This is a genomic window from Marinobacter sp. AC-23 (assembly GCF_001858325.1).
Classification (GTDB): domain Bacteria; phylum Pseudomonadota; class Gammaproteobacteria; order Pseudomonadales; family Oleiphilaceae; genus Marinobacter.
Genome location: NZ_MBPP01000001.1, coordinates 229,788 through 286,061, shown reverse-complemented (window position 1 = coordinate 286,061; position 56,274 = coordinate 229,788). Strand labels below are relative to the sequence as shown.

The window sequence follows — 56,274 nt, the reverse complement described above, 5'->3', positions numbered from 1 at the left end:
TTGCGCAACCGGGTCATCGCAGTCATCGTCAGCCAGGGCGCTACCGCTCATCAGCACCAATGAAAGGCTGATCACAATGGGTTTGATATTCATGGCATGTCTCCCGTTGAATCGGTTTAATCAACCCTAAGGCCGTTACCTGACAGTGGCCTGAACGGGCGACCACATAACAGGATTGCCAGCGGGCATTTGAGCGGTTCAGGCTGCTGTCAGGTGACGGCTGTAGTATCTTCTGATCGTGACCATGCAAAAGGTGAAACATGCGGGTACTGTTGGTTGAAGATACAACCGGACTGGGTGAGGCAGTGCGGGATCAGATCAGCGAGGATGGTCATGCCGTGGATTGGGTGCAGAGCCTCTGTTTCGCTGAGACGAGCGTAAAAACCACCACTTATAATCTGATTTTGCTCGACTTGATGCTGCCGGATGGCCATGGGTTTGATTTTTTGAAAAAGCTGCGAGCAACCGGTGATGCAACCCCCATTATCATTCTGACTGCCAAAGATCAGGTGTCAGACCGCATCGCAGGACTGAATGCAGGTGCCGACGATTATCTGGTGAAGCCGTTTGATTTATCAGAGCTGTCTGCGCGGGTGGCCGCCGTGGCACGACGCTATCGTGGTAATCCGAACCCTTTGGTGCGTATCGGAGATCTTGAAGTGGATCTTGGCGACCACCGCCTCAGCCGCAACGGCCAGCCGGTAGAGCTCACCGCACGGGAATGGGCGCTGTTTGAGGGGTTTCTACAGCGCCCCGGAATACTGCTATCGCGGGCCCAGCTTGAAGACCGGCTGTACGAATTTGGGGCGGAAATCGAGAGCAATACCATAGAGGTCTACATCAGCCGTTTGCGCAAAAAACTGGGGCGCGATGCCATAGTGACGGTTCGAAGTATGGGTTACCGGTTAAACTCTTATGACCACTAAAACCAGCTTACAGAAAACCCTTGGTACCTGGCTCACCATCGGCGTGACCTTGCTCTGGCTGTTGGGCGTCATTGCCTCAGGCCTGGTGGCCCGGCACGAGATGAACGAAGTGTTTGATAGCGCACTGGAGGAAACAGCGCAGCGTATCCTGCCATTAGCGGTTACCGATATCCTGAACCGGGAAAATGATACGGGCCATCACCGGGCACCCGTGTTGAAAGATCATAACGAGTACCTTACTTACCTGGTTCGCAACCCGTCCGGTAAGCTTCTGCTGCAATCCCACGATGTCGATCCTGATATTTTTGGCGCCCTGCCGCAGGAAGGTTTTTTTGAAACGTCCACGCACCGGTTCTACGGTGAAGCGGCTGTCAGCGATACCATCTACATCGAAATTGCGGAACCCCTGGCTCACAGACGCGCAGCGGTGCTGGAGGCAACTCTCACATTACTCATCCCACTACTATTTCTGATTCCAATCAGTTGGTTTGGTGTCTGGTGGGTGATAAAACGGTCACTTCGTCAGGTTGTTCTGTTGCAGCAATCGATAGAAGCCCGTGGTGGTAGTGACCTTTCTCCCGTAGCAGTCGACCGTCTGCCAAAAGAGTTTGAACCCATCATGGTCTCGGTCAACCGCTTATTGGAGCGTTTGCGCAGAGCACTTGAAGCAGAGCGAAGCTTTACCGCTAACAGCGCTCATGAATTGCGAACCCCGCTAGCAACGGCGCTAGCTAAACTCCAACGGTTAAATGCCGAAACGCAGGATGTCCAAATTAAATCACGCACCGGCGAAATTGAAGAATCGCTTCGTACTTTGTCGAGACTGTCGCAGAAGCTGCTCGAACTGGCAAAGGCAGAAGGTGGCAGCGCGCTGTCAGAAAACGACAACGACCTTGTACCCATACTGCAAATGATCGCTAACGATTACGAACGTGAGGCGCCCGGTCGCCTCGTGCTAAATTTGCCTGACGATAGCGTAATGTCATTACTCGATCCCGATGCCTTTGCCATCCTGGTAAGAAACCTGATGGAGAATGCTCTCAGGCATGGCGCTGCCGACCGGCCAGTAAATATCAGCCTGACAGGTGAGGGCACCCTGCGAGTGGCCAATGCAGGTGAGGTTGTGCCGCCAGAGAAACTCGCTTTGTTGCGAAACCGCTTTGTACGCTCCGATACCAAAACACTGGGCTCTGGTATCGGGCTTGCGATTGTGGAAGCCATCGCAAGCGGCGCGGGTACTGGTCTGAAGCTCCGATCACCAGCTTCAGACCAAAGTGACGGTTTCGAAGCAGAAGTGAATATTGTCGTGGGCCACACGGACGTTTAAGGCTGGTGTCAGGTTAACCCTGCAGAATTCAAACAAACCCAACCGGAGTTTGTTCGTGCCTAACTTACGTACCAGTGTCGCCCTTTTACTGCTTTTGACGGTTCAGCTCAGCTTCTGGACCCCGGGGCTGAGCTATGAGCAGTTACTGACACTCAGTGGCTACCTTGCCATCAATTTTATGTCCATCACCATGGTGCTGGCTGCTCGGCCTGGATGGCTGGAACCCCCGTTGGGTGGTCTGGACAGCATGTATCAACTGCATAAATGGACCGGCATTCTGGCCGTTACTTTTGCGCTGACACACTGGCTGATCGAAATGGCGGATGATGGCCTCGAAGCGCTGCTTGGCTCGGATCAGAGCTTGAAGGAAGCTGACTTTTCGGGCCTGCTGGACAGCCTTCAGGATGGCGCTGAAGATCTGGGCGAGCCTGGCCTGTATTTACTGGCGTTTCTCGTTGTTATTACCCTTCTGCGATGGGTGCCTTACGGCTACTGGCGTTATCTGCACCGGGTGATGCCACTGATTTATCTGGCACTGGCCGCCCATGCTGTGTTGCTGGCGCCGCTGAAATGGTGGCAACAACCGACGGGTTGGCTGATGGTGCTGTTGATAGTGGGTGGTGCTGTCGCAAGCCTGCAATCGCTGACCGGGCAAATCGGAAGCAGCCGCCGCTACAAAGGGTTGGTTCAGGCCGTCAGGCAGACATCAGCCAACATCACGGAAGTCGTCTGTGACATGGGCAAGCGGTGGCCAGGTCACCAAGCCGGACAATTCGCCCTGGTGACCTTCGACCGAATCGAAGGGGCGCATCCTTTCAGCCTGGCCGGTGCTGACAACGACAGCGGGCAGCTCAGTTTTCACATCAAGGCACTGGGAGACTACACCCGCAAGATCCCCCGTAAGCTACGTAGTGGCCAGGCCGTTACGCTGGAGGCCCTTATGGTCGCTTTGATCCCGACAGCGGCAGAAAAAACGCCCAGCAAATCTGGGTAGCGGGCGGCATTGGTATCACACCGTTTCTGGCGGCGCTGGAAAACCGCCTGATCAATTTCGAACAAAAACATCCCGCGGTCACACTGCATTACTGCACCGCCGGAGCCGTAGATGATCCAATGCTGACTCGCCTGCAACAACTGGCGGAGCACCTTTCAGGCATATCATTGCACGTCTACGACAGCCTGCAGGGGCAGCGATTGACTTCGAATCAACTGCAGATTCATGCCCACAAAGTGGATATCTGGTTTTGTGGGCCGCAAGGCTTGGCAAAAGCCCTGAAAAGCGGACTGAAGCAGCAGTCCATTTCATTACGCTTTCACCAGGAAAGTTTTGAGTTTCGCTGAAACAGATTTCTTTTTCGGCCCAGGATTAAGCAATCGGTAGCGGCCACGGATCTTGATGTCGCGGGGTGAAGCTTGGAAGATAATTATGTCCTTTTCGGCAAGATGATTGGGGAAGCGTATGAGCCATAGTGAAATCCATCGATCACATCGAGTAGGTTGGTTACGGGCGGCAGTACTGGGTGCAAACGACGGAATTGTTTCTACAGCAAGTCTCATTATTGGTGTTGCTGCTGCTAGCAGTACTTATCAAGGCATTCTTCTGGCGGGACTTGCTGGTTTGGTAGCAGGCGCTATGTCTATGGCTGCAGGGGAGTACGTGTCCGTTAGCTCGCAGTTCGATACTGAAAAGGCAGACCTGGCTATTGAAAAAAAATCATTGGAACAAGATTTTGAGTTTGAAAAAGAGGAGCTCGCTTTAATATACGAAAGCAGAGGGCTTGAGTCAGCTCTCGCGAAGCAAGTCGCTGAGCAGTTAATGGCTCACGATGCTCTTGGTGCACACGCCAGGGATGAAATAGGCATCTCGGAAACTGTTAGCGCCCAGCCCGTTCAAGCGGCCTTCTCATCGGCAGGCACTTTTACCATTGGTGCCGCACTTCCGTTGGCTGCGGCGTGGGTTGTACCGGGCAACCAGCTAATTTTTGTTGTTGCAGGATCCTCACTGGTTTTTCTTGCGCTTCTAGGCGGGATTGCTGCGAGAGCAGGTGGGGCTTCCATGGCAATCGGCGCAATCAGAGTTACATTTTGGGGTGCACTCGCAATGGCACTTACGGCCGGAGTAGGTCAAATATTTGGTGTAGTTGCATAATGAGAACTGGGCTTCTCAGGCTTCAGGATTTGAGCTTCCTGTAAACCTGTCTTTCACTCATTATGTTGACATGAGCCGCGAGAGAAGGCCTCGAACATGACAGCCAAGCCTGTACCACCGAATACCGAGCAACTGTATGTCTGCCATATATGCGGGCAGGCTTTTCCCAAATCAAAGCTACGCCCCTGGATTTCAGTCCGACCGGGGGTATCAGACCTGATCTCCAGTTCCGCACCGGGCTGGGCCGAAGGAAAGCAAATCTGCAAGCGCGACCTTGTCCGGTTTCGACGCCAATATGTCGAGCAACTACTCGAAGATGAGCGCGGTGAGTTGAACGAGCTCGATCGACAGGTCATCGAAAGCATTGAATCCGGACAGCTTGTATCTCGCAACCCTTTGGACGAGATTGAAAAGAGGTCCACGTTCGGCGAGCGTACCGCCGACAAGGTTGCCAAATTTGGTGGCAGCTGGACATTCATCCTGTCTTTTGCCGTTGTTTTGATTGCGTGGATCACGCTCAATGTCGTGGGGCTCAGCGCCAAGCCTTTCGACCCTTATCCGTTCATCCTGCTGAATCTTGTATTGTCATGCCTTGCAGCGATGCAGGCTCCTGTGATCATGATGAGCCAGGGCAGGCAGGGAACCAAGGATCGGCTGCGAGCTGAAAACGATTATCGCGTGAACCTGAAGGCTGAGCTGGAAATCCGCCAGCTGCACGAAAAAATTGATCACCAGCTCGCCCACCAATGGCAGAAGCTTGTCGAGTTACAGCAGATACAGATTGAATTGTTAGAAGATAGCTCTGATGGCATTCGCTGAAAGCACGCTGCCTCATGGTAGGTGGCTGCGGATCATTAAACACCCAGCCGTCAGGATTGCAGTTCCCATTGTCATTGTGGTGATTGCAATTTTCGCCCTGCACAGTTTGGCGGCCCATGTGAAATGGGTCGACGTGAAAGCCGACCTGCTCGCGGCTTCATCAGTTTCATTGCTCGAAGCGCTCGGTTTTACGGCAATCAGTTTTGTCGGCATCTCATTTTATGATGCCCTTGCCGTCAACTTGGTCGCACCATCAAAAGTGCCTTTCCGCATTGCCGCACTGGCTGGAGCGGCGGGCTACGCAATATCCGGATTGTTAGGCGTCTCGTATCTGACAGGCACGGCCGCCCGTTACCGTGTCTATTCGTCGTTCGGTCTCGATCTGGCATCGGTCTCAGGAATCATCGCGATATCCTGGAGTGGCTTTTGTTCTGGCCTGGCGCTGGTATTTGGCAGTCTGCTGATATTCCACCCATCGGGTTTGAGCGCGGTGTTGCCAATACCTCCAGCGGTTGAAACGGGAACCGGTCTCGTGATTCTGGGAGGGCTGGTTGCCTATCTTTTCTGGCTGGCAACCGGCAGGCGACAGTTGAAAGCGGGAGGTTTCAGCATCCCCTTGCCAGGCGCAAAACTTGGCGCTGTACTAACCGGCGCAGGGCTGCTCGATCTCATTAGTGCTGCCCTGGTGCTTTACGTTCTGATTCCCGCCGATGCAATTCAGAATCTGCCGTATTTCATTACGATCTATTTTGGCGCGGTCGCTTTAGGCATCCTCAGCCACTCCCCGGGCGGGCTGGGTGTGTTTGAGGCAACAATCATCTCAGGATTGGGCGTCTCGGGGCGCTCGGACGTTCTGGCAGCACTTTTGCTTTATCGCGTGATCTACACGATCGTCCCCTTCATCGCCGCAGTTTTGGGCCTAAGCCTGATAGCAGGCATGGCGCGGCGGCGAGAACTTACCGGCGGGGCGAAAACCATCTGGCGCGCATTCCAGCCACTGGTTCCGCCAGTTGCAGCGGGAATCGCACTGCTTGCCGGGGTGCTGCTTCTGGTATCGGGCAGTCTGCCTGCCGAACAGTCGCGCTTGGGTGTGTTGCGCGAACTCTTGCCCCTTTCTTTTATCGAAGTGTCGCATCTGGTGGGCAGCATCACCGGACTTTTTTTGATCGTCGTGGCACGGGGTCTCTATCGCAAGCTTTACCGCGCCTGGGTGGTGGCGATGGGGCTGATTGTTCTGGGATTGCTTGCATCGCTGCTGAAAGGACTGGATTGGGAGGAATCTTTGTCGATGCTTGCTACGCTGGCCGTATTGGGGCTTTTCCGCCCCGCATTTTATCGTGCTGACAGCGTATCCGTGTTCCGGCTAAACGAGACCTGGATCATCAGCACATTGGCCCTTCTGGCGGCGGCATTCTGGATAGGGCTTTTTGCCCAATCTCATCTATCTTATCGTAACGCGCTCTGGTGGGATTTTACATGGCACGGGGACGCTTCGCGCTTCCTGCGGGCAAGTCTTGCCGGGGCGGTTACCCTGGCTGTGATCGCGCTCAATTCCCTGATAACGGGTAAGGCCAGCCGCAAGCGCCTGGAGCCGATTCCCAACGTAGTGCGCAGGCTTGTCACAGCAAGCGAAGACACCGAGGCGAACATCGCGTTGATGGGGGACAAGGCATTTCTTGTTTCTGACGACGAGAGTGCGTTTATCGCTTATGCCGATACTGGCCGGTCGCTGATCGCGAAGGGCGATCCAATAGGTGATGCGAAAATGGCAAAGAAACTTGTCTGGCAGCTTCGCGAAATGGCCGACCGACAGGGAAAACGATGCGCCTTCTACGCTATATCGCTGAGGTATATTCCGGTTTTTCTCGATCTTGGCCTGTCGATCCTAAAGATCGGCGAGCTGGCGCGGGTCGACCTGCGCACCTTCACGCTTGAAGGTCCGAGCCGGAAAAACCTGCGTCAGGCACGTAACCGTGCAGCCCGGGACGGTTTTGTGTTTGAAGTTGTTCCTGCGGCCATGCTCTCTTCATTGATGGCGGACTTGCGATCCATCTCAAATGCGTGGCTTGAAAGCAAGCAAGGGGAGGAGAAGGGGTTTGCTCTTGGAGCCTTTGAAGAAGGTTATATCTCCAATTTTGATGTGGCCGTCATGCGCAGTAATTCGGGTGAGATTGTCGCTTTCGCCAACATCTTTAAAGGCGCTCATTTGAACGAACTGTCCTTTGACCTGATGCGGCACCGCCCGGGCGGGCCCGGGTTCGCGGTGGATGCGCTGCTTGCGGAACTCATGCTATGGAGCGCAGCCCAAGGCTATCACTGGTTCTCGTTGGGTGCTGCGCCTTTTTCGGGCATAGAGAACCGCCAGTTGGCGCCGATCTGGAACCGTATCGGAGGTTTTGTTTATGAGCACGGCGAACATTTTTACAACTTCGAAGGGCTCAGGGCGTTTAAAGAGAAATTTGACCCGGAGTGGAGCCCGATCTATCTGGCCACCCCCGGGGGACTGGCCACTCCCCAAATCTTTAACGAGTTGAATGTGCTGATTTCGGGCGGGTTTCGTAGACTGATGAAGTAGGGGCTGTCGAAAATACTTATGAGATAAACCCCAATCCGCCAGGTTTTGACATTTTCCTGATAAAACCTCCACAAAGCCATGATGTAAGTTGGGTCACTATACCTACTCAAACTTACGGCGACTGTTTCAGCCGTCAATGTGGTGGGTTTTCTCATGAACACAGTCTTTCCTCGCCAATTACAGGGATTTGTAGCGGCCGGAGGCCTTGCTACGCTGTTCCACTGGCTTGTGATGGCTGCACTGGTCAGCGCCGGGCTTGAGCCAACATTGGCTACCGCAAGCGGAAGCGTTTCCGGAGCGGTATTAAACTATGGCCTCCAGCGGCGTTTAGCCTTTCGCAATGCCGGCCCTCACATAATTACGTTGTGGCGCTACATCGGCTCCTGCATGGTCGCTTGGCTATGCAATCTCTTCTTTTTCTTCCTGTTCAATAATGTTCTGGCGCTGCCTGTCTCGTTGTCACAAATCGTGGCCACAGGGCTTGTTGCTGCACTGAATTACATTGTCTACCAGAGGCTGGTTTTCCATGAACAAACGCGTTGAATTCCCCTCCGTACCGTTCGATGGTTCGCATAATAAATCGCTGCTATCACTGGTGGTGCCGCTGTACAACGAACGCCCGATGCTGCCGCTGTTTTTTGAGCGGGTTCTGCCGGTGCTTGCCAAGTTGGATCTGCACTGGGAAATCGTGCTGATTGACGATGGCAGTGACGATGGTAGCGCCCAGTACATCCGTGGAGTGATCGACCGAACGCCCAGCATTCGGCTTATCAAATTGAGTCGCAATTTCGGTAAGGAGGCTGCAATGACCGCAGGGTTGGAGCACGCCAGGGGCGATGCGGTGATCGTGTTGGATGCAGACCTGCAAGATCCGCCTGAGCAAATTCCGGCCATGGTCGAATGCTGGCAGTCGGGTGCTGATGTTGTCCTGATGCAGCGTCGCTCACGGGTAGGCGAAACTGCGTTCAAACGCTGGAGCGCGCACCTGTTTTACCGGTTGTTGAACCGAACCAGTCGAACGAACATCCCGGTAGATACCGGAGACTTTCGGCTGATGAGTCGAAAAGCCGTTAACGCTTTACTGGTGTTGAAGGAACGCAACCGCTATATGAAGGGCCTGTTTGCTGGATTGGCATGCCCACTCAGGTCATTCAGTACGATCGTGAGCCGCGGGCGGCAGGTGAGACTAAATGGGACTACCCGGGGCTGGTCGGTTTGGCACTGGAGGGGCTAACGTCATTTTCTGTATCTCCGCTGCGCTGGGCAACGGTTATCGGGCTTATTGCCGCCAGTATGGGTGCGGTATTCGGAGTGTGGATTGTGGTAAAGGCACTCATGCTGGGCGATGCCACCAGCGGTTACCCGTCGCTTGTGGCCATCATTAGTTTTTTGGGTGGCATTCAGTTGATGAGCGTGGGCATTGTGGGGGAATACGTCGGCAAGACCTACATAGAATCAAAGCGTCGACCGGTGTACCTGACAGAGGAAGTGATCGAAAACCGGGAGGGGATGCGTCAGAAGGCCAGCCGCAAAACGACAGGGACGCGTCATGTCAAAGCGGTTTAATGTGTGGCTGCTAATACTGGCTGCAGTGTTAGTTAGCCGTTTTATCGGTATGGCTTTTTTCCCCTTTGCCGACACCACCGAGCCTCGCTACGCCGAAATCGCTCGGTTAATGGCCGAAACCGGCGATTGGATTACGCCCTGGTTTGAGCCCGGTGTACCTTTCTGGGGCAAGCCGCCCTTGTCGTTCTGGGCGCAGGCGGCGGCAATCAAAGTGTTTGGTGTCTCGGAATTTTCGCTGCGCTTTCCGTCGTGGCTGGCAACGCTCGCTATGGTATGGCTGGTCTGGCGTCTTGCCAAGCAACTCTGGACTGTTCAGGTCGCCCAATGGAGTTGTCTGGTTTTTGCAACCATGGCCTTAACTTACATCAGCGCTGGCGCCGTGATGACCGACGCTTTCCTGGCGCTGGGCACCACTCTTACTCTAATCAGCTTTTGTTTGGTGATGTCGGGGGAGCGCGGTGCTTGGCGATGGCTCTTCTTTTTAGGGTTGGTCATTGGGCTGCTTTCCAAGGGCCCGTTGGCTTTGGTTCTAATCGGAATTCCCATCATGCTGTGGTTGCTGCTTTCATGGAGGGAAGCGATCAGCAACCTGCGCCGGCTGCCCTGGTGGCGAGGCACCCTGATGACGGCCCTGCTGGTCTGCCCTTGGTATATACTGGCTGAACTCAAGACTCCCGGGTTTCTGGATTATTTTATTGTGGGCGAGCATATTCGCCGCTTTCTGGACCTGGATGGGCAGGCGACCTATATGGAAGCGCCCACACACAGCCCAAAGGCATGATCTGGGTGTTCTGGTTGTGGGCCTCGTTCCCCTGGGGCATCGTTGCGCTGGTGAGCCTGGTACTGGCGTGGTTTAGAGGCAAAAGAAACGGAATCGTAAGCAAGACAATATCGAATCCCGGCGTAAGCTTTTTGCTGGCAAGCGCGTTGGCACCAATGCTATTTTTTACGCTCGCAGGCAATACTCTCTGGACGTATATATTGCCCTCGTTGCCGTTCACCGCCATTTTAATCGGCCGTTGGGCGTCGGAATGCGAGTCTCTCTGGTTGTCCCGGATGAGGACTGGGGGGGTGGCGCTGGTTCCTGTTTTACTGACGGTATTCGTTGTGCTGGCTGCAGTAGCTGGACGCCACTGAAAACAGAGAAAGAACTGGTAAGCTATTATCAGCAGGTCAGGAACGCCGATGACAGCCCGTTGATTTATCTGGATACTCTGCCATTTTCAGCCAGGTTCTACTCAGACGGAACCGCTGTCGAAGTGACCAAAAACGGTTTGAACAACTTGCAGGGACATAACACGTTTCAACGTTTGTATGTCGCGGTTCCTCGAACCTGGTCAGACGACAAAGTGGCCAAATTATCCAATTCGGCTCGAAAGATTATGGAAAATAGACGCCACCAACTGTTGGTCATTGAGGGACTGCTAACGGATCAGCAGCCGGTGTCTAACGCCAATGGAGCTCGCTCGAATGACACTTAACCAACCACCGCTCAGGCTATTGATTGTCGAAGACCAGGTGGATCTTGCGGAAAACCTGTTCGAGTTCCTGGGCGAAGATCGCTACATACTGGATTTCGCCGCCGATGGTTTAACCGCTCTGCATCTGTTGAGCACGCAAAGCTATGACGTTGTGGTACTCGACCTGATGCTGCCCGGCGTCAATGGGTATGATATTTGTCGGCGCATTCGCCAGGACCTGCAATGCCAGACCCCGATTATTCTAATGACGGCACTGAGTGCCTTGAACGATAAAGAGAAAGGGTTTGACTGCGGTGCCGATGATTACCTCGTGAAGCCGTTTGAGCTACGCGAGTTACAGCTGCGGATTGAAGCTCTGCATAGGCGCTACTCGCCGCAGCGACCGGTCTTGGCAGCTGGTGATATTCGGTTCGATCCGGGTACGCTGGAGGTGGAGTTGCGTGGATCGAAAACAGTGTTGTCTGGCACACCAGCGCGGCTTTTTGAATTACTCGTTCGAGCGTACCCGAGTTTTCTCAGTCATGAGGCGTTGAGTGATGTGTTGTGGGGAGCCCGCCATGGAGAAACCGAAGGCAACAGTCTCCGGACTCACATTTATACGCTTCGGAAATCCCTGCAGGCAGGCCTGGGTAGCTCGCTCGTAAAAACCATCCATGGGCGGGGGTACCGCCTGGAAGTTCCTGAGAAAGAGAATACAGACACACCATGAAGTCATCTTTGACCACCCGTTTGGCACGAACCCTGTTTTTGCTGATTGCCGTCACAACCGCAGCCTCGATGCTCATTGTTGAGATTTTTGTTCACGACGTTGAGGACACTATTCTGAGTCTGGAGCTTAAGGCTGAAGCCGAGTATTTCACGAAACAAGTTCAACAAGGGACGTTTCACCCCATAAAAACGGCCCAGTTGGAGGCCGTTTTTCTCCCAAAAGGCGAGGCGGATATTGTACTGCCTGAATATTTCCGTAGCCGCTCGCTGCCGTTTTCCCAGGAAATCGAGATAGGTGAGACAACGCTGCTGATAGTCGGCGAGCAGCTGGAACAACCTGACGGCAAGCTCTTCCTGGCCCAGGACATTACCATCATGGAAAATCGTAAATCCCTGGTTCAGCTTGCTCTGGTCGGCGTGGCGGGCTTCATGCTCCTCGTCGGCTTTTTTGTTGCCCGAACAGGCGCCCAATACTTGGTACGACCCTTCAGGAAGCTAACCCATGAAGTCATGAACACGAGCCCCGGATCGTCCATGCGGCAAATTGATACGGGCTACCGTGATCAGGAGTTTTGCGACATTGCCGAAGCGTTTAACCGGTTTCTGTCAGCGCTGGAACATCACATTGAGCGGGAGAAATCGTTTGTTAAACTCGCCAGTCATGAGCTTCGCACACCGTTAGCCGTGATGAGTGGCGCCCTGAATGTGTTGGAACAACGACAAAGTTTGTCGGCGGCAGATCAGAAAACCCTCGCCCGTATTCGCCGGGCCATGCAAACCATGCGAGACGATACAGAAGTTCTGCTTGAACTGGCCCGCAGCGAAGCGTCCGAAGGCGGTGCGAGAACCATTTTGCTGCAAGAGGTCGTCCAGAACACGATTGATGATCTCGAACATGGACATCCGGATCATGCCGGACGAATCACGGTTTACAACAATAGCCCGGGGTTGAGAGTCACAACCATCCCGCTTTGGTACGCATGTTGATGCGCAATTTGTTGCAAAATGCGCTTCGCCACACTCATGCCGAAGTGGAGGTTCAAATGATGGAAAACCGAATCTCGGTGCGCGACTTTGGATCCGGGCTTCCAATCAATGTTGCTGAGCATCTGAGTTCTGCCGATGCGCCCAGCGTCACCAATCCCAAGCCTGGAGAGTTCAGCAACACCACCTTCGGGTTGCTGATTGTCCGTTTGGTTTGTGAACGGCTAGGCTGGGATCTTGAGATCCCGAAGTCAGACAGTGAAGGTACTGAGTTTATGATCCATGTGCATAGCCTTGACTGATGATGTCAATCAGGTAGCCCGTAGGCTTGCTCCTGGTACAACTTCAGTGGGAGAAGGGCGTGTGCCAGAGCTTTCCTTATGGCCATTTCTTGCGGTTCATCTGTCAGGTACTGAGTGCTACCGGCTTCCGGTGAATAAATTCCTGCCAACGGCTCTTGGTCGGGACGCAACACAGTTACGTTGAATTCGTTGTCCATCCACGCGTAATAATCATTGAACTGCATGATCGCTCGGCCGGGTTCATTTGGGAACCTGGCTAAGTCACGGCCTATCATGGGATGCTCGCTGGCAATTCCCATGATTGAAAGCAGCGTTGGGGCAAGATCAATCTGGCTTGTTAGCGTGTCAATCTGTCTGCCTTCAATGTCTGCTCCAAGTATTAGCCCAGGAATCTGAAAATTCTTTATAGGGACCAATTCATCGCCCCAAACCCTGGCGTCGTGATCCGCCACAATCAGGAACAGGGTATCCTTCCAGTAGTCGCTGTTCCGTGCGGTATCTATGAAGTCGCCTAAAGCATGGTCCGCATATTTGACAGCGTTATTAACGGTGTTTTTCTCTTCGTCGTAGCGTTCAATTCTGTTGTCAGGATATTCAAACGGCGTGTGATTAGACGACGAAAAAACCAAACGGAAAAAGGGCTTTCCAGCAGCATGCAGCCTCTGGAGATCTTCATGGGCTTTTGCGAACAGGTCTTCGTCACTGACACCCCAGCTTCCGGTAAATGCGGGGTTGGCGTAATCCTTTTGATCTACTATTTCATCAAATCCATTGCCCGTGAAAAAGCTGCGCATGTTGTCAAAGTGGGCTTCTCCGCCATAGATAAAACCGGTGTCATAGCCTTTGCGTTCCAACAAATCGCCGAGGGTGAAAAATCCGGTCTGGGACAGAGATAGCTTCACCACACTGCGAGCAGGAGAGGGTAAAAATCCGGATACCACCGCCTCAATGCCCCGTACAGATCTTGTGCCCGTTGCATACAAATTCTCGAACCACCACCCAGATTCCTTCAAGGCCTCTAGGCGGGGCGTGACAGGAGTGCCGCCGAGTGATTCAACAAATGTAGCGCCCAGGCTCTCTTCCAAAACGATGACCAAATTAAGAGGACGCGGTCTTTTTTGTACCGGAGTTTGATGGTGCAGTGTCGGAAATTTCTGAGAGCTGAACTCAGTGCTACTGAGCCATGGCGAGCTTCGGACTTCACCCAGTATTTGTGACATTTCCATTTGGCCGTAACTGTCACTCGCATCTACCTCGTGTTTGAGGTTATAGATTGCAAATGCCACGGACCAGGTCGAGTTAAGAATCAGGGAGTTCACAAGGGCATCGGAGGTCAGCGCGAACATTGCCGGATTAGCAGGACGATGGCCGGTGGTGGAACGAACACTCATAAATACAGCGAGAACCACAATGGGCCACGCCAGCATCGCTTTACCGTAACTGCCTGGTTGAGCCTCCCGCGACCACGGCCGCATTAACCAGGCGAACAAAATGGTCAGTGACACACAAAGAAGGATCCCCAAGACTACGGTGGAAGATAGCCCTCCCAAAGCATGCTTAACACCTCCTTGGGGTAATCCAAGTATTCGATAAACAGACGGTTGGGCCGAGTATCGTACTCCGCGATAAAGGTTGGCGTTGACAGTTCCATGAAGAGAAAGACAAAAACAACGATCAGAGACCAGAGGCCAGTTAGTCGCTTCCACACCGTCCAGCTGAAACGATGGCCCAGAATCGGCAGGAGCAAAACCAACGGCGCCACTGCCATGCCGGCCATGATTAGATCTACCCTTAGCCCATGGAGAAAAATGCTCGGCCATACTGACGTATCCGCAACTCGATCAAACTGCCACGCCACCAACATTGCCCTGGACAGGCTACCGACGAGAAGTATTGCGAAAAACAGCATTAATAGCGGTGCGTAGGCACCAGCCCAGCTGAACCAACGGTACACACGTTCGGGCAACGAGTGATTTTTGAAGGAATGGGGTGAAGGCATGTCTGCACTCTCATTTGTAGAATTCGCCCGAGCGAATCATTAATGGGAGTGCAGAATAGGGTAGGTCGCGTCAGTAACGGGTCAGTAAAACATCAAGAAATTGTCAAACGTCGACCTGTCACCAAGGTGCCTGTCAGTATGGAGTGATGGAGGTAGCCGGCAACCTGCTGTGCTGCAAATAATGGTAGAATCCCCGTGTAAAATTCACATTGCGCGTCATTGGAAATTCTCCAGCGCGCAGTGGCTACCATCTCAGCAGGATCCCAATGAAAAAGACCTTTAAGTTAGACCACCCGAAAATCAAAGTGCCTCGCGTCGTCGATTCGATGAAGCATGACATCAGAAAGTTTCTGAAAAAAGAACGTAAAAAACCTCTGCCATCTGGCGCTGTATATTGGGGCTTCGATTGCAAATTTGGTCAATCGGAAGAAGCTGCGGTTGAGGTTCACCTGTCACTGCTCATGAAACGTATCGATGAACTTGTTGAAAACAAAATCATGACCATTTATGTAGAAATTACGCCAAAAGCCATGACTACCAGCGAGAGCTTGCCGGCCCAGGAGAGCTAGTTATCAACAATAACGATGTCTTACGCCGAGTGCGCTATATTTTTGATTTTAGCGATCAGCTTACGCTTTCCATATTTAAGCTGGGCGGGTATGAAGCAAGCAAGCCTGAGCTGATGTCTTGGTTGGCGCGGGAAGGCGAGCCTGAGTTTGTTTTATGTGAAGATGAAAAGTTAGCGCGCTTTCTTAACGGGCTGATCATAAAGAATAGAGGCCTAAGGGTGACGGAGCACCTGAGCCTGAACGTTTTCTGAGCAACAACATGGTGTTGCGTAAGCTGAAAATCGCTTTAAATCTACATGCAGATGATTTGATTGGGATACTTAAGCTGAACGGGTTCGACATAAGCAAACATGAGCTGAGCGCCTTGTTTCGACGCCCAGACCATAAAAACTATCGAGAATGCCTGGATCAGTTACTCCGTAACATTCTCGATGGAATGGAGAAGCACTACAGGAAGAACCAAGCGCGGACGCCTGGTTAACCTGTTTGTAAAAGTACCTCTGCCGTAACTAATTGCTTTGGCTGGCTTCTAAACGTAGAAGTCCAGCTCCTCCTGAGCCTTCAGCAGATCCCGCATCTTGATGGGGTCTTCACCAAAAAAGAAGATCAAGCCCCAGTGGGTTCCGAAGGCCGACCGGTCCGGAACGGTTTCTTCTGTCGGCGCAACCAATTCGTGTGACTCAAAGTAGGGGTGCTCAATGGTTTCTTTGGGCATCTCTAGCTTGCTGACTACGCGGCGCCTTGGGTACACACCAAAACAACCTGCGTAACCCTTAGCGTCAACCACTTCGCGGGGGAAGAATGCATCTACCTCCTCTTTGGTGCTTTTAGGATCAAACACCAGCATTGAGGCTTGGTATGCGCTAAAGCCATAGGCTCGCTCGATCAGTTCGAAAGCCTTGAACCCCGGCGGGCGATAAGCAACTTCTCCAAAGTACATCTCGCCATCCGCCGTGACGAAGTACTCGGGATGAATCAACCCGAATTTTATCTCGAACGTTTTAATCAGTAACTCGATCTGCTTGGTGATCGCGTTACGCCAGCTCTCTAGTTGCTCGGTCGCGGGGACGAACACCGAGTAGCCCAAGGTTACGTACTCGGAGATGTTCAGGAACTTGATTTTACCATCGTGAATCCAGGCTTCTACCGCAAACTCCCAGCCATCCAGATGACTTTCCATCAGCAGCGGATATTCCTCGGCTGGAATGCTATCAATTTCTTCTATCTTGCGGATCATTCGGTGGCCAAGGCAACCGGCCTTATCGAACGCCTTAACGTGAATCGGGTCGTCCGGATCGCCGTCAAGCTTTAGCAGAGTCTGGTTGACTCGCTTCATGAAGCGCACGATATCGTCTTTTTCGTGGGCTTCCTCAAAGATCCCGACCCGAATACCGCCGAGCTGAGCACGGCGCTTCATCAGAGCCTTGTCGCGAAACAGAATAGACTGGCCAAACATACGGGGGCTGTCGAGGAGCACAGAGTTAATGGCGCCAGACCACTCGACGGTCTCTTCGAACAAGGGTATGGCGACATCGACGCCTTCTGCCTTCAGCTTTTGGGCAATCTCCAGGGAGCGATCGTTCAGTCGGATAAAATCCCATGGAATGAACGGTATATTATTCGCGGTACAGAAATCCGCAGCCCATTCCGGAGCAACCACGATATAACGGCGGTCGAACTTTTGTGCGGCCTTGATTGCATTGACACTCCAACCGAGCAGGGCAATATAACCTTTGTTCGGATCTTTGGGAGTCTCAGTACCTTTAACAGAATCCATGTTCGGATCGAGCCAGGCTGCCACATCTTGGGGCAACTCTTTTTCTGATGTAATCGACATTCATTGATCTCCTTGCTGGTTAACCCAGACAAACGGCCTTGGTGCCGTATCGCACCAAGTAAACTGGGCCTTTTGGCTGTGCCGTCACCTTCAATATAGTCGCCTTGGTTACAATTGGAAACGAAAGTCCCGGAAAAGTTTGCTTCCAAAATGCCTTAAGGGCATCTTTGGGTGGTTTTAAATAGCTTATTAAAAAGCAAGGAAATCATTATGACGGGCCCTGGCTTTGAACCAGATATCACCACCTCTACCGCTCGGTTTGACGAGGCCTTGGAGCAACTCGCGGTTGCTCGTCAGACCGCGCCTATGGCGTCTAACAGGAAAGTGCTGGAGGCGGCACTTCACCTTATGGCCGCGCCCGATGGACTAGACGCGTTGTACGCCAGAGTACCGGCAATGGAAACTAAGGGCGTATTTACCAACGGTGATTGGGGCCAGCCTGCGATCCTGAGGCCTGCGATTGCCGTGCGGACCTTGCGCCAGGGAGCGCCAGACTTTACAGCCATCGAAGCCCTGAGTGAGCTTCGTCTACTTGCCGTGGCTATGGGTGATTATCGTCACCCCGGAATTTCTGCCGAACAGGCCAGACACTTTCTGACCCAGGTAACAGCGTTAAATCTGGACCTGCTGTCTGGCCAGATGAGTGAAGCAGATCGGGAGCGGCCCCAAGGGCTAGGGCAAATCGTCAATTCACTCTACCAGTATCTGCTCAACAGGCTGGGCTATGAAAGCATTCTTGATAGCCTGGTTAATGAAGTGCGCCGTTTGCTGGCCCAACGTCCGATACAAACCGGCAGCATCAAACAGATGGTTGGCCAGATAGCTAAATGCCTGTTTGATCCCGAAATCGAGACCGAGGGTATGGACAGAGCTGCGCGCCTTGTTAGCGCTTTATTCGGCCCAACCAAAGGCTGTCGCGATGACCCGGGCTTTACAGTCTATGGCGAACGACTCGCTGCCATGGACGAATCGGCACTCGCTGACGAAGCTCAAGACTTTGCCGCTGCCATGGATAAGACCGGCATGGTTTCTCCCTACCATCCCATGCTGTTACGACACTTGCGCGGGCATTGGGATGACTTGATACCTCTGGCACTGGGGCTGAGCATCACCGGCAACGATGTTCTTCAATGCTACCAAGAGATTGTTCACAAACTGATCGACGAGGCCATACATCCGGAGACCTCTCAGGCAGTATACGGCCTTGCCATGTTTCTTGAGCGTGGCGGTCTGTTCACGCCAGCAGTGGCTTCGGGCCTGTGGCGGCAAGTCGAGCTCAAGTTATGTGCAACCGCCTGCAATACGCTGACAGAGGCTTTCGGCGATGCGCATCCTCCACGTGTGTATTTACTCTCTGGTGTCATGAGCCTTCTGGGGCAACCGACGGGGGTCGGCCAAGGCAATAACCCGACGTGCCAGTCGGTAATAGGGCTTTCCATGTGGGCTTTCAACGACGCCGATTATCTGTTGCAGCTGGTGGCCTGGGCTGCCCGTGATGACGATGTGATCATGCGCTTCGAGGGCCATCAAATTACCTCACAGCATCTGGAGCCGGGCCTTGCGAAGGAACCTCCCACCGATGTGGATCCGGTTTCATTGATTTTGGTGCCCCACCTCGACCGTATTTACGCAGAGATGGGGCGCTTGTGCGGCGAGCGCGACGACGATTTGCACCGCTGGATCAACCCGGAAATGTATGGCTGGTGGGTAGGGCATGCATTTCTCAGCGTGATTAGCCACGAAACGGGGAAGATTGATGACTATGAGCATTTTATTCGCCATTTTTACGCTTGTTATCATCCGTATTACAACGGCAACGTACCTGTTATTCACCCGCAACCAGCGGGCATCGTAGCCACCGATAGCGGGGGGCGCATGGTTGGGCGCCATGCCATAGCAATCAGGCGCGTAAGCCTTGACCGCCTTGGCGAGATGCGCATCTACTTTTACAACCCCAATAATGACAGCGGCCAGGATTGGGGCCAGGGTATTAACTGCTCAACTCAGAGTTATGGAGAACGCCAGGGCGAAGCATCACTGCCATTCGCGGAGTTTGCCTCACGCTTGTGTGTCTTTCATTACGACTCAAGAGAACTGGGAGATGTGTCGATGGTTCCCGAAACAGACGTTGAGCGAGCAACGGAGCTGGGGCGCACCAGTTGGGCTGCGAGCTATGAGAAAGATGACGAACCTTCGCCGCAATAAAGTCTTCAAGGCCAAGCGAACCCCGTCATTTCCAGACGCGACATTGAGATCAAATGACCAGGCTCTTAATAACGCAATACGGTCGAAAAAGGAGAAGATGACGTTGTCAGCCTCGAAAACGCCCCCTTCTCAGTGGTTTTTTTAGCACCATGTTGAACTTGTAATAGCCGCCGCTTCCTATTGGGTCGTTGTGACGCATGACGCTATGGCCTTCAGGGTAGGTGACCAGATTAATGGTAAGGCGTCGAAGAGCGAGCAAACTGCGGTTGATGACATGGCTCAGGGGTGTGTTCCTGCGATTGAAAAGATGCATTAAAACCGACTTTGAGTGATCGTTCAAACAAGTTTGAGTGATCGCTCAAATAAGCGTAAGATGCCCATCAATTCAAGATTCTGGTACAGCACGACTTGAATTGAACCACGCTTATTCCTGATAGAAGAGGCCAAAATGCGTAACGACACCATAACGATGGAAGCTCTTGAAACACGCTATGCGATGATCGAAGGTCACCGGATTGCCTATAAGGAAATGGGCGAAGGTCAGACGCTACTGTTGATTCACGGTATACCAACCAACAAGCTGATGTGGCGTGATGTCATGCCTGAACTTGCCAAGCACTACCGTGTGATTGCACCGGATATGCTGAACTATGGAGAGTCGGATATGCCGGTGGATGCCGATGTGTCCATCAACGCCCAGACGCGTATTTTCGTCAAACTGATGGATGCTCTGGGAGTGGCTCGTGCTGATGTCGTCTCCCATGACATTGGCGGAGGTATTGGCCAGCTGATGGCTGTCAATCATCCCGAACGTATACGTCGTCAGGTATTGATTGACAGCGTCTGTTTCGATTCCTGGCCAATTCCGGAATTCAAGCAGTTACTCGAGCCAGGCGTCGAGGAAGCCACGAGTGTCGATGAGTTCATAACCATCATGCGTGACTTCATGCCCAGCGGTGTGCATGATCCGGCGGTGGTAACACCGGAAATGACCGAACGTTATGTTGCGCCATGGAATAGTCCCGAAGGTAAGGCAGCTTTCTTCCGAAACATGCGCCGTCTAAACAAGGAATATACCCAAGCAATCGCTGGTGACCTCAAGAATATCGAGATCGATACGCTGGTATTGTGGGGCGACAAGGATAACTTCCAGAAGCCGGGTTATGCTCCCATGCTGGCAGATGCCATCCCGGGCGCCGAGCTGATTTGGGTCAAGGACGCAGGACATTGGGTCACTGACGAAAAGCCGGGAGAGACAGTAAGCCATATCCTCGAATTTTTGGCGCGCTGATCAAGGCTGGTCTTCAGTAAACTTCTCTGCGTGAAGCCTCCTGTTCAGGAGGCTTCTTCGTATAGTGACTGGCGAACTGCCGCTCTTTCGCGGCCCATCATTGTGATCAAACCATTGAGAGCCAAACTTGGTCGGGCCAAATTACCAGGGACATCAAATGAAAACGCAAGAGCTCCAGTTACTGTACATCTTCGATGCTATTATGACCGAGCGTTCAGTGACCCGCGCCGCTGAACGGCTTGCGATGACCCAGCCGGCGGTTTCAAATGCCATCTCCAGAATGCGTCTGATCTGGAATGACCCCCTCTTCGTGCGTAAAGGTCGTAATATTGAGCCGACATCGTATGCGCTGAGCCTTTGGGACCAGGTTGGAAAGCCCATGTTTGCACTCACCAATGCGGTCAGTGCTACCCAGTTCGACCCTGCAGTTTCAAAAAGAAAATTCCGTGTTGCGGTTTCTGACGTGATTGTAGAGATGATCTGGCCCCAACTGATCAAACTGCTGGAGCGAGAAGCGCCGGGGGTGGATCTTCATGCCGTACCGTATACACCGGATGGAACACTCTCTGCGCTTCGAGAGGCGCATGTGGATCTCGCTGTTGGCGTATTGAACCATCACGATCACAGCCTGAGGAGTACTTGGTTGTTCGAGAATGGGTATGTGCTAGCCATGCGAGAAGATCACCCTCTTGCCGGTAAGACGATAACCATGGAGCAGTTCCTGGCAGCTCGCCACCTTCTTGTCTCTATGTCTGGTGATGCGCACGGTTTCGTCGACAACTACCTTGACGAAAAAGGGCAAAGTCGGCGAATCGCGGCAACCGTTAATCATTTCTCAATTGTCCCAAATATTTTGAGGCAGTCGGATCTGATTGCGGCTGTCCCGGAATTAATCAGTCAGGATTGCGGATTCATAGACGGTCTCTGGTTGGGCGAGCTACCGTTTCCTGTGGACCCTACCAGCCTGTACTTGATCTGGCATGCCCGTCATGACCGTGATCCAAGTGTGATCTGGGTCAGAGAACAGATTGGACGTTTAATGCTAGCCCGTTGGCAAGAAATCTTGACGGCATCACCGTGTGGTGGGAACTAGAAAACAATGGATGAAAATTGTAATCGCCCATTGTTATCCAGATTCAATTGCTTAATAGCTTTGTACGACGGAAGCAGTTACGGACGCAGGATTGTTTCCGCGCTCGATGTCTTCTTTGCTGACTCCCTCTGCTTGTGCAAATGCCGAAAATGCGAAGATTGAGAATACGATAAGAAATTTGTTTACAGCTTTCATGTAATGCTTCCACCTTATAAACAGTCAGATTAAGTTAAAGATATTCACCTCTTTGGCTTGGGAGTAAGTCTCGCTGTTTGTGGTGTGGAAAAAAAATTTCCAAGCGGTATAGCACACATCATTTTCAGTGATATCAGGGGGGGGATATAGACCGACATGCTCGTAAATGTACGTATTCATAATATGGACTGATATTGCTTTTCGCTTGAAGGCCTTCTGGTTGATGAAAAATTTGAAGATTGCAAAGGAATAAATCGGACAGTGGTGACGCCTTGATAAGGGACTGTAAACATTTTTTACAGACTCCGTGAAGCTTGCGCGGTATATGTGCCACGAAAGGAGAGCACCGGCCGTCATCAACTGAATGCTTCATGGTTCCACATGTGAATCAGGGCTCTAACAATGGCAAACCAACGTATCTCGCTGATACAAAAACTGGTGCTTTCAATAGGCCTTTTCTACGGCGCTAATGGCGCCATAGCGGCACCGGGAGAAGACAGTATTGCCCGGGGGAAACAGGTCTACAACCAGCAGTGTGCCGCCTGCCATCAGGCTGAAGGTCAGGGCATTCCCGGGTCGTTTCCGCCTCAAAAAGGTCACACTGCAAACGTCTTCAATGCCAGTGGCGGTATTGGCGGGCGAGGCTATTTGGCCCATGTGCTGCAATACGGCCTGACTGGTTCGATTAATGTAGAGGGGACATCGTATAACGGCAATATGCCTGCCTGGGGTGGATCGCTCAGCGACCAGCAAATCGCGGATGCCCTGAATTATGTGGTGACAGGATTTGGCAACAAAGAACGTCTTTCGGGAGAATTTCGCCCTTACTCTGCCGATGAGGTGAAAGCGATCTCAGGGAAGAACCTCTCCGGTAAAGATGTCTATCAGTTGCGCCAGGTGGTCCTAGGGAACCAGGGGCAGGGTTCGGCGTTGTCACCGCCCACCTCTCAAAGTGTGGCAGTATCAGACGCCACCCAGATGGCGTCGGAAGTATCACTTGAACAGGCTATACCGAAACCGATCTATGCCGCAGTCCAGAAAACCGGAGTTGTTGAGCGCTTTCCTTCAAAATCATCCTGGCCCGGGGTTGAGGGTGCTCACTACGATGCCCTGAGTCCGGACGGGAAACAGCTCATAGTGTCGGGGTTCAAGACCGGCAATGTGTACGTTATGGACACGAATAACGGCGAAATCGAAGGCAGTATTTCGATTGGCGAGGTGGCGCAGGGTGTCAAGATATCACCAGATGGGCGTTACGGCCTTGCGATAGCGCCCAACCAGGGGATCGTTGCGGTCATTGATATGGAAACGCTGGCACTGGTCAAAAAAATCAGTGTGGGTGACACGCCTCACAACCTCATTTTCAATACGAACGGCAACCTCGCTTACGTCACCTTGCAGGGCGGTGCTGCGTTAGCCGTGGTGGATATGGAAACGCTCACCAAACAGCGAGATATACCAACGCCGGGGTTGGAAACCCCCCATAACATTGATATTTCCAGTGACGGGCGTCAATTATGGATTCGTGATTTCATCGGCCATGTGGGCGTTCTTGATCTGGATAGTGAAAAGGTTCTCAAGGTGTTCAAGGTCGGCGCAGGTCACGGTGGCATCGATGTGATCCCGAATAGCCGGTATGTGGCCACGGGCGCCATCTCCGCGTCTCAGGTGACGGTGATCGATGCGGACAGCCTCGCAATTGTTGCCAACCTCGAGGTAGGAACCGGACCCCATGGTGTGCGTGCCAGCGCCGATGGCCGTTACCTTTATACGTCTGTGACCGCAGACAATATGATCACCATTATTGACATGGAGTCGCTGAAGGTCGTTCGCCAGGAGCCCGTTGACGGGAAGTTTCCATTCTGGCTTGCAGTACCCGGCAACCCTTAAAAAAAGACTGCCGGTTGGGAATAAAGTGAAAGCTGGTGACGTCTTTGGTTAATGGCTAGCCCAATAAAGCACTCTTGATAAGGCACTGTGGATGCGCAACGCCCGGAGCAAACAGCAGTTCGACGCCCTGACTCGCCCCTGGCGGGATCGGCTTTTCGGTGTTGCGCAGCGCCAGGCCCGGTCGCCGGAGGCGGCTGAAGACTGGACACAGGAGACGCTGCTCCGGGCGTGGCGAGATTTTGGCCAGCTTACGGAGCAGGGCGCGATGTATGCGTGGCTACTGAAAATCCTGAATCGAGTAGTGGCTGATGACATACGGCGGGACACACGGCGGAATCAATTGGCACCTATGCTTACCACCGATGACGCATTTCTGCAGGAGCAGGCCTGCACGTCCGCCGGACCCTTCGAACAAACCGTGCAAACGCAAAGCAATGAACAGCTCATGAAAGCGATGCAGGCGCTACCGGATAATTTCCGTCAAGTTGTTTTGTTGCGGGATATTGAAGGGCTGAATTATCAGGAGATTGGGCAGGTTCTGAACATTGCACAGGGCACGGTTATGAGTCGGTTATCGAGAGGTCGACGGCTTTTAGCCAGCCTCCTCATCAGGGCGGAATCCGGGGGTGGATTAGCAGCAACCTCTATACATGGCGGTAAATCCACATGAATGACCTCGACAAAACTGAAGCCAGGCGCTTCTCTGAACTCCACCTCGAACTGCAGGACTGGCTGGCAGGTTACGTGGATGGCGAACTGAATGAGCATCACACCGCCGTAGTGGAGGCGCACCTGGTAGGCTGTGAAGCCTGTCGTGCGGACGTTGCTCGTCAGCAGGCCACGAGCAGACGATTTCATGATATGCCGACAACCCGCATGCCGATCGAGCTGCATAAGCAACTTGATAACGCGCTTGCAAACGCCCCTGATTATTCTGAACAAGCGCCCAGTACGACTTCCAGGTTTAATCTCAGGCAATGGCTGACCGGATTGTACCGCCCAGCGTTGGTCGGTGCCGGAGGATGGGCAGTAGCACTGGTGCTTGCCGGGGTACTGTGGTTGCCCAACATGGGCGTTATGAGTCACGGCCACATCCCAATGGTGAGTGATGCGTTGGCAGACTATCAGAAGGTGATTCTCTCGGACCTTCCTGCGCTGGGAAATATCACTGACTCATCAGCTCCAGCCAAGCTGGCAGGTGGCCGTCTATTGGCTTCCTGGCACACCACCGTGGGTGGCGAACCCGCTGAGGCCTTTGCCATGCGACGGGGCAACAGCCTGGTGATTCAGTACCGGATTTCGGAACAGGTTCTGTTCAGGAATCCGGACGTGCGGCAGGCGATGGCCACCATGGGCGACTACCGTACTCGCGAAAACCAGCTGGAGGTGCTGGCCATCCCGATGAAGGAATCCGGTTTACTGGTTGTCGGGCCAGCGAATGCCATGCCAGCAACCAGTGATTTGGAGTTAGAATCTATCTAGACAGTAAACGTGATTATTTTACATCCAGCATCTAACTGACGCATGGATGTATCGTGTGGCGCCTAAGGCGAGGGGCCCGGAAAGGCCAACAACAAGGAGAAGAGTCATGTCCTTATCAGATCAGTACCCAAGTAATACCGACGTTCAGGCAGAGCCGATCCAGCTCAGCCGCCGACGCCTGCTGCTCGGTAGTGCAGGCGCCATGGCGTCAGTGAGCTTATTGGGGTTTTCGTCGCTTGCCAGGGCGGAAGAACCCAAAACATTGCCTGATTACGTCAAATGGAAAAACGCCAACGATGTGATTGTCCATAGCGCCAACACCATTGAAACCCAACGAGGCGCTATTGGGAGCGGCGTGGTTACGCCCAGCGACAAGCTGTATGTGCGCAACAATCTGCCTGCACCGAACGAGCAGATCGTGGCTGACCGCGATGCCTGGAAAGTCAGTATCAAGGGCGTCAACAACCCAAAAACTCTGACGATCGCAGACCTGAAAGACATGGGTATTGAAACGGTAACGACGGTGCTGCAATGCTCTGGTAACGGTCGCGCTTTTTTCGAGCATGGCCCCGGTGGTACCCAATGGGGCACGGGAGCTGCTGGCTGTATTGTGTGGACCGGTGTGCGGTTGCGGGATGTTGTTGAGAAGCTTGGTGGTGTAAAGGCGGGTATGAATTACATAACCAGTACCGGTGGTGAATCACTGCCTGCGGGCCTCGATCCCAAGACCATCCAGGTTGAGCGCTCGGTGCCGACCCGGGCCCTTGATCAGGCCCTGCTGGCGTGGGAAATGAACGATGACCCCATGCCTCTGGCCCACGGCGGCCCGCTTCGGATGGTGATGCCTGGCTATTATGGTGTTAACAACGTCAAGTACGTAGAGCAGGTTGCGTTTACCAAAGATCAATCCGAAGCCAAAATTCAGACCTCCGGTTATCGCATTCGCCCCATTGGTGATAAGGGTGCGCCAGGGCAGCCGTCCATGTGGGAGATGCCCGTTAAATCCTGGGTGACAGCCCCGCTGTCGAATACAAACAAGGGCCGCAACATGATTCACGGCGTAGCCTTTGGCGGCATTAACGCGGTCGCAAAAGTCGATGTGTCCATCGATGGTGGCAAAACCTGGAAACAGGCCCGCTTCCTGGGTCCGGATATGGGGCGCTACGCCTGGCGGCCTTTTGTGCTTGCAACCGATCTGTCTCCGGGCGAGTACCGCATTGTTAGCCGGGCCACCGATAGCGAAGGCAACACCCAGCCACCCAACCGAACTGAAAATGAGCGCGGTTACGGCAACGCCAGTTGGAAGGATCATGGCGTGAGTGTCACAGTCGGCTAACCGAAAACCACTCAGCGGTCGCTACAACGACGGGCCGCTGCGACAGCTCTTGGATTACCGCGAAAATACCAAGTACCATTCTATCGAGGATAGTATTATGACGTTACGAGCTCCCCTTGCGCTTGCTGCCTGCCTGCTAACCATCGGTTCCGCTCTGGCGGATGAGCAGTTTGATGCCGGTAAGAAAGTCTTTCTGGAACAGGCGCAACCGTCTTGCACCGTCTGCCACACACTGAACGACGCAGGATCTGCTGGTGCAATTGGCCCCAACCTGGATGAACTCAAACCCAGCGCCGATCAAGTGGTCAACGCCGTAAGTGGCGGCGTTGGCATTATGCCTGCATTTGACGGCTCGCTCTCTGACGAGCAGATCAAAGCCGTGGCGTATTACGTTGAGAAAGCGACATCGAAGTAGTACTCAACCTGGACGGGACAGTGCCTCCTCGTCAACAACCCCGTCTTCAATGCGAATAGCCCTCACCAACCGGGAAACAAGTACCTTGCCATCACCGGGGTGCCCGTCCTGAGTGCGGGCCTTCTCAACGATTACGCCTGAAACTTCCCATGCCGATGCTTCGTCAGCCACATCCACTTCAAGCTTGACCATGCGTACTTTTGCAAGGTGGTTTCCGCCGCCCGCCGTTGAATGCCCGAATTCGCTCAATGGGACCACAGCAATACTGGTAACCCCTGGCACCTCCGCCAATCCATCGATGACGTGCTCAGCCATTGTTTCACGTACGTAGGCTTTGATCTCATACATGGCTCATCTCCTCGTCAGACTTCAACATCGTTACGTTCGGCAGCGAACCACCGGTAGATACTCGGCAACACCAACAGTGTCAGCAGGGTTGACGTGATCAGCCCCCCGACAACCACAGTGGCAAGTGGGCGTTGCACATTGGAGCCAATGCCGTCCGCCAGCAACAGAGGTATCAGCCCGAGAATGGCAACGGTTGCGGTCATCAGAACCGGTCGCAAACGTCGCTCGGCACCGAGTTTGACCGCTTCAATAACCTCATAGCCCTCATCCCGAAGCTGGTTGATATAACTCACCATCACCACGCCATTGAGCACTGCGACGCCAAATACTGCGATAAAACCAACCGCTGCCGGCACGGACAGGTAAAGACCGCTGACAAACAGCGCGACAACCCCGCCAGTGATCGCAAACGGAACGTTGAGGAATATCAGGCTGGCGTAACGCAGGCTGCTGAATGCGGAGAACAACAGCAGGAAAATGAGGCCAAGGGTGATGGGCACGACGATTTGCAAACGGGCCATGGCTCGCTGCTGATTTTCGAACTGACCACCGAATTCCACAAAATAACCCGGTGGCATTTCCATCTCCTCAGCGATTCGCTGCTTAAGGTCTGCCACCACGCTGCCCATGTCGCGACCGCGCACGTTCATTTGCACATACAGCCGACGACTGGCATTGGAACGTGAGATCTTTTTCGGCCCGGAGTAGGTCTCCACGCTGGCAATACGTGACAACGGAATCATTTCTCCTTTTGCACCGCGCATCGGCATGTTCCGGATCGCATCAATGGAACCACGGGATTCTTCCTGCAAGCGGGCAAAAATCTCGAAGCGGCGCACACCATCGAACACAAGGCCCGCTGCCTGACCACCGATGCCGGTTTCAACCGTATTCATCACGTCGTTCACACTGATACCGTATTGCGCCAATGCATCACGGTCCGGGCGAATGACAATCTGCTTTTTGCCGGCTAGTTGCTGAGTGCGAACATCCGTTGCGCCGGGAACCTGGCGGGCGAGGGCGGCAATTTCTTTGCCAATATCACCAAGCTTTTTCAGATCGTCACCGAAAACGCTCGCAACCAGCTGCGCCTGAACGCCAGACAAGAGCTCGTCGGTACGCAACTGGATAGGTTGGGAAATATTGTTGGCAAGGCCGGGTATCTGATCATTTACCGCTTCTGCAATCTGGCTTTGCAATTCCTCGTAGCTGATGTCTGACCGCCACTCATCAAGGGGTTTCAGAACCACCATGGTAGCAACCACGTTGACCGGTTCCGGATCGCCGCCCACTTCTGCGCGACCGACGCGAGCATAACTACCGGTAATTTCGGGGAAATCACCCAGCACTTCCTGGATTTTTTTGCTGTAGCTTATTGCCGAGTCCAGCTCGCGCCGGGTGGTAATGTTGAACGAATCTGGAAGTTGCCCTCCCGCAAGGTGGGTACGAACTCGCTGCCAAGAAGGGGAACAGGGTCAAACTTCCCAAAAACAGGACAAGCGCTATCCCCATGACCAGTTTGGGTGTTTTAACAACGTTTCGCAGGATGGGCCGATAAGCCGCGCTCAACCATCCAACCAGGCGGGGCTCTTTGTGCTTGATGCCCATCTTGAACGCCAGCGAACTCAGTACCGGCACCACCGTCAGTGCCAGTATGAGCGAACCCAGAAGGGCGAAGCAGATTGCATAAGCCATCGGTGAGAACAGCTTGCCTTCAACGCCTTCCAGCGTGAACAGCGGCAGAAAAACAATAATGATGATGCCGATGCCGAATACAATCGGCCGGGCGACCTCCCGGGCCGCTTCACCCACCAGACGTATCATGCTGACGTTTTCTTCCGAACGCTCCTCAAGATGACGGAAAATATTCTCGATCATCACCACGGCACCGTCCACCATCATGCCAATGCCAATCGCCAGCCCACCCAGGCTCATCAGGTTGGCGGACAAACCCGCGAACCTCATGCCAATGAATGCCACCAGAACTGAAAGGGGTAGGGTAGCCACGACAATAAGAGTCGAGCGCAGATTTCCAAGAAACAGATACAGAAAGATGACAACAAGCGCTATGCCCTCAAGCAATGCCTTTTCTACGGTACCGATGGCTTTTTCCACCAGCGTTGCCTGGGAATAGTACGGTTTTATTGACAGTCCTTTCGGCAGGGATTGATTGAGCGCCGCTATTTTGGTGTCGGTGTCCCGAAGAACCTGGCTGGTATTGGTATCGATCAGCTTCATGATGTAACCACCGACGGATTCCTCGCCTAACGATATTTCAGCACCGCGACGTATTGCCGGCCCCAGCTCAATGTCAGCCACGTCATTGAGATAAACCGGTGTGCCTTCCCGTTCTGCGACCAGTGTTTGCCGCAAATCCTCAAGCCCTTTTTCACCGGGGCTGACCCAGCCATAGCCGCGCACAATGTATTCTTCACCGCCGCGGGTGATAAAGGAGGCACCGACATTCCGGTTGCTCGCGACAATGGCCTCCCGAGCGTCCGTCACGGTGAGACCACGGGCCTGCAACGCGCGGGCGTCAAGGTTGACCTGGTACTGTTTTACTTCGCCACCGATAGACAGCACACCGGTGACGCCCGGAACAGTTTTGAGCTGGGGCTTTATGATCCAGTCCTGAATCGTCCGCATCTCTTCCAGCGAAAAATCGGCTCCCTCTTCTTGAACCAGCGAATACATCATGATGCGACCGAGGCCGGTGCTGATAGGGCCAAGTTCGGGTTCGCCCATTCCCGCCGGTATCTGTCGGACGGCCTCATCAAGCCGTTCCATGACCAGGCGCCGCGCAAAATAGATGTCCGTGCCATCTTCAAAGTAAACGGAAACCCGTGAAAGCCCGAAAATGGAAGTGCTTTGAACTCTCTCAAGTCCAGGAATCCCATACATGCTTACTTCCACGGGATAGGAAATAAGCGTCTCAACATCAACAGGTGAAAGACCGGGACTTGTGGTGAAAATCTGAACCATCGTCGGCGTTGCATCGGGAAAGGCATCAACCGGTAGTTTGTTGAACGAAAAATACCCGGCCAGCGCAACGCCAATCACAAAGACGATCACCAATAGCCGATTAGCCAGGGCGTAATTAACAAGAGCGTTTATCATATATCGAAACCTTAGTGGCCGTGGCTGGCGCTACGATTCTTGGCAGTGAGCGCGGACATGAGATCAAAAGCGCCTTTCGCGACGACAGGCTGGCCGCTACGAAGACCGCTACGAATTTCAATCCATCCGTTTGCTTCGGTCCCGATCCTGACGGGGGTCGCCTTGTACTCGCCTTGCTCTTCGCCGGGCACAAACACAACATCGCGCCCTTCAACGGTCTGAACAGCGTCTCGTGGAACCAGCGGTAACGCCCCATTGGTTTGAGCCGACATAACCGCCGTGCCAAACATACCGGGCCGCAAATAGCCTTCAGGTGTGTCAATTTCCGCTCGCGCCAGAACGGTGCGACTGGTTTCGTCCAACTGTGTGGATATCCAGGAAATCTGGCCGTTATAGGCGCGGGATGCGCCGGGCTGTAACTGGATTCTAACCGTGTCCCCGAGCGCCAACTGACCGATAGCAGACTCTGACACCCTGATCATGGCCCAGACTTTCCGATTGTTAACAACCATAAAAGGCGTGTCGGAAGATGATAACGTTTGCCCGATCATCACATCCTTTTTTTCAAGCACACCGTTGATTGGCGATTTAAGGGCATAGCTGGCCAGACTCGCTGTGTCGGATTCTGCTGACGATACGCCGTAAGCCTTCAACTCCTCCCTGGCGGCATTCAGCTCGGCGGACATAGTCAGAAAACGGGCTTTGGCTGAGAGAAACTCTTCTTCACTGGATATGCCCTGGTTCTGCAGTGATCGTTCACGTTTGTACTCGGCCTCGGCCGCCGCTTTTCTTGCGGTCAATGACTGCATGCGCGCCCGTACTTTTGCCAGAGCCACACTATTGAGCGTTGCGATGGTGTCGCCTTTGGAGACTTTGTCACCAAGATCTACCAGGATTTCTGACACTTTTGCCTCAAGAAGCGGGCCAACCTTCGCGACGAGATCCGGCACAAACATAATTTCCACGGGGGCTCTGACCGTCTCGTTCGCACGACCTGACGAGGCGGGCGAAACGTTAATATCCAGAAGGTTTTGCTGAGCTTCCGTCAGATGTACCGCCCCCTCTTCTTCACGTTGTTCTTGTTGGTTTACTTTCTCATTGCCGTGCTTGCTTTCACCTTGATGGGACGCTTCTGCGCTGCCCTCATTGTCTACCTCCTGGGCCGCAGGCACGCCAGAAAAAAGAAGGGTAGCGGCAAACAGAGTTAACGGAAAAGCCCGGGTTATCTGCAACATACTTTAACTCTCAGTTGAAATGGATACGGTCGGAAAGGGGGTTTGGCTGGTGGCTCCTGATATCTGCAAACGTCACTGGCCGCTGCCGGAGGCCATGACAATGCCACCGCCGGTGCTGATTTCGAGCGCCTTTACCGACGCGATGTAATCACTTTGGGCCTCGATGTACTCATTGCGTACGGAGATCAAACTATTCTGGGCGGCAAGGACATCGGTTGTACCGACCTTGCCGGCACGAAATGCTGTCTGCATCAGTTCAAGCGTTTCCTCTGACCGTTTGAGGATAGAGGCGCTCATCTGTTCAAGTTGGGCTGTGGCTGCACGGTATTTTGCCTGCGCTCTCAAGACGCCGATTTTAATACTGAGACGCAATTGCTCGGATCTGACTTCGGCGGCTTTAAGTTCTGCACTCGCGCGCTTCACCTCGCCACCGAATCGGTGAACGGTTGGCAGGGGCACTGAAATACCACCGCCAATGATGTTGCTGCCCTCTTCGCGGTCAAAAAAACCAAACACTCGCAAATTAGGTATTGTCTGATTCTGCGCCAGATCAAGACCTGATTCTGCCGAGCTGACAAGTGCCATGGCGGCCTGCAAGTCGGTTCTGCGACTTAACGCAAGCTCTACTAACTGGTTTTCCGGGGGCAAGCTTTCGAAGTCCAGTGAGATATTGCCGTCCACCCGTATGGGTTCCTGAGGGTCAACGCCAAGCACTTCACTTAAGGCTAATCGTGATTCTTCAAGCTGTCTCTGTGCGGCGGCCTCCTGATTTTTGGCGCGGGCAAACCCAATAACCGCGGTATTCAACTCAAGCCGTGTTCGCTTACCCTGATTTACCGAAATACGCATCAGTTCACGAGTTCTGGACATAAGGTCGATGGTTCGCTTTGCTGTCTCAAGGGACTCTCTCGCCAGAAGAATATCGAAAAAGGCCGCCCGCACCCGGGCACCGATTGCCCGTCTCAGGAAGTCATACTCGAGTTCGGCCGAGGACAACTGTCCGCTGGCGACTTTCTCGCTCAAATCAGCTTTGCCCGCGGTCCAGAATTCCTGGGACAGGCGAATTCCATAATCAGTTGAGGTTTGTGATCTATTTGACCGGCGACCGCCGCTGAGTTCTAACTCGGGGTTGCTGGGAACAATGCGGCGGGCGTGCTGAACATCCCCCGTGAACATGCCAATGCGCGCTTTTTGCCCGGCGAGTGCCGGATTGTTGTTGTAAGCTTTTGCAATCGCTTCATTGAGAGTTAATGTTAACGACGGCTGGCTGGCTTTGTACGCTTTCAGGGAAACGCTGTTCTGCGCTGCCACTGGAAAAGACACCAGGCCTGCTAACGCAATAGCGAGCATGGGGAAAAATCGTTTTGAGGTTCGCCTCATAGACTTATATTCCGTCACAGATTAAAAATTTCACCCAGATACCGAGGGTTAGCAGAAGCGAAACTTTAACCGACGAAACTTAATTAAACTTGAACATTCAGGCAGGTAACCGGAAAGACTTGAATGCGACCAGCCTATTTCCGTACGGCGTTATCCGGCCCGGAAAAATAATAGCCTTGGCCCCTCAGCGAGCGGATATACTCCTTACCGACCATTTTTCTTAAACGAGTTATGTAGACCTGAATCACGTTCAATGTCGGACTGCGATCAATGTTATACAGTTCGTCGATAAGTTCCTCTATCGAGAACACGCGCCCAGGACGGGCCATAAAGCAGCGCAGTAACCGATACTCGGTTGCTGTCAAGGTGTAACTGGTGCCTTCAGGACACTCCAAAGACCGGGTTTCATCGTTGAGTGTAAAACCATAGGCCGATATCTGTGACGATACTCGCCCCTCGGAACGTCGCACAATAACCTCAAGCCTTGCCACAAGCTCTTCAAAATGAAAGGGCTTGGGAAGATAATCATCGGCACCAGCGCGAAGACCTTCGACCCGTTCCATCCATTTTGATCGGGCTGTTAGTAGCAGTACTGGTTCTTGGCGGTTCTCAAGACGCCACCTGCGTAGCAGGGTGAGGCCATCGGTCACAGGGAGGCCGATATCAAGAATTGCCACGCGGTAGGCTTCCGACTGAAACAGTACTTCCGCAGCGTGAGCCGTGGCTGCATGATCAACAGCGTACCCCGCCTGCTCGAGCTGCCCCATCAGTTTTTCAGCGAAAACCACCTCGTCTTCTACCAGCAGTAATCTCATTACAGCCTCCAAAAGGGAAAATAGGCATCAAAGTTATTTGCTGCAATAATAGGAACGTATTCAGTTGATGCTACATGAAAGTCGTTTTCGACATCAGAGTATTACCGGGAGATATTGATTGTTTCGACGTTCCATTCGTCTGGGATTGCTGGCCTCGCTTATGCCGTTGAGTTTTCTTGTCATGCTGGCGGTCTGGTTTGGTCATGAAGCCTTGCTGGAGCAGTTTTCACGCGATGTGAGGCAAGACATGTTGGCGCAGGAGTCCGACCAGCTTCAGAATCTGTTAACAAACTCTTACCCTGACACAGTAAGGGCCATAAAGAGCATTGAGAGCCTCGAGTTTGTTTTTCAGCATGCATTTGCGTTCAGAATAGGGCAGACGCTGTATTTTTCTGCTGGCGTTGATAAAGAGATAATGAGCCCGTTGCTCTCTGAAAAGACCCCCGGAGTTGTCTACATCAAGTCGGGTCAGCGGTCGCTGATAGGCTATCGGCGTACGTTCCGTACAAACCGCCTGCCTGTTGTGCTGGTGGTTGCTGAGACACAAACACCGCACTTAGCCGGATGGGAACGAGTTCATGTATCAATTGCCATTCTGTCTGTTTTGCTTTTGATTGTTCTGTGGTGTGTGATTTTTCTGGCGGTCCATCTTGCGCTTTCGCCGGTATCCCGGGTTCGCAATGATCTAGCTGATCTGCATTCCGGCAGGCGCGCTCGATTGCACAATACGGTACCTCAGGAATTTTCCGACCTGGTAAACGGATTTAATCGTTTGCTTGAAACTCTGGACGACCGCCTTGAGCGTTCCCGCAGAACGATCGCCAACCTCTCCCACAGCGTTAAAACGCCGCTGGCCTCGGTGCTTGCTGTCCTCGAGGCGGATTCGTCGCACATCAGCCCCGATGATCGTATCTATATGATAAAACAGTTGAGGTCATTACATAAAACACTTGACTCTCAAATGAGGAGAGGGGACGTGTCAGGCCCACAGATAAGTCGTAGCACACAGGTCGTTGTTCTGACTGAGGACCTGGTGGACCTGGTTGGCCGAATGTTCCCGCAAAAGCAGTTCAGATTCTCCCCGAAGCCCGGTGTGCCGTTAAAATGGCAGGTCGATGAGCAAGACTTCAGTGAAGTCGCGGGAAATCTACTGGAAAATGCGGGTAAATGGTCGTTATCTGCTGTTGATCTTGCGCTTAGTACATCCACTGAGGGCCTGAATTTATCGATCAGCGATGACGGTCCTGGAATACAAGAAGAAGATCGGGAACGCTTGTTGGAGCGTTGGGTCCGGCTCGATGAACAAGGCAGCGGGTATGGGCTGGGGTTGAGTATCGTTAAAGAAATTGTGGATCGTTACGAGGGGCGTCTGGAATTTTCTGAATCTTCGCTGGGTGGCTTGCAGGTAAACGTACTTTTCCCCGGCCAAGCTGTAGAGGAATGCGAAAACGCGCGACGCTTCCCATAAGCACCGGGGTGGTGTTCTCATGCGACTGGATCAGCGTGGGAGGCGTCTCCAGTTAATTATTCCTGAGATTGCTAGCAGTAGAATGGCCAATGCTGACAAGTCAGATATCCACGGCCCAATGCCCAAAATACGCCCTGAATGGAGATCCAGCAGGAACTGCTGCAAAGAAATGCCGCCGCCCTGATAGGTATCAAGAAGCTGCTTTCTGACCGCCGCAGGTGTTGGGCGTTGACTTGACCAGGCAACCTGCTCGTTTACAGATGGGGCCTGGGTCCAGCTCAGAAACGACGAGGTCGTCCTGAATTGTCCGTTTGGCGTGTCAATAAAAAAAGAGTCGGCTTTCGAACCGAATTTCCGGATACGGCCGGGCAAATTTTCTTGCCCAAGGCGATCAATCAGCACGCCAGTTCGAGTCAAGAGGGTTATCGAATCCGACGTCGCGGCTGCTAAAAAACCCGGGCCTTCAACAATACCCAAAAGCGGACTGTCGACGATTTGTTCGAGCTGTAGAGGTTCCTTGCCAAGAAATAGCTGACTGTTCATCCAGCTCACAAGCACACCACTATCGGTGTTAAAGCTGACAATTTCCTGTGGTCCGTTACTCAGTCCGTACCATCTCAGAAGTGGGGGCCAGGTCAGAACACTGTCTTCCATACCAACATCTTTCAAGTGGTTGATTGCAGTGCCGGTTGCTGCAATCAATATCAGGAAAACAGCTGAAACTACACCGATATAGCGATGCGACAGGCGTAAAAATTTGCGCCGGGTTTGCCGGGAGCGTGTGAACGAAATCACGAGTCATTAACCAACTGGCTGTAATAGAGCGCTAAACGTGCCAATTTTTTGAGCGCGTAGACTGACAAGGTGGCACCGGTAATGCCGTCTACGGGTTGGTTGAGCGTTTTGCCGCCCTCAAGTTCCGCGCCTTTGAACTGATTCGTAAAAACGGGGTATCGAACTTCCCATCCTCTCGTCTCCCGGTACACGAGTACGTCCAGTTTACGAATGACATTGTTATCCACCAATATACCGACAGTAATCGGACGTGCTTTGCCAACTTCCTCCAGTATCCAGGCAACCCGTGAACCTTGCTTCCAGTATCGTTCACGCAACGCGGCGGGTGGATGCCCCAATACATCTGCGGCAACCGCCTTTTTTTCGCCCACAATCCATAGTGCGGCGGGTTCCGGGATATCACCGGCAAACGATTCTCTCAAAAATACCTGAGGTTCTTTATAAACCTCATCAGCCAGAAGGGGCATCGGAACAGACAGCAAAATGAGTACAAGCAAAAGGTGGGCGCGCCCAAGCGGGTAACTCATGAGAACAACCTTATTATTGAATTCTGAGGCAGGCGCGGCACACGCGCCTGCCTCAGACAACACGGCATTTTAAAAGGTGTATGCTACGCCCGTCGAGAACGCTAGAACACTGTCTTCATCTTCTCCAGCCGGAATAAAGTTGGTTAAACCGGCCAGTGTCTGTTCGTCAGTCCAAGTGTATTCTGTGGCAAATGAAATTACCCAGTCTGGAACCGGACGATAGGCCAGGCCAAGGGTGGCGCGGTTAACAATAGAACTTTTCTCTTTGTCGAGTTCGGTGATCTGACGATTGGAGAACTCAATACCGGTTATCCTATTGCGAATAACAACCTGCTCCATGCGAACGGTCGGTTCAAGAGAGGGGTTGCCGAAACCACGCCCTAGAAAGGTATTATCCAGTGCTTTCGGCCAGAATGGGTAACGAGCTTCTATCCAATAACCTGTGCGGCTTTCAGCGAGCCCGCCGAGCGTGATTTCGCTAACGACTTCTGTGGTTTCACCGCCTTCGGCACTGATCTTTGCCTCCACTTCTTTATCTACAGCGGCACGGGCGAAACTGGCAGCAACGTCATCAATATTGCCCCAATCGGTGTGAACAACCTCGTATTCAAATTCAAACCCACCAAAAGTATGAAGCCCATCAACGGCAACTGACCACACCGACTCAGAGTCCATGAAATCCGGCGTATAGCGTCCGTAATATCCAGAAACGGCGAATTCCTGTCCCGGTTCAGGCAACAGGCCCAGCCGCCCAGTAATGGCTTTATTGCCGTTAAGATCGTTGGAAAATCCGCCGCGGGAAGGGGCAAATCCAGCTTCAAATTTGGTGACACCTATCGTTGAGTTGCCAGCAGGTTCGGCTGCTACTTCGCCCTCGAATTCGAAGTCGAGGTTGACGCCGTTTACTGCGTAAAGTCGGTAGTCAACCAGGCCCGCCCGGGTTTCTACCAGTCCTGAAAAACCCAGCCCCAGTTCTGGCCATGCGGCCTTGTTTGGCAAGACGGGCGCACCCCTGTCTACCAGAGTACGACGAGTCAAATTCCATTGATTGTCATCATGATTGATATTAAAGCGGCCTAAAGGAACAAGCAGGGCACCCATGTCCAGATTGACGCTGTCATTGATACGATATCTTGCCCAGGCCTGTTCCATCGATATTTCTGAGCCATTGGTTCCTTCGATTGCCTGTCCTGCAGAGAAACCATCAGACCCTGCCGAAGCTCCTTTTTCCAGCTCAATTGCGCCAAACCGCTCAAATTCCAACTCGAAGTAAGCTTCAAGGCGGTCGTTAATTTTACCGTCGCCCGTCAAAACAAAACGTCGAAAAGTAAAGGTGTCCTGGTCGGCGTCCAAGTTGTTTGATTCGGCGCGGATCGAACCGTATCCACCTATATGAAAGTCCCTTGCGCCAGACTGCACAGAGCCATTGTCGCTAACCTTGGACTCGCCAGACGAATTCATCGAATCTTCCAGGGTCTCGATCCGCTTCTGCTGCTCTTCGATTACCTGCCACAACTGTTCATCGCTATTACTAGCCTCTTCGGCAATAACGATAGGTGTCGCCAAACTTCCCGCCAGCCCGAAAACAAAAGCCGTTCTTTTAATCACAATGATATCTCCGTCATCCATTGAAGTGGGTGCCCATACCGAGGCTCTCGATTGACGACATGAGTTTACGGGCCCATTTAGTAAATGTAAACGATAACAATTTCTATTCAGAATGGGTCTGCAGGCAATCTGGTGACGGTTGTTAAGGGGATTAAGAGGAGAATTGCCACGATCTTTATTTTTTCTTTGGGCGCCACTTTTCTATATGATTGTCAGCAAAATTAGCCGTCCAGACAGTGCCGTCACCGTCTACCGCGACCGCAATCTCGGTTTGTCCGGGTTTGCCTGATGAGTTTCCAAATGACGTCAGGTAAATGCCGTCAGACGTAAATTTCTGAATCCGATCATTATAAAAATCAGCCACGAATACGTTGCCTTCAGGCCCGACGGTTATGGAAGTGACTGTGGCAAACCAGCCTTTGAAGGGGCCGTAGATGTTGAGCCCAAAAGGCCCGCCCCATTTACGCACATACTCGCCGTTGGCGTTAAACTGCTGAACCCGGTCGTTATAGCCATCCGCGACGTAGAATCCGCCCTTTGGGCTGATGGCTACATCTGTTGGGTAGTTGAACTCACCCGACCAGATGCCTTTCCCGGACCAAATGTTGCGAATCTCACCCTCAGTGGATACATGAACGACCCGTTGGCCGTAAGTGTCGGCAACCAGTAGGCTGCCATCGGCGAACGCTGACGCGCCTGCGGGGCTGTTGAAAGGGTCTTCACTTTCTATCGCGGTCAGATAGCGCCCGTCGATTGAAAAAACGTGCACAACATCCTTGAAGTAATCGGGTACATAAAGCCGTTCGTTAGCAATCGACAGATTCATCGGACGCTCAAGCTGGTCCTGACCAAAGGACCGCCGGAAGTTTCCATTTTTGTCGAACACCTGAATACGGCTGTTGCGGGCGTCGGCGACAAACACTTCGGTCGCGGTAACGGCAATGCCAGTGGGATCATTGAACTGGCCCGGTTGATCGCCTTTTTCGCCCCAGGCCATGACCTGCGTGTAGGGCGCTTCCTGATTCCAGTTGAAGGCGCCACAGCTCTGCAAGAGCAGGGCCGATATGGCGACAGTGGCCACTGTGATGGTTTTTCGCATTGGCATTTAAACCCTTGTGATATCGAACGTCCTGGCCGGGCAAGCGGCTATTCAGATCGTCTCTTTTTCCATGCTGCGAAAGGTGAAGCCGGCATCGTCAAACAGCTTTTCCATTTCTGGCTCAGACAGTTCAACCCCTTCAGTGACGATCACACTCACAAGGCCTTTGTTAAGATCAATGTCGATATCAGTGACGCCTTCAACCTGATTGAGCTTTTTCTCAATGCCGTAGGCGCAGTAGGGGCAGGCAAGCCCATCAACGCGCATTGAATAACGGGTATCGGCTATCGCCGCTCCGATCAGAGTCACTGACAGTAGCAGGGCGTAAAAGATTTTTTTCATGATTGCTGTTCCCGTCGCGATTTAATAGTGGAGCTCCAGCTCCAGAGTGGCGCGATAGTCTGTATTCTGCTGCGCGCCGTTGAGGTCATGAATGATCGGAAGCTGCACCCCGGTTTTGACGGCGACATTGCGGTAGGTCCACATAAGTCCCGGGCTGATAAACCATTCGGAGCCTCCGGAATCGGCGACACTGGCCCCATTCATCCGGGCGCGCTGGATGTACTCGCCGTTGAGCTCAAGCATCCATACCCAGTCGGGTTCAAGGTAGGTCGTGGGCGCAAACCGGATACCGCCAACCAGGTCGAAAAGCACTTTGTCGCCACGCTCGAATCCGCCGTCACCTTCGCCGTTGCGCCGATAGCGCAGGGCGGTCCAGCGGTACCATTTGCGGCCTTCGTAACCGTAAGTGAGCCCGGCGATCACATCAGTTGCGTTATTACCCACCTGATCGTCACCGGCGGTATCCAGAATGGTAGCCAGCGATGCTGCTGCGGATTCCTGCACCCCAAGCTGGTCATTGCGCCAGAATCGGTATTTCGTGGATAGCCCAATATCGCCACGCCCCGATACACTTGCACCCGGGCTGTTCAGGTCGGAGTAGGGTGCTTCAGTACCCACAGTCCAATCGCTGGTAATTCCGTAATTGACAGCCACTGCGTACTCATTCTCTGAATCCTCGCCCGCTTTTTTCCGCAAGGCACCGGCGTGGAATTCAAAGCCCCCCTTGAAGAGCGTGTGAGGTCCTAATCCGAAAACCGGATCGTGGGCGTAACTCGCCAGTGGTACTAGCGAAAGCCCTAGAACACAGGTTCCGAACCGCCGTCTGTTTAATTTCAACCTTTGTCTCCCCTGAAAACAGCTGGTCCGCGTGGTTACTAACCAGACCAGCACAGGATAGTGGCTGGAGTTAACTCCAGGTCAAGCGTTTTTTCCAATGCGGAAAAGCTTCGATTCCGCGAATAGTTCATAAATGAAGGCATTAAAAAAGGACGGAATTCAATGGACAGGTCTCGACTTCCACGGTCACATGCACGAGCGATGAATTATTTTTTTGGATGCGTTCGCGATAATGTCCGGGCGACTGTGGGTTATGGGTAACGACCGCGGCAATAGCAGCGTATAGATTCGGCCCGATCGACCACACATGAAGGTCACTTAGCCGCGTATCACCGCACTCCACCACACGCTTTATGTCCTGCTCGATAGCAGTCTGTTGCTGATCAAGCAATACGCTCGAAGTTGCCTGCAACAATCCCCAGGACCAGCGAGTGACGAGAATAGCACCAACAATGCCCATCGCGGGGTCCATCCAGTTCCAACCGGCGTATTTGCCGGCAAGCAAGGCGACGATGGCCAGAACAGAGGTGAGCGCGTCGGCCAGCACGTGAAAATAGGCGGCGCGGCGATTGTGGTCGTGATGCCGGTGATCTTGGGGTTTGTGTGAACCGTCTTCGTAATGTGCATGGCTGTGGTCATGGTCGTCGCCGAGAATCCATGCCGATACGCCATTGACAATCAGGCCCACAATTGCAACAAAAATGGCACCGTTGAACGATATAGCAGCCGGGTTCAGAAAACGGTCGACGCTTTCAATCACCATAAAAAATGCGAAGCCGGCCAGCAGTATGGCGCCGGTGAATCCCCCCAGCGCATTAACCTTGCCAGTACCAAAACTGAAGCGGGAGTTGGTGGCGTTTCTCCTGGCATAGGTGTATGCAAAAGCAGCAATGCCCAATGCAGTCGCATGCGAGCCCATGTGTAATCCGTCAGCGAGCAGTGCCATGGAGCCATAGATCAAGCCCGCTGCAATTTCCCAGACCATCATCACCAGAGTTAGTATGACGACGATCAGCGTACGTTTTTCACCGGACCGGCGTTGATCTTGCCCAAACGTGTGATCGTGATGCAATCCTGCGATATTTTCTTCGTACATGCGCCTGTGTTCCTGGTAATGAGTGGAGCCTCTTAATACACCTCGTATTCAGGCCAAGGGGCTTTAATCAGGGGGGTGGGCGTTCGGCATTTCCCGAATGACGAGATGGTCCCTACTTGAGATATGTGCGAATGACGCTGATCAGCTCGTCAGCTCCCTTGCGACGCTCTGCGTCGCTTTCGATGTCGGGATGAGCGACGTGCATCTGAATATGATCCTCCATGACTTCCGCCATGAGGCCATTCATGGCACCGCGCACAGCCGCGATCTGGTGTAGCACCTCGGCGCAGCCTTTGTCCGCCTCGATCGCACGTTCCAGTGCTTCGACTTGACCACGCATACGTCGTACGCGTCCCAGCAACTTGGGTTTGTTTTGAGTGATATGGCTCATGGGTGACTCATAGATAGTAATCTGAATTATACAATAGGGGGCTAGGGTATATTAATAGCCAGAAATAGCCAACCATCTCTATTGTCTCCAGCCTGGCTTTAACCCCGTTTCCCGGCCTTCCTTTAGCAAAAACATACTTTTGCAATGAATACAGTATTTGGATAGTCTTCAAACCTGATTTGAGCAACTGATAAGTGAGTCTGTGTCTCTGAACCAAACCCAATCTGTCACTGGCAAAGCAATTTTGGTAGTCACAGTGCTGTCATTGCTTATCCTTTTTCGTGGTGCGTGGGCCTCGGATCAGAGCGTTCACCAGGCTTCCCAAAGCCTGTCTTTGATCGAGTTCGCTCAAAATCATGGGCATTTTCACGACTCTTCTCTTGATCACCTTCATATCGATTCCGTCGAGATGACCGACGGCGACCACTTGATGCTCCATGTGATGGGTGCGTTTGAAAACCATATGCCTTTGACTATTGCAGCGATGCCACTTCCTTCCGGGCGGGATGCGCCCGAATTGCAAAGACCTCCGTCGCCTCTGTCTGAGCAGGCATCCTCGCTGTATCGCCCTCCGAAAGCCTGAAGTCCACACCTGATTTTGGCGCCATAGACAGCGCCGTTCACAAGTTCTGATTTCACAATTCGGAGATAACCGGATGTCATTTTTGCCGTTACTGCGCTTTTCCGGCGTAGACAGGCGTGGGCTTTTGCTTTTTGCGACTGCCTTCGTCAGCCTGTTCTTTTCCACTCTGCTCTTTGCCCATGGCGTTGAAGAAGGCGATGCCCTGTTCATTGAGCAAGCCAGCGGGGCACAGCTGTTGCCCTTTATCTATCTCGGTGCCAAGCACATGGTGACCGGTTATGACCACTTACTGTTCCTGGCGGGGGTCATTTTCTTCCTGTATCGAATGAAAGATGTGGGCATCTACGTGACCCTCTTTGCCGTTGGCCACAGCGTCACGCTTTTGTATGGCGTGCTCAGCGAGACCAACGTCAACGCCTACATGGTCGATGCCATTATCGGATTTTCCGTGGTCTATAAGGCGATGGATAACCTCGGTGCTTTTCGGCGCTGGTTCGGGTTTCAACCCAACACCAAAGCGGCCGTTCTCATCTTCGGGTTCTTCCACGGCTTTGGTCTGGCGACCAAGCTTCAGGACTTTACGCTGTCTGAAGATGGCCTGGTGGCAAACATCCTCGCGTTCAATGTGGGCGTCGAGATCGGTCAGTTGATGGCTTTGAGCGTCATTCTGATTGCCATGAATTTCTGGCGCAGAACCGACTTTTTCCCGCGTCAGGCGTTGGCCGCCAACGTTCTTCTTATGAGTGCCGGCTTTATGTTGATGGGTTATCAACTAACCGGTCTGTACACCGTTTCCTGAGGACATAGATCATGCAAGACATTTCAAATATGGATCGCGAAGGGCTGCCATCGACAAAGAGCCTGATCAAGGCAACCGGTATTGCCGCTGTCATTGGCCTGCTGACTCTGATCATAGCTATTCTGCCTGCAGAATACGGTATTGATCCGACCGGGCTGGGAGGGGCTATGGGACTGACCATGCTCAGCCAGGCAAATGCTGCGGAGCCGGCATCTTCGGAGGTTGGCTCATCGTCCGACAACCTGCTCGCGCTTCCCGCAGGCCCCGTGTGGAAGACGTCGGGCAAGCTGAGTTCCGATACAACAAGAGTCACTCTGGAACCGGACGAGGGCCTTGAGGTAAAGGCCACCATGAACGCAGGCGACCGCATGGTTTTCAACTGGGCCTCGGAAGGCGGCCCCGTTAACTTCGACATGCACGGTGAGCGTTATAACGACGGCGACAATTTCACCAGCTACTGGCAGGGAAGAAATGAACCCGCTGCAAACGGTGCTTTCGAGGCGCCATTTGACGGCACCCATGGCTGGTATTGGCGAAATCGCGGCGACGAGACGGTTACCATCGTGCTCCGAACCAGCGGTTTTTACGACGGCATCACCAAGAAGTAATCAATTAATCATCGTTAAGGAGTTATTCCATGAAAAACATCATTCTTTCGTTCACAGTCGCTCTCGTTTTTTCATTCGCTGGACAGGCGTTTGCGGGTGCCGGGCATAGCCACGGCGTATCGGAGCCTATTTCCAAAGCACAGGCAACCCAGAAGGCAGCGACCGTAAAGCAGCAACTGATCAGTTCGAACCAGGTCTCTTCCGCATGGAGCGATATCGAAGGCAGTAGTGCCCAGCAACGTTCGAGCTCAGCCGGTAGCCTTTGGGTAGTGGAGTACGCCAACCCCAAGGCTACGGATGAGAACAAGTCCAGGCTGTTCGTGTTCGTCGATGAATTCGGCAACCCGGTTGGGGCGAACCACACCGGCGATCTGTAACATCCAGGCGGCATAATGAGGGCGTGCTACTCAATGGGTAGCACGCCCTTTTTATTTGGGCCAGTAGATATGATGATCGTCGATCACGAAGTCGTGTTCATGGATTTTGTGTGAATGTCTGTGGGTGTGGTGGTGGGGTTCTGGGCCTCCCATCCTTCATGTTCGTGTTGACGATTTGCATGGCCCCCGCAGAAGAGACCGCCATGCTCAGGGCAAGCAACCCTCGGAGTCTTGGTGTTTTCAGATAGATACGTGCGCCTTTGGTGACTCTCGTCCAGAAGGGCTCACCGAGAGAGCCGTCAGTGCGAGCGGGCAAGGTGACGGATAGGACGAAAGCGGCGGAAAGGACAAAGGCAAAACCATTCATCAGAAACAGTACATCAAACGTCATGATGGTAATCAGAGCCGCCACCACGCAGGCTCGCAGGATATCCAGCAGAGAGCGGCGCGGAAGTTTCTGGGCAACAGCACCAAACAGCGGCGCGATGACCACATAGGCGATCATTTTAAGCGCCAGCGCGATTACCTAGGCACTGAAAAGGCGCTTGTAGGTGCGAATTCTAAGTGGGGAGAAGATACCCAATCGGTACATCTTATCAACCTCACGATCTTCCGATCAGTTTTGCACCACCCGATTCCGATACGCCTCAAGATCGCCTCGCAGCGGCTCCAGGTCAAAGCCGGCTGCACTGGCCTTGCCGAGAAGGTCCGTGACCGGATGGTGAGCCGCATTGGCATAGGCCCACAAGTGATGGCGCGCTTACCGGTGCGACAATAGCTCAGAACCGGGTCCGTGGATGATTGCAAGGCGCGGGCAAAAGCCTCGATGTCTTCAGGTGCGTACTTTCCCGGTTCGACCGGAATCTCGCGCCAGGTTATACCCAGCGACTCTGCCTTCGTTTTCAGGGTTTCGGTATCCGGCTGGTCGTCGGTTTCATTTCTGGGTCGGCTGGCAATAATGGTGCGGAAACCCGCGTTTGCCAGTTGTTCAATGTCGTCAATACCAGGTTGCGCCATTACGCTGTATTGATCGTCAATTTTTTTAATATCCATGGAATATCTCCTTCAAGGATTTGAGGGTTGAGCCTATTGAACAAAAGGCGAGCGCCTGGCGACCCACCAGCCTGCAATCATTGCAAACAGCATGGCAATAAGCGGGTATGAGGAGTTACCGATCGAGGCGAATGCCGGCCCCGGGCAATAGCCCGACAGTCCCCAGCCAATTCCAAACAAAGCGGCCCCCATAAGGAGCTTCCCGTCCAGATCATGGCGGGTTGGTAACCGGAAGCTATCGCCCCACATTGGCTTGGCTTGACGGAGTATCACGCGATATCCGATAAACGTCGTTATTACCGCTCCGCCCAGCACGAATAGCAGTGTTGGATCCCAAGCCCCGAAGATGTCCAGAAACCCTAAAACACGTGTGGGATCTGTCATTCCACCAAGCCCAAGTCCAACACCAAAAAGTAACCCGGCGATATAGCCGAAGAATGCTCTCATACGGCACCTCCAATCACATGTCGGGTCAAGAAAACGACGACCATGGCCGCCAGAAGAAAGACTAATGTTGCGACCAGCGATCGCCGCGACAACCTTGCAAGCCCGCAAACGCCATGGCCACTGGTACAGCCGCTGCCGACGCCAGTGCCGATGCCTACAAGCAGTCCTGCGATTAGCATCAAAGGGATACCGCCGGATGGAGCACCAATAACAGCCTGTGATGAGTCGGCGGCGTTGCCAAGGCCGCCAAATAGCATCAAAAGTAGTGGACCACTTACCAGACCAAGTAGAAACATCAATCGCCAACCCAGCTCATCACGGTTGGGTTTATCCAAAAAAAGACCGGCAAGAATGCCACTAATCCCAGCAACCCGACCAAGCGTCGCCATCAGAAAAACGGCAGACAGGCCGATGAACCCGCCTCCAATCAGGCCTTGAATATTTGAAGTCCAATCCATTAAATTCTCCCCGTGTAAGCTCAATCCTAACTCTCGTGTATTTGGTCATCCAGAGCTTTCCACGCATGTTTGGCTGACTAATGGTTGCCATCATTGCAGGCTGCTTTCTGTATGAGGTAGGTCTCTACTGCGTCGGCGTTGGCAAAATAGAGATTCTCATCGATTCAAATAATATATCCTTGGGTAAAAATCCTTGCTCACAAGCGTCACTGTTGCTTTCCGCATGCCAGATTTGCCGGCACGGCAATATCCATCAGCTTGGGGTCGGGCAAATCCAGATTATTCATAATCTGGGCGTACTCGGCTTCCGATTTGCCCGCCAAACGTGGGTTGTAATGTTTTTCCTCGTAGATGGAAGAGCTCAGCATTCCTTTGTAGTCATGGGCCGGATAAACCAACGTATCGTCTGGCAAGCAGAACAGCTTGTTGACGATGGAGTCGTAGCTTTTGCGCGGATCGCCGCCCTGGAAATCCGTCCGGCCACTGCCGCGAATCAATAGCACATCTCCCGTGAAGACCGCCTGCTGGCTGCCCTGATTCCAGTAAAAACTGAAGGATTCATCCGTGTGGCCCGGCGTGTATATGGCTTCCAGGCGGATGCCGTCGATGTCGATCCGGTCGCCTTCCGACACATGCTCTGACACGCATTCCGCCTTGGTAAATTCACCCATGACGGTGACGCACTGGGTGGCGTCACGCAGAGCGCCCAGGGCGGTGACGTGATCAGCGTGCGTGTGGGTGTCGATTGCCCTGACAAGCTTGAGGCCAAGTTGGTCAATCAATACAAGATAGGCATCCGTAGACTCTTTTACAGGGTCGATGATCAATGCTTCACGACCCCGGCCGGACGCAATGAGGTAGGTATAGGTGCTGGACGTTTTGTCAAAAATCTGACGGAACAGCATAAAATTTATCCTTGCGATGAATTCATAATGATCTAAGCTTGTAACCTAAAGTAATAACAAGGGAGGCACCTGTCAATCACAAAAGAAGTGACCTCCATGCCTCTTATTGAACAGCCGTGGCCTCTGGCAGCCAGCTTTCAAGCTGACCCAACGCGGCGAACAGTTGCTTTTGAAGTCTCGCTTTCTCCAGTTTGAGCGCCGTCAGTTTTCGGGCGCTGTCGATGGCGGCTTCGATATCGCCACGCCCGCTGCCGATTTCGTCCAGCATCGCCTGCCAGTGTGCGGTCTGGTTCGGCACCTGCCGGTCCTTAAGAATATCCAGTCGCGAATAGCTGGCGCGGATCGCCGCAATCGCCTGGGCGGTCGCGGCCTGCCATTCTCGGCGGGTCTGGAGCAGGTTCCACTCCTGTTGTGCCAGTTGGGATTTTGCCTGTTGTACCGCGCTGCTTTGGCGGCGTCCGGTGAAGGGTATCTGAACACCAAAGCCGATGGTCCAGCGTTTGTCCTCGTCGGCCCAGAGACTGTTGTAGCCCGCATTTGCGGTAAAAGAAGGGCGCTGATCGGCTTCTTTTTCTTTTAGCCTGGCGGCGGCGGCTTCTTTTCGGGCTTTGACAGACAACAACAACGGGTGCGCGTCAGTGATGCTGGCTGTCCGTGGTAAAGCTGAAAACGGAGGAACCCGCAATGAAACAGGCTGCGAACCGGGCTCAACCCCCAACAGCGGCAACAGGCTGGCACGCAGTTTGTCCTGCTCCTCTCCCAGACCAATAAACTGGGCATCCAGCGCATCAAGTTCCGTTGTGAGCCGCAGCAACTGGCTTTGCGGGGCCTTGCCGTAGGCAAGCCGCTGCTCGGTGATCTCAATAAGCTGCGCAACATGGTTGCGGGTTTGATGGTGCAGTTGAATGGCTTGGTCGATATACCACCAGTTCGCGTAAGCCGCTTTTACCTGCGCTGTTAATTGCCGTTCCGCCCACTGAGCGTCCGCGCGGGCACCTCTTATCTGGGCGGCCGCCGCGTTTTCAGAGGCTTCCAACTGATCTGGCCACGGGAGTTTCTGGGCGATTTCAAAGCGGTGGCCTACTGTACTTCCGCCTTCCAGGGTTTGTGGGGCTAACGCGTATTTCGCCACCGGGTCATCCCAGGTACCGCTGGCTTCGCCAGCGGCGCGGGCCGCGGAGATCGTTTCTCGCGTGCCAGCCAGCGACGCATTGGTGTCGAGTGCCTTTTCAATCCAGTCATTAATATCCGCCGGCCGTCCGGGTTTTACCTCAGCCCAGACATAGCTGACAGACACTGCGATCGTCAGGATGGAACCGGCCAGAATAGAACGGATCAGCGATCGGGTTAGAGCGAATGTCATGATTGAGCTCCTTCACGTACAAAGCGCTTCAGGCGACGAAGCTGCCATAAGTAGAAAATCACAGGAATCAGTAGCAGGGTGAGAATGAGCGTAGTAACCATACCGCCGATCATGGGGCCGGCAATGCGCTGCATCACTTCGGAACCGGTACCAGTGCCAAACATGATGGGCACGAGACCCGCGACGATGGCAGAAAAGGTCATCATGATGGGGCGCACCCGCTGGGCAGCGCCACGGGAAACGGCCTCGCTGAGCAACGTCGGAGTGAGCCTGGACATCTGGTGGTCAACGGATTCCATCGCCTCGCGCAAGGCTTGGTTCAGGTAAACCAGCATCAGCACGCCGATTTCAACGGCAACACCGGCGAGGGCAATAAACCCGACCGCCACCGCTACTGACAGATTGTAGCCCAGCAGATACATCAGCCAGATACCACCGATCATGGCGAAGGGCAGGGTGCCGAGGATGATGCCCACCTCAATGAGATTACGGAAGTTCAGGTATAGCAGTATCAGGATAATGGCAAGCGTCAACGGAACGACCACCGTCAGCCGTTCTTTTGCCCGTTGCATATACTCATACTGACCGGACCAGGTAATGGAATAACCTGCGGGCAGGTCAAGCTCTTCCCGAACCCTTGCCTGCGCGTCCTCAATCCAGGTTCCCAGATCCCGGTCTGCAATATCCACGAGGGTCCAGCCGTTGATGCGACCATTTTCGGATTTGATCATCGGTGGCCCGTTATCAATACGGACATCGGCGACATCAGCCAGGGCAATGCGCTGTCCGTCTGGAGTTACTATCGGCAGTAGCCGCATTTGCTCAACTGAGTCCCGGTATTTCTGGGGGTAGCGCATGTTGATGGGGTAGCGCTCCAGCCCTTCCACCGTGGTTGCCACATCCATGCCCCCGATCGCCGTGCGCACAATGGACTGAATATCCTCTATGTTGAGACCAAAACGGGCGGCGGTGTCACGTTGTATATCCACTTTGATATAGCGCCCACCGGCTACCCGCTCGGAGAAAGCAGAAGCGGTTCCAGGGACTTTGTTGAGAATGGTTTCAAGCTGCTGGCCGATGCTCTCAATAACCGCTAGATCTGCACCGGCCACCTTGATGCCCACGGGGGTTTTGATGCCGGTAGAGAGCATATCGATTCGGGTTTTTATGGGCATGACCCAGGCATTTGTCAGCCCCGGCAGTTTAACGATCCGTTCCAGTTCTTTTCGAACCTTGTCGGGGGTCATGTCCGGCCGCCACTGATCACGGGGTTTGAACTGGATGAAGGTCTCAATCATGGTCAGTGGTGCCGGATCGGTCGCTGTTTCCGCGCGACCGATCTTGCCGAAAACTGTCGCCACTTCTGGCACTGTCGCGATCATTTTGTCGGTCTGTTGCAAAATCTGCCGTGCCTTGCCGATGGATATGCCCGGGTAAGTTGTCGGCATATACATCAGGTCGCCTTCATTGAGTGGCGGCATGAATTCGCTACCCAGTTTATTGGCTGGCCACAGCCCTATCATGAGCACGACCAATCCGCCGATGATCATGATGGCCGGCCGGTGCAACGCCCAGCGAATGACCGGCGAATAAAGCGCTATCAGCATGCGATTGAGAGGGTTGCGGTGCTCCGGGAGAACGTTGCCACGAATGAAATACCCCATTAACACCGGAACCAGTGTAATCGCCAGCCCTGCGGCGGCTGCCATTGCGTAGGTCTTGGTGAATGCCAGCGGAGCAAAGAGCTTGCCTTCCTGTGCCTCCAGGGTGAATACCGGTAAAAAGCTGACGGTGATAATCATCAGTGAAAAGAACAGCGGCGCACCGACTTCCCCGGCCGCCCGGGCGATGACCGACCAGCGGTTCTCAGCCGTCAACGGTGTTTTTTCGATGTGTTTATGGACGTTTTCGATCATCACGATAGCCCCGTCCACCATGGCACCGATGGCGATGGCGATCCCGCCCAAAGACATAATATTGGCGTTGATACCTGATAGTGCATGACCACAAACGCCGCCAGAATGCCCACCGGGAGACTGACAATCACAACCAGGGATGAGCGCAGGTGAAAGAGGAACGCTGCGCAGATCAGAATAACAACGAGGAACTCCTCCACCAGCTTGGTGTAAAGATTGTCCACGGCGTTGTTGATCAGGGTCGAGCGGTCATAGGTGGGCACAATTTCCACACCGTCGGGCAAGCTGGGCTCGATTTCGCGCAGGCGCTGCTTCACGCCCTCAATGGTTGCAAGGGCATTCTCGCCAAACCGCATCACCACAATGCCACCAGCAACCTCGCCCTCGCCATTGAGCTCGGCAATGCCCCGTCGCATCTTGGGCCCCAGCCGGATATCCGCCACATCCTTAAGCAGCAGTGGCTTGCCATTAACGTTTACGCCGAGGGGTATTTGCCGAAGATCATCGGCGTTAGTCAGATAACCGGTCACCCGCACCATGTATTCCGCTTCCGCCATCTCAATCACCGAGGCACCCGCTTCCTGGTTGCCCCGGTTAATCGCCACCTGGATGCGTTGTAACGTAATATCGTGGGCACGAAGACGGTTGGGGTCGACCACCACCTGATATTGTTTGACCATGCCGCCGACGCTGGCCACTTCCGAAACCCCCGGGACGGTTTGAAGTTCAAACTTCAAAAACCAGTCCTGGAGGACCTTAGGTCCACCAGATCATTGTTGCCGCTTCGATCAACCAGCGCGTAGGCAAACACCCAGCCCACACCTGTGGCATCTGGCCCCAGTTCCGGTTTGGCGCTGGCCGGCAATTGCCCGGCCACCTGGCTCAGATATTCCAGTACCCGGGAGCGAGCCCAATACAGGTCGGTATCGTCGTCGAATATCACGTACACGAACGAATCCCCGAAAAAGGAATAGCCGCGAACAGTTTTCGCGCCGGGTACTGACAGCATGGCAGTGGTAAGGGGGTAGGTAACCTGGTCTTCCACAACCTGCGGTGCCTGCCCCGGATAGCTGGTTTTAACGATAACCTGCACGTCCGACAGATCCGGAATGGCATCAATCGGCGTTTCTTTCAGCGAATACAGGCCCCACCCGGTAAGGATCAGTGTGGCAAGAAGCACAAAAAAACGGTTATGGAGTGACCAGTGGATAACGGTATTGATCATATTGTTCATCCGGTTCTGGAATGCGCGGACGCCCGGGTAGTGGTCGCAGGCATCCGCAGGGACCTATTGTTTCTCGATGCGGGTCACTTTTTGCCCGCTTTTCGTCGGGGTGAGAGTGAAGGCAACCGAATCGCCTTTACTGACCGCCTCCATATTGACGCCCGGATCAACCGGAAAACCCATGGTCATGCGCGGCCATTTCAGTTCGGGAATGGGCTCATGGCTGAGCGTCACCTTGCGGCTTTCGGGATCGATGGCTGTGATGACACCGGTGCTATCAACCGCATCAACAGACTGCCCGGACGCCATGCCCGACATGGGGGGCATGGGCTCATCCGCAATGGCCAGCGCAGGAATCGTGACAAAGCCGATGGTCATTGATAGTGCAAGAGTGGTGAGCTTCATGATTTATTCTCCGATGTTTTGTTGTGGCTTGGGCGTGGTTGTCAGGCCTTCGATCACATAGCCCTCGGGTGTTTCGCGAAAGCGAAAGGTGACTTCCTGGTCAATCGCTAGCCCATCGGTACTGACCGACTCTGACAGCCCAAAGGCCATTGTCATGGCGGGCCAGCTCAGTTCCGTTATAGGACCGTGATTCAGCGTGATGCTTGCGGATTCGCTGCCGAGGTCAAGTTCTGAAATCCTCCCGACCCCCGTGATCAACCCTGCGGCTGCGGCGTTCTCTATGCCACTGGATGCGCTGGTCTGGCCGGATTCGAAGCGCAACAGGGCTTCATCCAGGTTGGTTTCCGAGTCGATTAGAAATTGAGCAGATGTAACCACCCGCTGACCTTCATTAAGACCGTCAATGATCACCATGCGATTGCCGACTTCCTGGCCGATACGCACTGGTGCAGGACGAAAATAGCCGTCGCCCTCCGCAACCAGCACGTGCTGACTATTGGTACGCTGGATCAGCGCGGACCTTGGAACGGTCAGTAAGTTTTCACCAATGGGTGCATCCATTGTTAACTGGACGAACATATTGGGTCGCAGGGTACCCTCCGTGTTGGGCACACGAATTCTTGCCTGAAGACTCCGTGTGCGAGGGTCGAGCTCCGGGTAGACGTAATCAATTGTGCCTTGCCATTCCGTGTTGGGGAGTGCCGGGGTCGTGAAACGCACCGTTTGCCCAGCTTTCACCAGCCCCGCCTGACGCTCAAAAAATTCTGCAATTATCCAAACCGAATCCCGACTACCGATCGCCATGATTTCAGTGTCCGGGCGAATATACATACCCGCACGGGCATTCAGGCTCGTTACATAACCGGAGCTGGGTGCAAACATGGTTATCCGCTGCAGCGCTTTTCCATTTTTCTTCAGCGATGCAATCTGGGCGTCCGTCATCCCCAAAGCGCGGAGTTTGTTTCCAGATGCTTCGGCGACCGGGCCGGAGCTGACACGCAGGGCAAGCAGAAACTCCTGCTGGGCGTTGACCAACTCCGGTGAATAGATCTCAAACAGCGGTTCGCTTTTCTCAACGCTTTCGCCGACGGACTTCACATGGAGCATCTCAACCCAGCCAGAAATTCGACTGTGAACCAGAGTTAGCTGATCTTCATTGTCAGTGACGTAACCCACCGTTGAGACGGGAACAGCAACGGCACCCCGCGTCACAGCACCGGTTTTGACTCCGAGGTTAGCGCGAATCTGTGAGTTAATACTGACGCCACCGTCCTCGTTATCTACGCTGTTGTCGTCGTAAACCGGCACCAGATCCATCCCCATGGGGGACTGTCCAGGTTTGTCTCGCCGATAATTAGGTCCATTGGTGCGACCCAGTAAAGCGGTGCTTCTTTGCCTGCCAACTCGCTGGATACGTTCATTGCTGTTCCCGACACTTCAGGCAACACGTATGGACGGCCCAGCCAACCGGCTATAAAGGCAATAGCAACCAGTGCCACTAATAAGGCAAATCGCATTGGTTCTCTCTCCAAATCATCAAATTGAGTGCGGGGGAGTGCAGCGAGACATCATGGTCTGCTGTTCGTCAGCTGACATGCGACTCATCATTTTCTGCAGGTGTTTGTTCATCATGGGATTAGAGACGGTAAGTCCCGCCAGAAGACGTCTGGATGATTTCATGATATTTCCTCGTAATAGCGCACATGCGCCCGCTCAGCCGAATTAGCTGGGAGTTAGACGGGCAAACAAGTCAGGTATTGATTAGGCTATTGAGGTATTCGGTGGGGGAGTCAGGGTATCGAGTATGATGCTGCGATAATCGCCCTCGACAGCGATCGGTAGCTGATCAGGCGTAGACTGGATAACTTGCTTGAATTCGCCAGCAGGAAGCAAAACTGTTGAAAGCCCACAATTACCCTGGCTAATTGCCAGAGAGCAGCTTTCCAGCGTCATGCCACCGCATTTTTCATCAGTTTGGTCTGTAGCGACGCCAAAACTGATTGCTTTGGGGCAGTCTTCCATAACCGGTGCATTTGAGGTCCCAACATGCTGTCCCGGTAACGTCACGGCAAACGACACCATCGGCTGAAAAACCACAATAAGGGTCAGCAGAAAAAGTGCGAATTTGTTAGGCCGTGAGCGTTCCAAGTTAATGGGTTCCTATCGGGTGATTCACATGCTTCAAGGTCGTTTTTGAGCTGGCCTGAGTGTAAAAGTATTTAGCTGCTCACAGGTCAAGTATTAAAACGAAAGTTTAATTCGTTTTTAGAATAACATGCATTTTGGGAGTTAAACCAACAAAAACCTTCTGGTTTCTCATCATTTTCATGCTGAGCCTGAAAGGTCGGGTTTTTGTGGTGTTGTCCGGTACCCGCCCAGGATGCCCACGACTGAAAACCAGAGGCGATTCAGAAGTTATTCAGAGGCTCCTCACTTATCGAGTGATTCCAGAATCGGGCAGCGGTCCGGGCTTGCGCCACAAAGGTTCGTGAGTAGTCGCAACTCATCCCGAAGCCGTCCGAGCTCTTCAAGATGAAGCTCAATGTCCGTCAGCTTCTGAAACGCTAATGAGCGCACCTGTGGTCGGGCTGCTTGAGGATTTTCCCGGAAATTGAGGAGCGCTGAGATCTCCGCCAGGCTAAAGCCCATTTTTGGGCACGCTTGATAAAGCTCAAGCGTGACAGATCTTTATCGCTATATTGTCGAACACCAGCGGTATTGCGATAAACCCGGGGTAACAAGTTGATTTTTTCGTAATAGCGCAGCGTATCGGCACTGATATCGAGTTGTTCCGTAACCTTACCAATCTGAAGCATGATGTTTCCCCAGTCTTTTGAGAGTGACGTCCCCTACATTAAGTTCTATCACCCACGCTCGCCACTGCATCGAAAAACATGCCCGGTCGCTGCCATAGCGAATTGATAAAAATAACGGTGACGCTGGTGGCCATTGCAACCATCGCCCAGACCGGATAGATCAACCCGGTGGTCGCCAGGGGAATGCCAATGCCGTTGAACAAAAAGGCAAGACTCACGTTCTGCAGCATCTTGCGATACCCCCAGCGGCTAATTTCCCAAGCCGTAATGACGGCGCCCAAACGCCCGTTGAGAATAATGATGTCGGCAGAGTCGATGGCAATATCCGTGCCGCTGCCCATAGCGATGCCAACATCGGCCTGCATCAGTGCCGGCGCATCATTGATGCCGTCGCCGACCATCGCGACTCGCGACTGTTGTTGCATTTCACGCAGGACTTCAGCTTTGTCTGCTGGCAGCACACCGGCATACACCTCGTCGATGCCGGCACGCCCTGCAATGTGGCGGGCGGTGCGCTCGTTGTCACCCGTTAGCATGACAGTGCGGATGCCGAGTTTGTGGAGCCGGCTGATGGTCTCAATGGTATCAACGCGTAGAGCATCGCCAAGGGCGATCGCACCGAGCAGACGATTTTTACGGGCAACGACGATCACTGTATGGCCCTGCTGTTCGGCAGTTTCTACACTTTGGGTCAGTGCGCTCAGGTCGATACCTTGTGACTCCAGAAACGACGGACTGCCAACCCAGACAGTCTCGCCATCAACCTGTGCTTTCACGCCGCGACCGGACTCGGCCTGAAAATTTTCCACGTCAGGGAAGTTAACCCCGACCTCCAGCGCTTTTTCGACCACCGCCCGGCCCAGTGGATGCTCGGACGCCGCCTCCACCGCGGCGGCGATTGCCAGCAAGTTGTTCTCATCGCCGTCGATGCTGATTACAGACCGCACCGCGGGACGACCTTCAGTGAGGGTGCCAGTCTTGTCGAAAACGACTGTACCGACTGTGCGCAGCGCCTGAAAAGCCTCGCCGGTACGCATCAACACACCCTTGTCCGCAGCCTCACCCGCAGCCCTTACAATCGACAGCGGTGCAGAGATACCGACCGCACACGG

63 protein-coding genes and 1 pseudogene (2 of these 64 running past the window's edge) are annotated in these 56,274 nt (G+C 53.4%); 31 read left to right on the top strand and 33 right to left on the bottom strand.

Annotated elements, in window-relative coordinates:
- A protein-coding gene (locus tag BCA33_RS01320; protein WP_071263027.1) for a PepSY domain-containing protein crosses the window boundary here: on the bottom strand, positions 1–93 show its 5' end (the start). 291 nt of this gene lie to the left of the window's left edge; the window shows 93 of its 384 coding nt (coding positions 1–93); it begins with the start codon at positions 91–93; its stop codon lies beyond the left edge, outside the window.
- A gap of 167 nt (positions 94–260) precedes the next feature.
- Between BCA33_RS01320 and BCA33_RS01315 the strand changes: the two genes are divergently transcribed.
- The 15 genes from BCA33_RS01315 to BCA33_RS21055 all read left to right on the top strand — a co-directional run bounded on the left by BCA33_RS01315 (position 261) and on the right by BCA33_RS21055 (position 12,837).
- A complete protein-coding gene (locus BCA33_RS01315; protein WP_071263025.1) occupies positions 261–926 on the top strand; it encodes a response regulator transcription factor in 666 nt (221 codons plus the stop codon).
- Positions 916–2,253 (top strand): ATP-binding protein, encoded by a 1,338-nt coding sequence (locus tag BCA33_RS01310; RefSeq protein WP_071263023.1) that lies wholly within the window; start codon positions 916–918, stop codon positions 2,251–2,253. Before BCA33_RS01315 ends, BCA33_RS01310 begins: the two co-directional genes overlap by 11 nt.
- 55 nt (positions 2,254–2,308) lie before the next feature.
- Positions 2,309–3,247 (top strand): ferric reductase-like transmembrane domain-containing protein, encoded by a 939-nt coding sequence (locus tag BCA33_RS01305; protein ID WP_254774088.1) that lies wholly within the window; start codon positions 2,309–2,311, stop codon positions 3,245–3,247.
- Complete coding sequence (locus BCA33_RS21075) at positions 3,238–3,594, top strand: hypothetical protein (RefSeq protein ID WP_368087203.1); 357 nt, start codon at positions 3,238–3,240, stop codon at positions 3,592–3,594. The genes BCA33_RS01305 and BCA33_RS21075 overlap by 10 nt, the downstream gene beginning before the upstream one ends.
- Before the next feature lie 118 nt (positions 3,595–3,712).
- Positions 3,713–4,402, top strand: coding sequence for a VIT family protein (locus BCA33_RS01300; RefSeq protein WP_071263021.1), 690 nt, complete (start codon positions 3,713–3,715; stop codon positions 4,400–4,402).
- A 96-nt stretch (positions 4,403–4,498) separates the two neighbouring features.
- Positions 4,499–5,221: a DUF1003 domain-containing protein gene (locus BCA33_RS01295; RefSeq protein WP_071263019.1), complete on the top strand. Its 723-nt coding sequence runs from the start codon at positions 4,499–4,501 to the stop codon at positions 5,219–5,221.
- A complete protein-coding gene (mprF, locus tag BCA33_RS01290; RefSeq protein WP_071263017.1) occupies positions 5,208–7,796 on the top strand; it encodes a bifunctional lysylphosphatidylglycerol flippase/synthetase MprF in 2,589 nt (862 codons plus the stop codon). Before BCA33_RS01295 ends, mprF begins: the two co-directional genes overlap by 14 nt.
- A gap of 153 nt (positions 7,797–7,949) precedes the next feature.
- On the top strand, positions 7,950–8,339 hold the full coding sequence (locus BCA33_RS01285) for a GtrA family protein (protein WP_071263016.1): 390 nt from the start codon (positions 7,950–7,952) through the stop codon (positions 8,337–8,339).
- Positions 8,323–9,030: a glycosyltransferase family 2 protein gene (locus tag BCA33_RS01280; protein WP_254774087.1), complete on the top strand. Its 708-nt coding sequence runs from the start codon at positions 8,323–8,325 to the stop codon at positions 9,028–9,030. Before BCA33_RS01285 ends, BCA33_RS01280 begins: the two co-directional genes overlap by 17 nt.
- Positions 9,012–9,362, top strand: coding sequence for a hypothetical protein (locus BCA33_RS21070; protein ID WP_254774086.1), 351 nt, complete (start codon positions 9,012–9,014; stop codon positions 9,360–9,362). The genes BCA33_RS01280 and BCA33_RS21070 overlap by 19 nt, the downstream gene beginning before the upstream one ends.
- Positions 9,346–10,143 carry a glycosyltransferase family 39 protein gene (locus tag BCA33_RS21065; protein WP_254774085.1) on the top strand — a complete coding sequence of 266 codons (798 nt, stop codon included), beginning with the start codon at positions 9,346–9,348 and terminating at the stop codon, positions 10,141–10,143. Before BCA33_RS21070 ends, BCA33_RS21065 begins: the two co-directional genes overlap by 17 nt.
- A gap of 250 nt (positions 10,144–10,393) precedes the next feature.
- A complete protein-coding gene (locus BCA33_RS21060) occupies positions 10,394–10,843 on the top strand; it encodes a hypothetical protein (RefSeq protein WP_254774084.1) in 450 nt (149 codons plus the stop codon).
- Positions 10,833–11,552, top strand: a complete 720-nt coding sequence (locus tag BCA33_RS01270; protein ID WP_071263014.1) for a response regulator transcription factor — start codon at positions 10,833–10,835, stop codon at positions 11,550–11,552. The genes BCA33_RS21060 and BCA33_RS01270 overlap by 11 nt, the downstream gene beginning before the upstream one ends.
- Complete coding sequence (locus tag BCA33_RS01265) at positions 11,549–12,538, top strand: histidine kinase dimerization/phospho-acceptor domain-containing protein (RefSeq protein WP_254774083.1); 990 nt, start codon at positions 11,549–11,551, stop codon at positions 12,536–12,538. Before BCA33_RS01270 ends, BCA33_RS01265 begins: the two co-directional genes overlap by 4 nt.
- The gene (locus BCA33_RS21055) at positions 12,532–12,837 is read left to right on the top strand and encodes an ATP-binding protein (protein WP_368087201.1); all 306 of its coding nucleotides are present in this window, start codon (positions 12,532–12,534) and stop codon (positions 12,835–12,837) included. The genes BCA33_RS01265 and BCA33_RS21055 overlap by 7 nt, the downstream gene beginning before the upstream one ends.
- A 5-nt stretch (positions 12,838–12,842) precedes the next feature.
- Here the strand turns inward: BCA33_RS21055 and BCA33_RS01260 are convergent, their stop codons facing one another.
- Positions 12,843–14,342 (bottom strand): LTA synthase family protein, encoded by a 1,500-nt coding sequence (locus BCA33_RS01260; protein ID WP_254774081.1) that lies wholly within the window; start codon positions 14,340–14,342, stop codon positions 12,843–12,845.
- 20 nt (positions 14,343–14,362) lie between these two features.
- Positions 14,363–14,836: a hypothetical protein gene (locus BCA33_RS21050; protein WP_254774080.1), complete on the bottom strand. Its 474-nt coding sequence runs from the start codon at positions 14,834–14,836 to the stop codon at positions 14,363–14,365.
- A 266-nt stretch (positions 14,837–15,102) separates the two neighbouring features.
- Here BCA33_RS21050 and BCA33_RS01255 point away from each other — a divergent pair, with 266 nt between their 5' ends.
- The 3 genes from BCA33_RS01255 to BCA33_RS21040 are packed head-to-tail and all read left to right on the top strand — an operon-like array spanning position 15,103 to position 15,886.
- On the top strand, positions 15,103–15,405 hold the full coding sequence (locus BCA33_RS01255) for a DUF6172 family protein (protein ID WP_071263012.1): 303 nt from the start codon (positions 15,103–15,105) through the stop codon (positions 15,403–15,405).
- A 29-nt stretch (positions 15,406–15,434) separates the two neighbouring features.
- The gene (locus BCA33_RS21045; RefSeq protein WP_254774079.1) at positions 15,435–15,656 is read left to right on the top strand and encodes a DUF1456 family protein; all 222 of its coding nucleotides are present in this window, start codon (positions 15,435–15,437) and stop codon (positions 15,654–15,656) included.
- 8 nt (positions 15,657–15,664) lie between these two features.
- Complete coding sequence (locus BCA33_RS21040; RefSeq protein ID WP_254774078.1) at positions 15,665–15,886, top strand: DUF1456 family protein; 222 nt, start codon at positions 15,665–15,667, stop codon at positions 15,884–15,886.
- Positions 15,887–15,934: 48 nt separating this feature from the next.
- On the opposite strand, the gene BCA33_RS01245 is transcribed toward BCA33_RS21040, so the two are convergent.
- Entirely contained in the window at positions 15,935–17,242 is a 1,308-nt protein-coding gene (locus BCA33_RS01245; protein WP_071263010.1) for a carboxylate--amine ligase, read from the bottom strand.
- A gap of 210 nt (positions 17,243–17,452) precedes the next feature.
- On the opposite strand from BCA33_RS01245, the gene BCA33_RS01240 reads away from it, so the two are divergent.
- From BCA33_RS01240 to BCA33_RS01200, 8 genes are all read left to right on the top strand, one after another.
- The gene (locus BCA33_RS01240; protein WP_071263008.1) at positions 17,453–19,447 is read left to right on the top strand and encodes a hypothetical protein; all 1,995 of its coding nucleotides are present in this window, start codon (positions 17,453–17,455) and stop codon (positions 19,445–19,447) included.
- 448 nt (positions 19,448–19,895) lie between these two features.
- Positions 19,896–20,738, top strand: coding sequence for an alpha/beta fold hydrolase (locus BCA33_RS01235; protein ID WP_254774077.1), 843 nt, complete (start codon positions 19,896–19,898; stop codon positions 20,736–20,738).
- A gap of 157 nt (positions 20,739–20,895) precedes the next feature.
- Positions 20,896–21,831: a LysR family transcriptional regulator gene (locus BCA33_RS01230; RefSeq protein WP_071263006.1), complete on the top strand. Its 936-nt coding sequence runs from the start codon at positions 20,896–20,898 to the stop codon at positions 21,829–21,831.
- 597 nt (positions 21,832–22,428) lie between these two features.
- Complete coding sequence (locus tag BCA33_RS20620) at positions 22,429–23,916, top strand: cytochrome D1 domain-containing protein (RefSeq protein WP_071263002.1); 1,488 nt, start codon at positions 22,429–22,431, stop codon at positions 23,914–23,916.
- 91 nt (positions 23,917–24,007) lie between these two features.
- Positions 24,008–24,586: an RNA polymerase sigma factor gene (locus BCA33_RS01215; RefSeq protein WP_071263000.1), complete on the top strand. Its 579-nt coding sequence runs from the start codon at positions 24,008–24,010 to the stop codon at positions 24,584–24,586.
- On the top strand, positions 24,583–25,398 hold the full coding sequence (locus BCA33_RS01210; RefSeq protein WP_071262999.1) for a zf-HC2 domain-containing protein: 816 nt from the start codon (positions 24,583–24,585) through the stop codon (positions 25,396–25,398). The genes BCA33_RS01215 and BCA33_RS01210 overlap by 4 nt, the downstream gene beginning before the upstream one ends.
- Positions 25,399–25,504: 106 nt before the next feature.
- Positions 25,505–26,734 (top strand): sulfite oxidase, encoded by a 1,230-nt coding sequence (locus BCA33_RS01205; protein ID WP_071262998.1) that lies wholly within the window; start codon positions 25,505–25,507, stop codon positions 26,732–26,734.
- A gap of 97 nt (positions 26,735–26,831) precedes the next feature.
- Positions 26,832–27,149 carry a cytochrome c gene (locus BCA33_RS01200; protein WP_083394608.1) on the top strand — a complete coding sequence of 106 codons (318 nt, stop codon included), beginning with the start codon at positions 26,832–26,834 and terminating at the stop codon, positions 27,147–27,149.
- A gap of 3 nt (positions 27,150–27,152) precedes the next feature.
- On the opposite strand, the gene BCA33_RS01195 is transcribed toward BCA33_RS01200, so the two are convergent.
- The 6 genes from BCA33_RS01195 to BCA33_RS01175 all read right to left on the bottom strand — a co-directional run bounded on the left by BCA33_RS01195 (position 27,153) and on the right by BCA33_RS01175 (position 34,044).
- Positions 27,153–27,497 (bottom strand): P-II family nitrogen regulator, encoded by a 345-nt coding sequence (locus BCA33_RS01195; RefSeq protein ID WP_071262997.1) that lies wholly within the window; start codon positions 27,495–27,497, stop codon positions 27,153–27,155.
- A 14-nt stretch (positions 27,498–27,511) separates the two neighbouring features.
- Positions 27,512–28,846 carry an efflux RND transporter permease subunit gene (locus BCA33_RS21035; RefSeq protein ID WP_254774076.1) on the bottom strand — a complete coding sequence of 445 codons (1,335 nt, stop codon included), beginning with the start codon at positions 28,844–28,846 and terminating at the stop codon, positions 27,512–27,514.
- On the bottom strand, positions 28,836–30,614 hold the full coding sequence (locus BCA33_RS21030) for an efflux RND transporter permease subunit (protein ID WP_254774075.1): 1,779 nt from the start codon (positions 30,612–30,614) through the stop codon (positions 28,836–28,838). Before BCA33_RS21030 ends, BCA33_RS21035 begins: the two co-directional genes overlap by 11 nt.
- Positions 30,615–30,625: 11 nt before the next feature.
- A complete protein-coding gene (locus tag BCA33_RS01185; RefSeq protein ID WP_071262996.1) occupies positions 30,626–31,849 on the bottom strand; it encodes an efflux RND transporter periplasmic adaptor subunit in 1,224 nt (407 codons plus the stop codon).
- Positions 31,850–31,921: 72 nt separating this feature from the next.
- Positions 31,922–33,229, bottom strand: a complete 1,308-nt coding sequence (locus BCA33_RS01180; protein ID WP_071262994.1) for a TolC family protein — start codon at positions 33,227–33,229, stop codon at positions 31,922–31,924.
- Between the two features lie 134 nt (positions 33,230–33,363).
- On the bottom strand, positions 33,364–34,044 hold the full coding sequence (locus BCA33_RS01175; RefSeq protein ID WP_071262992.1) for a response regulator transcription factor: 681 nt from the start codon (positions 34,042–34,044) through the stop codon (positions 33,364–33,366).
- 118 nt (positions 34,045–34,162) lie between these two features.
- Between BCA33_RS01175 and BCA33_RS01170 the strand changes: the two genes are divergently transcribed.
- Complete coding sequence (locus tag BCA33_RS01170; protein WP_071262991.1) at positions 34,163–35,512, top strand: sensor histidine kinase; 1,350 nt, start codon at positions 34,163–34,165, stop codon at positions 35,510–35,512.
- A 30-nt stretch (positions 35,513–35,542) separates the two neighbouring features.
- Here the strand turns inward: BCA33_RS01170 and BCA33_RS01165 are convergent, their stop codons facing one another.
- From BCA33_RS01165 to BCA33_RS01130, 8 genes are all read right to left on the bottom strand, one after another.
- Positions 35,543–36,064, bottom strand: a complete 522-nt coding sequence (locus BCA33_RS01165; protein WP_175469664.1) for a hypothetical protein — start codon at positions 36,062–36,064, stop codon at positions 35,543–35,545.
- Positions 36,065–36,303: 239 nt separating this feature from the next.
- Positions 36,304–36,834, bottom strand: a complete 531-nt coding sequence (locus BCA33_RS01160; RefSeq protein WP_083394596.1) for an FMN-binding protein — start codon at positions 36,832–36,834, stop codon at positions 36,304–36,306.
- Positions 36,835–36,903: 69 nt separating this feature from the next.
- On the bottom strand, positions 36,904–38,463 hold the full coding sequence (locus BCA33_RS01155) for a porin (RefSeq protein WP_071262988.1): 1,560 nt from the start codon (positions 38,461–38,463) through the stop codon (positions 36,904–36,906).
- Positions 38,464–38,617: 154 nt separating this feature from the next.
- The gene (locus BCA33_RS01150) at positions 38,618–39,547 is read right to left on the bottom strand and encodes an NHL repeat-containing protein (protein WP_071262986.1); all 930 of its coding nucleotides are present in this window, start codon (positions 39,545–39,547) and stop codon (positions 38,618–38,620) included.
- Positions 39,548–39,592: 45 nt separating this feature from the next.
- Positions 39,593–39,883: a heavy-metal-associated domain-containing protein gene (locus BCA33_RS01145; protein ID WP_071262985.1), complete on the bottom strand. Its 291-nt coding sequence runs from the start codon at positions 39,881–39,883 to the stop codon at positions 39,593–39,595.
- A gap of 21 nt (positions 39,884–39,904) precedes the next feature.
- Positions 39,905–40,720 (bottom strand): hypothetical protein, encoded by an 816-nt coding sequence (locus BCA33_RS01140; RefSeq protein ID WP_139172846.1) that lies wholly within the window; start codon positions 40,718–40,720, stop codon positions 39,905–39,907.
- Positions 40,721–40,862: 142 nt separating this feature from the next.
- Positions 40,863–41,816, bottom strand: coding sequence for a CDF family Co(II)/Ni(II) efflux transporter DmeF (dmeF, locus tag BCA33_RS01135; RefSeq protein WP_071262983.1), 954 nt, complete (start codon positions 41,814–41,816; stop codon positions 40,863–40,865).
- 112 nt (positions 41,817–41,928) lie between these two features.
- On the bottom strand, positions 41,929–42,207 hold the full coding sequence (locus tag BCA33_RS01130) for a metal/formaldehyde-sensitive transcriptional repressor (protein ID WP_071262981.1): 279 nt from the start codon (positions 42,205–42,207) through the stop codon (positions 41,929–41,931).
- Positions 42,208–42,409: 202 nt separating this feature from the next.
- Between BCA33_RS01130 and BCA33_RS20145 the strand changes: the two genes are divergently transcribed.
- From BCA33_RS20145 to BCA33_RS01110, 4 genes are all read left to right on the top strand, one after another.
- Positions 42,410–42,790, top strand: coding sequence for a hypothetical protein (locus BCA33_RS20145; RefSeq protein ID WP_139172845.1), 381 nt, complete (start codon positions 42,410–42,412; stop codon positions 42,788–42,790).
- A 73-nt stretch (positions 42,791–42,863) separates the two neighbouring features.
- A complete protein-coding gene (locus BCA33_RS01120; protein ID WP_071262978.1) occupies positions 42,864–43,589 on the top strand; it encodes a HupE/UreJ family protein in 726 nt (241 codons plus the stop codon).
- Positions 43,590–43,600: 11 nt separating this feature from the next.
- Positions 43,601–44,197, top strand: a complete 597-nt coding sequence (locus BCA33_RS01115; protein ID WP_071262977.1) for a hypothetical protein — start codon at positions 43,601–43,603, stop codon at positions 44,195–44,197.
- Positions 44,198–44,226: 29 nt separating this feature from the next.
- The gene (locus BCA33_RS01110) at positions 44,227–44,574 is read left to right on the top strand and encodes a DUF6488 family protein (protein ID WP_071262976.1); all 348 of its coding nucleotides are present in this window, start codon (positions 44,227–44,229) and stop codon (positions 44,572–44,574) included.
- 97 nt (positions 44,575–44,671) lie between these two features.
- On the opposite strand, the gene BCA33_RS01105 is transcribed toward BCA33_RS01110, so the two are convergent.
- The 15 genes and pseudogenes from BCA33_RS01105 to BCA33_RS01050 all read right to left on the bottom strand — a co-directional run.
- Positions 44,672–45,079, bottom strand: a complete 408-nt coding sequence (locus BCA33_RS01105; protein WP_071262975.1) for a hypothetical protein — start codon at positions 45,077–45,079, stop codon at positions 44,672–44,674.
- A 17-nt stretch (positions 45,080–45,096) separates the two neighbouring features.
- Positions 45,097–45,627, bottom strand: a complete 531-nt coding sequence (locus tag BCA33_RS01100) for a sulfur transferase domain-containing protein (RefSeq protein WP_254774074.1) — start codon at positions 45,625–45,627, stop codon at positions 45,097–45,099.
- A 33-nt stretch (positions 45,628–45,660) separates the two neighbouring features.
- Positions 45,661–46,074 (bottom strand): DUF6691 family protein, encoded by a 414-nt coding sequence (locus BCA33_RS01095; RefSeq protein ID WP_071262974.1) that lies wholly within the window; start codon positions 46,072–46,074, stop codon positions 45,661–45,663.
- Complete coding sequence (locus BCA33_RS01090; protein ID WP_071262973.1) at positions 46,071–46,532, bottom strand: YeeE/YedE family protein; 462 nt, start codon at positions 46,530–46,532, stop codon at positions 46,071–46,073. The genes BCA33_RS01095 and BCA33_RS01090 overlap by 4 nt, the downstream gene beginning before the upstream one ends.
- 206 nt (positions 46,533–46,738) lie before the next feature.
- Entirely contained in the window at positions 46,739–47,437 is a 699-nt protein-coding gene (locus tag BCA33_RS01085; protein ID WP_071262972.1) for an MBL fold metallo-hydrolase, read from the bottom strand.
- A gap of 103 nt (positions 47,438–47,540) precedes the next feature.
- On the bottom strand, positions 47,541–48,800 hold the full coding sequence (locus BCA33_RS01080; RefSeq protein ID WP_071262971.1) for a TolC family protein: 1,260 nt from the start codon (positions 48,798–48,800) through the stop codon (positions 47,541–47,543).
- Positions 48,797–51,941 (bottom strand): annotated as a pseudogene (locus BCA33_RS01075) (efflux RND transporter permease subunit). Before BCA33_RS01075 ends, BCA33_RS01080 begins: the two are co-directional and overlap by 4 nt.
- Positions 51,942–52,004: 63 nt before the next feature.
- Positions 52,005–52,346 carry a copper-binding protein gene (locus tag BCA33_RS01070; protein ID WP_071262970.1) on the bottom strand — a complete coding sequence of 114 codons (342 nt, stop codon included), beginning with the start codon at positions 52,344–52,346 and terminating at the stop codon, positions 52,005–52,007.
- A 3-nt stretch (positions 52,347–52,349) separates the two neighbouring features.
- Positions 52,350–53,669, bottom strand: coding sequence for an efflux RND transporter periplasmic adaptor subunit (locus BCA33_RS01065; protein ID WP_071262969.1), 1,320 nt, complete (start codon positions 53,667–53,669; stop codon positions 52,350–52,352).
- Positions 53,627–53,863, bottom strand: a complete 237-nt coding sequence (locus BCA33_RS20140; protein ID WP_139172844.1) for a hypothetical protein — start codon at positions 53,861–53,863, stop codon at positions 53,627–53,629. The genes BCA33_RS01065 and BCA33_RS20140 overlap by 43 nt, the downstream gene beginning before the upstream one ends.
- 19 nt (positions 53,864–53,882) lie before the next feature.
- Positions 53,883–54,026, bottom strand: coding sequence for a hypothetical protein (locus BCA33_RS20405; protein ID WP_175469662.1), 144 nt, complete (start codon positions 54,024–54,026; stop codon positions 53,883–53,885).
- Positions 54,027–54,107: 81 nt separating this feature from the next.
- Positions 54,108–54,494, bottom strand: coding sequence for a hypothetical protein (locus BCA33_RS01060; RefSeq protein WP_071262968.1), 387 nt, complete (start codon positions 54,492–54,494; stop codon positions 54,108–54,110).
- 282 nt (positions 54,495–54,776) lie between these two features.
- Positions 54,777–54,995 carry a MerR family DNA-binding protein gene (locus BCA33_RS21025; protein WP_254774073.1) on the bottom strand — a complete coding sequence of 73 codons (219 nt, stop codon included), beginning with the start codon at positions 54,993–54,995 and terminating at the stop codon, positions 54,777–54,779.
- Positions 54,911–55,162, bottom strand: coding sequence for a MerR family transcriptional regulator (locus BCA33_RS01055; protein WP_254774072.1), 252 nt, complete (start codon positions 55,160–55,162; stop codon positions 54,911–54,913). Before BCA33_RS01055 ends, BCA33_RS21025 begins: the two co-directional genes overlap by 85 nt.
- Before the next feature lie 38 nt (positions 55,163–55,200).
- Positions 55,201–56,274: the 3' portion of a cation-translocating P-type ATPase gene (locus BCA33_RS01050; RefSeq protein ID WP_071262967.1), read on the bottom strand. 1,356 nt of this gene lie beyond the right edge of the window; 1,074 of the gene's 2,430 nt are visible here — the last part of the coding sequence; its start codon lies off the right edge, out of view; it ends in the stop codon at positions 55,201–55,203.

Coding starts and splice junctions, on each gene's coding strand:
- mprF (WP_071263017.1), top strand. CDS start 5,208: ATGGCATTCGCTGAAAGCACGCTGCCTCATGGTAGGTGGCTGCGGATC.
- BCA33_RS21050 (WP_254774080.1), bottom strand. CDS start 14,836: ATGCCTTCACCCCATTCCTTCAAAAATCACTCGTTGCCCGAACGTGTG.
- BCA33_RS01295 (WP_071263019.1), top strand. CDS start 4,499: ATGACAGCCAAGCCTGTACCACCGAATACCGAGCAACTGTATGTCTGC.
- BCA33_RS21055 (WP_368087201.1), top strand. CDS start 12,532: ATGTTGATGCGCAATTTGTTGCAAAATGCGCTTCGCCACACTCATGCC.
- BCA33_RS01115 (WP_071262977.1), top strand. CDS start 43,601: ATGCAAGACATTTCAAATATGGATCGCGAAGGGCTGCCATCGACAAAG.
- BCA33_RS01205 (WP_071262998.1), top strand. CDS start 25,505: ATGTCCTTATCAGATCAGTACCCAAGTAATACCGACGTTCAGGCAGAG.
- BCA33_RS20620 (WP_071263002.1), top strand. CDS start 22,429: ATGGCAAACCAACGTATCTCGCTGATACAAAAACTGGTGCTTTCAATA.
- BCA33_RS21060 (WP_254774084.1), top strand. CDS start 10,394: ATGCGAGTCTCTCTGGTTGTCCCGGATGAGGACTGGGGGGGTGGCGCT.
- BCA33_RS01240 (WP_071263008.1), top strand. CDS start 17,453: ATGACGGGCCCTGGCTTTGAACCAGATATCACCACCTCTACCGCTCGG.
- BCA33_RS20140 (WP_139172844.1), bottom strand. CDS start 53,863: ATGCGATTTGCCTTATTAGTGGCACTGGTTGCTATTGCCTTTATAGCC.
- BCA33_RS01105 (WP_071262975.1), bottom strand. CDS start 45,079: ATGATCGCCTATGTGGTCATCGCGCCGCTGTTTGGTGCTGTTGCCCAG.
- BCA33_RS01310 (WP_071263023.1), top strand. CDS start 916: ATGACCACTAAAACCAGCTTACAGAAAACCCTTGGTACCTGGCTCACC.
- BCA33_RS01215 (WP_071263000.1), top strand. CDS start 24,008: ATGCGCAACGCCCGGAGCAAACAGCAGTTCGACGCCCTGACTCGCCCC.
- BCA33_RS01070 (WP_071262970.1), bottom strand. CDS start 52,346: ATGAAGCTCACCACTCTTGCACTATCAATGACCATCGGCTTTGTCACG.
- BCA33_RS01195 (WP_071262997.1), bottom strand. CDS start 27,497: ATGTATGAGATCAAAGCCTACGTACGTGAAACAATGGCTGAGCACGTC.
- BCA33_RS21025 (WP_254774073.1), bottom strand. CDS start 54,995: ATGGGCTTTAGCCTGGCGGAGATCTCAGCGCTCCTCAATTTCCGGGAA.
- BCA33_RS01300 (WP_071263021.1), top strand. CDS start 3,713: ATGAGCCATAGTGAAATCCATCGATCACATCGAGTAGGTTGGTTACGG.
- BCA33_RS01160 (WP_083394596.1), bottom strand. CDS start 36,834: ATGAGTTACCCGCTTGGGCGCGCCCACCTTTTGCTTGTACTCATTTTG.
- BCA33_RS01150 (WP_071262986.1), bottom strand. CDS start 39,547: ATGCCAATGCGAAAAACCATCACAGTGGCCACTGTCGCCATATCGGCC.
- BCA33_RS01265 (WP_254774083.1), top strand. CDS start 11,549: ATGAAGTCATCTTTGACCACCCGTTTGGCACGAACCCTGTTTTTGCTG.
- BCA33_RS01230 (WP_071263006.1), top strand. CDS start 20,896: ATGAAAACGCAAGAGCTCCAGTTACTGTACATCTTCGATGCTATTATG.
- BCA33_RS01065 (WP_071262969.1), bottom strand. CDS start 53,669: ATGGGGATGGATCTGGTGCCGGTTTACGACGACAACAGCGTAGATAAC.
- BCA33_RS01285 (WP_071263016.1), top strand. CDS start 7,950: ATGAACACAGTCTTTCCTCGCCAATTACAGGGATTTGTAGCGGCCGGA.
- BCA33_RS01180 (WP_071262994.1), bottom strand. CDS start 33,229: ATGAGGCGAACCTCAAAACGATTTTTCCCCATGCTCGCTATTGCGTTA.
- BCA33_RS01055 (WP_254774072.1), bottom strand. CDS start 55,162: ATGCTTCAGATTGGTAAGGTTACGGAACAACTCGATATCAGTGCCGAT.
- BCA33_RS21065 (WP_254774085.1), top strand. CDS start 9,346: ATGTCAAAGCGGTTTAATGTGTGGCTGCTAATACTGGCTGCAGTGTTA.
- BCA33_RS01110 (WP_071262976.1), top strand. CDS start 44,227: ATGAAAAACATCATTCTTTCGTTCACAGTCGCTCTCGTTTTTTCATTC.
- BCA33_RS20405 (WP_175469662.1), bottom strand. CDS start 54,026: ATGAAATCATCCAGACGTCTTCTGGCGGGACTTACCGTCTCTAATCCC.
- BCA33_RS01090 (WP_071262973.1), bottom strand. CDS start 46,532: ATGGATTGGACTTCAAATATTCAAGGCCTGATTGGAGGCGGGTTCATC.
- BCA33_RS01235 (WP_254774077.1), top strand. CDS start 19,896: ATGCGTAACGACACCATAACGATGGAAGCTCTTGAAACACGCTATGCG.
- BCA33_RS01200 (WP_083394608.1), top strand. CDS start 26,832: ATGACGTTACGAGCTCCCCTTGCGCTTGCTGCCTGCCTGCTAACCATC.
- BCA33_RS01185 (WP_071262996.1), bottom strand. CDS start 31,849: ATGTTGCAGATAACCCGGGCTTTTCCGTTAACTCTGTTTGCCGCTACC.
- BCA33_RS01280 (WP_254774087.1), top strand. CDS start 8,323: ATGAACAAACGCGTTGAATTCCCCTCCGTACCGTTCGATGGTTCGCAT.
- BCA33_RS01145 (WP_071262985.1), bottom strand. CDS start 39,883: ATGAAAAAAATCTTTTACGCCCTGCTACTGTCAGTGACTCTGATCGGA.
- BCA33_RS01175 (WP_071262992.1), bottom strand. CDS start 34,044: ATGAGATTACTGCTGGTAGAAGACGAGGTGGTTTTCGCTGAAAAACTG.
- BCA33_RS01095 (WP_071262974.1), bottom strand. CDS start 46,074: ATGAGAGCATTCTTCGGCTATATCGCCGGGTTACTTTTTGGTGTTGGA.
- BCA33_RS01130 (WP_071262981.1), bottom strand. CDS start 42,207: ATGAGCCATATCACTCAAAACAAACCCAAGTTGCTGGGACGCGTACGA.
- BCA33_RS21030 (WP_254774075.1), bottom strand. CDS start 30,614: ATGATAAACGCTCTTGTTAATTACGCCCTGGCTAATCGGCTATTGGTG.
- BCA33_RS01315 (WP_071263025.1), top strand. CDS start 261: ATGCGGGTACTGTTGGTTGAAGATACAACCGGACTGGGTGAGGCAGTG.
- BCA33_RS01210 (WP_071262999.1), top strand. CDS start 24,583: ATGAATGACCTCGACAAAACTGAAGCCAGGCGCTTCTCTGAACTCCAC.
- BCA33_RS01100 (WP_254774074.1), bottom strand. CDS start 45,627: ATGGATATTAAAAAAATTGACGATCAATACAGCGTAATGGCGCAACCT.
- BCA33_RS01255 (WP_071263012.1), top strand. CDS start 15,103: ATGAAAAAGACCTTTAAGTTAGACCACCCGAAAATCAAAGTGCCTCGC.
- dmeF (WP_071262983.1), bottom strand. CDS start 41,816: ATGTACGAAGAAAATATCGCAGGATTGCATCACGATCACACGTTTGGG.
- BCA33_RS01245 (WP_071263010.1), bottom strand. CDS start 17,242: ATGTCGATTACATCAGAAAAAGAGTTGCCCCAAGATGTGGCAGCCTGG.
- BCA33_RS21040 (WP_254774078.1), top strand. CDS start 15,665: ATGGTGTTGCGTAAGCTGAAAATCGCTTTAAATCTACATGCAGATGAT.
- BCA33_RS01080 (WP_071262971.1), bottom strand. CDS start 48,800: ATGACATTCGCTCTAACCCGATCGCTGATCCGTTCTATTCTGGCCGGT.
- BCA33_RS01120 (WP_071262978.1), top strand. CDS start 42,864: ATGTCATTTTTGCCGTTACTGCGCTTTTCCGGCGTAGACAGGCGTGGG.
- BCA33_RS01270 (WP_071263014.1), top strand. CDS start 10,833: ATGACACTTAACCAACCACCGCTCAGGCTATTGATTGTCGAAGACCAG.
- BCA33_RS01085 (WP_071262972.1), bottom strand. CDS start 47,437: ATGCTGTTCCGTCAGATTTTTGACAAAACGTCCAGCACCTATACCTAC.
- BCA33_RS01155 (WP_071262988.1), bottom strand. CDS start 38,463: ATGGATGACGGAGATATCATTGTGATTAAAAGAACGGCTTTTGTTTTC.